Source organism: Butyrivibrio sp., assembly GCF_017433805.1.
Lineage (GTDB): Bacteria > Bacillota > Clostridia > Lachnospirales > Lachnospiraceae > Butyrivibrio.
Map to the genome: position 1 here is coordinate 1 of NZ_JAFRGN010000033.1, position 57671 is coordinate 57671.

Sequence of the window (57671 nt, forward strand, 5' to 3'; positions counted from 1 at the left end):
CCCGCTTGCTGAACCACGCATGCGTGTTAGTTTGTATTATCGATAAAGTGGTTAGAATGAAATGTGAGGAGCCGTATGCGTTAATAGCGCACGTACGGTTCTGGAGAGGAGTATAATGAAAAATTGTTATACTTACTTAAGTTTTTGGGAGAGAGTATGTTAGAAGTATTGAATTTTTTTCTTAAGTATATTCTGCCGTTTGTCATCGCTTATATTCTGAATTTAGTGATGAACAAACTCTTTAGCAAGGAGAGGCTTCGTGGTAAGCTTCATCTTATTTTTCTAAAAGGTATCATTATGGCGTTTTTCTGGGCAGTGGCTGCGCTGTTTGCTCTTAGCGGAATTCCTGCCTTTAGTAAGACTTGGGAGACGGCTATTGCATCATCAGGAATTGCCGCTGTAGTAATCGGTCTTGCGGCTCAGTCTACGCTCAGTAATGTGTTTGCAGGAATTGCGCTGTCTGCATCAAGATCAAGGCCTTTCGACATCGGAGACAGAGTTGCGATTGATTCTATTGCTCCTGGATTTGTGGAGGATATCACTCTTCGCCACACTGTTATCAAGACTTATCAGAATGAGAGAATATATGTGCCCAACTCAGTTGTTGGAAGTGCTACGGTCATCAATTACACTCAGGACCGCTCTTATTCTTTTCCTATAACGGTATCTGTGGCCTATGGAACAGAGATGCAGAAGGCAATGGATATTATGGCGGACGTGGTAGAGCAGCATCCAAATCACTTTGGAGTGAGACCTACAGTTTTGTGTAAGAGCTGCGATGACAGTGGAGTTACACTTCGTGTTCTTGTGGAGACAAGAGATTTCAGAGAGAATCCTAAGGCATGTTCTGACTGCCTTGTAGAGATAATGAAGAGATTTACTGAGGCAGGAATTGAGATTCCATACAACAAGTTGGTTGTATATAACGGCGATAAATGAGTGGGATGAGGGGAACCTATGATTTACGTACTTTTTGACAATCCTAGTAAGATTGCATTTGTGACGGATGCCATAACAGAGCCTTATGAGGTCATGAATATCGGTGGTAGAAAAGGTCCGTTTTTGATGAAGGTCTTTTCCTGCTGCAAGGACACTGCGGGGAGAGTTAAGGATGGCGACGTGATTGTCTGCTGGCTGGATTTAATGGGAGTTTTGTGCTGGCATCTTTGTAAGCGCAAGAAGGTCAGGATTGTTGCCATCAATATTTTGTTAAAAGAAAAAGCGACGCTCAAGAACCGCATCTACAGGCGATTATACCGCAGCGCTCTTAAGGATAAGAATCTGGTTGCTACGGTTACTGCACCTGAGTATGGCAAGTATCTTAATTCTTTTCTTGGAATTGACAGGGAATATGAGCTTCTCCATGATGCTTACAATCCGGAGAAGTGGCTACAGGGGATTGAAGAGCCTGTAGAGCCGGGTACAGTGTTCTGTGGTGGACGAAACGGCCGCGACTGGGCCAAGGTAATTGAGATTGCCAAGGCTATGCCTGATGTTAAGTTTAATCTTGTTATGCCAGGGGAGGTATATCAGGAGTTTAAGGGAGAGCTTGATGTTCTAAAAAATCAAAATGTAAGGCTTTCTGTGGATGTTAAGCGTGGGGATTTCGCCAAAGTGCTGGCAAGTTCAGAACTTGTGGCAATGCCTTTGGATTCGCAGTCTCCGTCAGGACTATTAGTATTCTATGAAGCTACAGCCAAGGGGAAGATGATAATTACTTCAGATACAGTAACTACAAGGGAGTATTTCTCTGATGGGCGCGGAGCTCTTTGCAGCGAGGCTGTTTCCAAGTGGACGGAAACTATCAGGTTTTATCTTGATAATGCTGATAAGGCTAAGGAATGTAATGAGAAGCTGAACAGTTTTTTAATGGAGAAGTGCTCAGTTGGGCAGTTCCAGCATAAGCTTGCAGATATTATTTCTAACATAAAATAAAAAGTATTGGGGGATGTATGGGAAAGTTATATTTCAGGTACGGAGCTATGGGGAGTTCCAAGACAGCAAACGCGCTGATGGTGCGTTACAACTATTATGAGAAGGGGCAGAATGCGATCATTTTGAAGCCTCAGACAGAGAATCGAGACGGGGAAAAGACTGTAAAATCCCGCATGGGGTTATCTGCGGAGTGTACATTTGTAGAGGAATTCCTTGAAACAGTGCAAAATGACTGGCTTACAGGCAAGTCTGATTCATGGAAAGAGCTTGACTGCGTAATCGTGGACGAGGCTCAGTTCCTTACTGAGGAGCAGGTGGATATGCTGGCGCTTGTGGTTGATAAGTATGATCTGCCAGTTATCTGCTATGGACTTCGTACAGATTTTACGAGTCATCTTTTCACAGGCTCCAAGAGACTTATGGAGATCGCGAATTATATAGAAGAAGTTCCGACAGTTTGCTGGTGCGGACGAAGGGCGCATTTCAATGCTCGTGTTCACGATGGCAAGATTGTTAGAAGCGGTGAGCAGATCATGATGGGAGGCAACGAATCCTATGTATCTGTTTGCAGGAGACATTTCCTTTCTGGCGAGGTTAACGGCGCCAGAGAGAGGGATGTGGAAGAGTAAAAGAGCTGCCTTGGGTAGGCGGTGTAGTGTAATAGAAGAAAAGTAAGTTGGGATTTGGAAGTAGGTAGTAAGCAGGTATGAAGCACCGTAGTATTAAAAGAGTTTACGAGATTTGCATTTTTGTTGGATTAATAGTTTTAGTTGGGTTTAGGCTATTTTACAAGCTGGGGAATGGGGCCCTTAATGTTACAGATGAAGCATGGTACGGTGTAAACGCGTATGAGATGTTTAAATCTGGTAACTTTCTGGTACCTACTCTCAGGCATCAGGTAGATTACGCCTCCAAGCCGCCTTTGGGACTATGGTGGATTTTGATAGGCTTTAAGCTATTTGGAGTTAATCTTGTTGGACTTCGAATGTATTCGGCTGTGGCAGGTCTTTTGACAATTTGCCTTATCTGCATTTATCTGCTTAGAAGATGCGGGCTTAGAAATGCGCTTGTAGCAGCGGCTGTGTTTGCGGCTTTGTGGCAGTGCTTTGAACTACATATGTATAGATCCGGGGATATGGATGCGCTGTTTTGCTTCTTTTATGCGCTGGCAATAATCTCTCTTGCAGAAGTAACAAGGGGCTTACCCCATATGTTCATTGCTTATGGCTGTGCTGTGGGCCTTGGCTTTATGACCAAGAGCATGCATGTAACAGTTTTCCTGATTGTAGGAATTCTGTATCTCCCAGTTATATGGCATAAACTTAAGGCAAAAGACATTGTGCTGGCTATAGTTGCAGGTCTTTTACCAAATTTTATATGGATTATTGCAAGGTATCCTGTTGATGGATTTAAGTATATTCTGAGTATTACGCTTGGAGAAGCAGGTGATCAGACCAGAGCCGGTATTACATTTGATTATCTAAGGGATATTTCCAGGGAAAAAGTGACATGGGTTCTTGTAGCTGTTCTTGTTACCAGAATAGTTCTGTTTTTTGTGGGCTTTGCCACTGATAAAAGAGAGGACGCAGAGAGGCTATCTTTCAGAACTCTTTATACATATCTTTTTGATTACTGTAAGAGCAGATATTTACTTATATTAGGTGCATTAGTGCCGATTGTGTTCTACACATTGGCTGGGCATTACATGAGATGGTATATCGATCCTGCTTACATAGCTATGGTTTGCTACATCGCTATCGAGACACCTGATACTTTTGACAGGCTCAAGGCTTATATAGGTAAATGGGGAGTTATATTACCCTATGGAGTAATAGCGTTTTGTATATTGTATGCATGCCTTCAAATTTGGCAGTATAGGGGGCTTGGAACTGGCGGAGGTGCAATTGAGCAGTTTGGGCATGACATGATTGAATTCAGGACAGAGACGGCTGGTAAATACGATGGCTATAAAGCTTATATAGCCTACGACAGAGAGCGCCATGTCGGCAACAGAGGCCACTGGGAGCTTGATTTCGTATTCCTTGGTAATGCCAATGCAGGACTTGAGTGTGTTGACGGAGGGGTAGAAGGCTTCCTTGCAGATGAGAACTCACTTTTAGTTCTAGATAGTAATCTTTGGAGCGAGTATTCAAATGTTCTGACAGGGTATGTCTTCCTGGAGCAGAATTCGTACTATGTTCTGAGTCATGATAGGTACTGATGATTCTCATGAGTGTATAGTGTGCATTGCGGCAGTCTATTTAATAAAACTTAATCGTTATAAATCATTTGAACGAAAACCATGTTGAAAACTGGGGTTAATATATTGTTTATTGATTTTTATTTATCTGTTTATGGTAAAGAATTATCCAGTGATCTATGATGTCAATTGTAGCGGTTTTAATTTTATTTCAACATGGAGGTGTTTTTAATGCGTAAAAGTTTTAGTATTGAGACAGTAGTTGTTGTTCTTGCTGCTTTGGCATTACTTGTTGCTGTTTTTGCACCATCTGCTGCCAGAACAGCGTTTGCTTCCGAGAATTCCTCAGAAGAGGTCAAGAATTCCTCAGAAGAGGTAAAATGGCTTCCTGAGCCTCAGCCTGATCCAGTTCAGGTAGCTGCTGAAGCACAGGCACAGGCAATTGTTAATGAGGGTACTAAGATTGAGAACAGATCAGTTGGTGGAACTAAGTCAGCAGCTGATGGGCTTTATCTTGCTACAGAAGTAAATGGTGTTGCATTCCAGGCTGCTCCTGGATCTACACTTACAGAAACAAGAGTTACAACTCTTGATACAGACCCTAAGAAGAGCCCAGCAGCTATGGCATGTGTAAATAATGCTGCAGAGGCAAATGGCCTTGTACCTGGACCAGTTATCGATATCTATGTTCAGAAGAAGGGCGCAGACAAGCTTCAGGATGGTTCATTTACATCTATGGGAACAGTTGCACTTGGTCTTCCAGCTAACTTCACTGGTGGAACAGCGTACAATGTAGTTGTAGTAGCACCTGGCGGAAATACAGAAGTTCTTCCAGCTACACTTTCTGCAGATGGCAAGTCAGTTTCTGTTGATCTGACACAGCTTAGTGATACAGCTAAGGCTGCTAAGCAGCTAACTGTTTCAATTTGCAAAGCTAAATAAATCTTATTACAATTGAATATAGAAGACTAAAGAGCTGGGAGAATTGGTCTCTCAGCTCTTTTCATGTAATGGGAATTGTATTCGGGTTACATGATTATTATACATATTATGTATTGCGTTTGTTTCTAGGGTCGAGTCTATCGAGGGTGCGCGGGTATGAACTACAGGATTCTGGTTGCAGTTGCAGCTCTTTTACTAATCATTTATGTCTATTTGCGGAGAAAAGAAAATGCGGAGAAGCTTTCAGTACTGAATTACTGGTACGTCGCATTATTATTTTCGCTGTATCCGCTTGTCTTTTCACCAATTCAGGGATATTACGCCATGGGGATATTCAAATGCAGAATATGGGCTGTAATGACTATATGTCTTGTGGCGTACGAGGCAGCTTTTTTGGTGATTCATAAAAAAACGCTTGTTTTCAAATATAAGCTGACTGCTGTTGATGCTTCGATGGTTGTTTTTCTTTTTGCTGAAACAATTTCTTTTGTTATTGCACCTGATAAAAAGCTTGCACTTTTAGGTGCTGAAGGGTGGTATACAAGTCTTTTATTCCAATATGGCATAGTGCTGATCTATTTCAGCGTTTCCAGATTCCTTAAGCCTGATATGAAGCTGATCCGAATCATTCTGGTATCAGCCATGGTCGTATTTGCCATTGGAATTCTTCATCGTTTCCTAATTGATCCAATAGGAATATATAGTAGCTTGTCTGAGAATGAGCATGTGAGGTTTTTATCCACAATTGGGCAGGCAACCTGGTATTCTGCGTATCTGTGTGTGATCTTTCCATTAGGGTTACATACGTATCTATATAATGAAAAGAGAGTGATCTCGGGTGCTTTTCTGTTTTTGGCTGCTGCGACGTTTGTCACGCAGAACAGTGATACGGCGTACGGGGCTTTCTTTGTGATCATGCTGGCATATCTGTATAAGGCGATGACAGATAAGGATTGTTGTGGGGAAGAGAGTGCTTACACTGGTATTTGGAGATTGGTAAAGAGTAGGCATGTGCTGAACAGGTATGGGCAGGCGGTTGTGATAATGTCTGTTGCTATACTGTGTATAGGTGTGTTGGAGAGATTATTTAAAGATCATATGCCTCTACTTGATGATCTGTCACTTGAGCTGGCACAGGGGTATTTACCTGTGATAGGTATTATTGCTGGAGTTTTTTTGATATTGCTTGGGAATTATGTTAAGAGTGGTAAGCAGTTTGGAAGAGGAATTCTTATATTTGTGATGATTGTGGTCGCTGTTACAGTTGTCGGTATTTCTTTTGCCCAAAAGAGTGCAGGGGATTTGTACTTCTCTTGGGGACGAGACTGGGGAAATGGTCGTGGCCTCATTTGGACACGTACCATTCAAATGTACACAGACTTACCTCTTATTAACAAGCTGTTTGGAGTTGGCCCGGGACATTTTTACGGAAGTATAATCGGATACACGGAGCTTGTGCTTGCTAATGCGCATAATGAGTGGCTTACAATGCTGGTGGAATCAGGGATAGTTGGGGGGATTTCGTATTTGGCGGTATTTATTGTGGCAGTCTTTATGATGCTTAGAAATAATAGCCGTACGGATGGAGAAATGACAGAATCCGGTAAATCTGATGGATGCATAATTAGACATCTGGAGTATGCTATCGTAGTAACCGTGCTTGCTTATATTGTCCACGGAATGTTCAATTACCAGCAATGCATCTCTACACCTATGATGTTTGCATTACTGGGGATTGTGCAAACCACAAAATTTGCGGTGAAAATGGACTAATTTACCACAAAATATGTGGGATATTTAATAATCTGAATATTTAGACTTTTCTCTTTTAACTTAATATGGTAATCCCATACGCCGATATAATATTTGCTATGGAAAGCGTGAACCTTCATGGAAGATTGTTATTAACCATGAAGGTTTTTTGTGTTTTCACCACCAGCAGGCGAACATAACTCATCTGGTGTTTGCCTTGAATGCGCAGAAGACCTTCGCTAACCTAGGAGGCACAATGAAAATTGCACAAAGTGAAGTAAATCTAGTGTCGAGCAATCATTACTATGAGGAGAATACGGTATCGATAAGTAGTGGGGTAGTGGCAAAGGGAACGTTTCAGGACAATCTGCAGAAGCAGGAGAATGCAGCAGAGAAGGGGCAGAATGTAGCTGCAGCGAAAGATCCAGGTAAAAAAACAGATAGCAAGAATAGTAATCAGCTAAAGCTATCCGACTACCTCGATCTTACTAGCAATGGCAATAGCAACAAGGCTGAGGATGCTCTTGGAAGCGAGACCTACAACAATCTTAAATCCCACAAGTCTGCGGCGCTCAGTACCTATGAGATGAGCCTTCAGGAGCAGATAGCTCAGATCAGAGCGAGCTTGTTGGAGAGTCTTTTAAGTTTCCTTCAGCTGATAGGTGGGGATAATTCGAGAAGTGGTTATAAGGAGACAATTGAAGAAGCATCAAGCTTGGTGATAGAAAGTCATTTCGTCAAAGTGACGACGATTCAGATGAGCCATGTGGAGGAGGAGTCTACATCTTTTTCCGGAAAAGGAATGGCGATGACTGAGGATGGAAGGACAATTGATTTCAATGTGAATTTCAGTATGTCCAGGCGCCTTACGAGGTACGCCGGAATCAGCCTGGCAAGGGCAGTCAACATGATAGACCCGCTAGTTATCAATGTTGGGAGCGACGTAACGAGCATCAGCGACCAGAATTTCTTTTTTGACCTGGACTGCGATGGAGAGAAAGAGAAGATCAAGGGCCTCGGCCCTGGAACAGGGTTCCTCACCTATGATAGGAACGGAGACGGCGTGATCAACGATGGCAGCGAGCTGTTCGGAACCAAGAGTGGCGACGGCTTCAGGGATCTGGCTCAGTACGATGATGACGGAAATGGCTGGATAGATGAAAACGATGCTATTTATGGCAAGCTTCAGGTATGGCTTCGCGGAGAAGACGGCGTAGATACGTTGTTGTCGCTGCAGGAGGCGGATGTTGGAGCAATATTCTTGGGAAGTGCGGAAACGGATTACACGTTTATGGATAATCCTGGTAGTGGTGAAAGAGTGAATGGAAATGGCACAGCAAGTAGTGCTATTGACAATGCCGGGGTCAATATGACAGCTGGAATGGCCGCCGCAGCCATGATGAGGGCCAGTGGACTATTTCTTAGGGAAAGCGGCGGCGTTGGAACTGTGCACCAGGTAGATCTGGCGAGGTTGTAAGAATATAGTACGAAATTGATGTAAAGTGTACGTTGCGGCTAAAGGTTTAGGGAGGCGTTTTGAGGTTCGTTAGCCGCATGTATGATGAAAAGTGATATGCGGCTAATAGATTTGAGGTCGTGATTTCGGATCATTAGCCGCAAGAGCATAAAAAGGAAGTTTTCGGCTAAAGCTATTTGTTGTGATATTTGGCGGCTATTAGCCGAAAATGGTATTAAGAGTGATATGCGGCTAATGGATTTGTGGGCATGATTTCAGATCATTAGCCGCAAGAGCATAAAAAGGAAGTTTTCGGCTAAAGCTATTTGTTGTGATATTTGAATTCCATTAGCCGCAAAACAAGATAAGTGTGCTCTGCGGCTAAATGTCACAAGACATTTGGCCGCGGGACACGAAAAAGGATATCAATTTTCATCAGTTCACGAAAAGTTCACAAAAAAAATTCTAAAATAACTCTAAAGTTTTTAAAAAGAATAACCGATAATAAAATTGGAAACCAATAAAAAGTGTTGAAATCCTTGGAGAGAGCGCACATTACCGGCCTGGAAAAAGAGGGGATATTTTTCAGGAAAAGAATCAAAAAGACTAAAGTAATGTGAATATCTACCGATAAATGAAGTAGATAAAAAAATACTCCAGGGAAGGAGGAAAAGATTATGCGTATAGAAGCATACAGTCAGGTTCAGCAAGTTTATTCAAACAACAAAGTGGGTAAGGCACAGCCAGCTAAGAAGACAAATGATATCAGGGATACTGTATCATTCTCTTCAATTGGCAAAGATATTCAGGTTGCTAAACAGGCTGTAAGCGCAGCTCCAGATGTCAGGGAGGACGTTGTAGCTAAGTACAAAGCTGCTATTAAGAACGGAACTTATGATGTAAGTGGAGAGGCATTTGCAGACAAGCTTCTTGCTAAATTCGAAGAATCTGAAGGATTAGCATAAGCAAGCCAAAACCATGATATCAAATTGAATATATTTAAGGAGGATAATTCCAGTGGCTAGTTTAATGGAGACTTTGGTGCAGGTTCTCGATAACGAGTGCACCATGTACGAGCGATTACTGGGGTTGTCGAGCCGAAAGACCGCTATTATCGTATCAGGCGATCTTAAGGCACTTGCGGAAATCACGGATGAAGAGCAGTGCGTGATAGGCAAGATCCAGCGCCTTGAAAAAGAGAGAATCGTGGCGATGGAGAACATTGCCAGCGTACTCAACAAGGATGTTGATTCATTAAAACTGACCGATCTGATCGAGATACTTGAAAAAAGGCCACAGGATCAGAAAAGCTTGGCGACACAACGAGACCGACTAGTTGGTGTAGTGGATAGTGTCAAGCGTGTAAACGGACAGAACCAGGAACTGCTGAGAAGTTCCCTTGAAATGGTTCGATTCGAGATGAACATCATCCAGGCGTCTAGAAGAGCTCCACAGACAGCAAATTATTCCAGAGCTTTAGACACTACAGGCGATTGTCTAGGTTACACATCGGGCGGGTTTGATGCAAAGCAGTGAGTAGCCTCTTTGGTAAAAGAAAAAGAGGCTCCGAGCATGTAGATAACCCACCCGGGATAGACGATTTCCCGATAGTGTCTTTTTTGCGCCCAAAAATAGGGTACCAGAGCCCCGGCGCAGGATAAATAAGGAGAAACCAAATGTCACTTATGGCGAACCTTTATGTAGGCCAATCCGGACTGCAGACATCACAAAATGCCCTTAATACAACGGCACATAACATGTCTAACGTGGACACTGAAGGCTATACAAGGCAGCAGGTGTCACAGGGAACCAGAGCATATCAGACTCTTGAGAAAAGATATGACTGCATTGCTCCCAAGCAGATCGGTACAGGCGTTAACTACAACAAATGTAAGCAGGTCAGAAGCGAATTTCTCGATGTCTCCTACAGACAGGAGAGCGGGAGATTGGCTTTTTACGACGTTTCAACCAAGGCACTTGAGGAAATCGAAGACCAGCTGCAGGAGATGAACGGTACAGAGTTCGCAGATTCCCTTAATAACCTGTGGGTATCAGTTCAGGAGCTGGCCAAGGATCCATGTTCAGCAGTTAACCAGAGCGCACTTGTAACAAGAGCTAACGAGTTCCTTACAAGAGCAAAGAGCGTATACAACGGACTGGTTGCTTATCAGGAGAACCTGGATTCCACAGTAGAAATTATGGTAAAAGATATCAACTCAATCGGCGACAAGATTCGTCAGCTGAACGAGGATATCGTATATATAGAGTCAGGCAGACAGGAAAAAGCCAACGACCTTAGAGATGAGAGAAACACTCTTTTGGATAAGCTTGGTGAATACGGCAAGATTGAGTACACAGAAGACGTATTTGGAAATATAACAGTTCTGTTCGAAGGATCATCCTTCGTAACAACTGACCATGTTAACCACATTGGAATAATCACAACAGAGCACGTTGAGCCACCAGAGAGCCCTGTAGGCTATGCTACACCATATTGGGAGTACGCAGCCAAGACAGAGTTGGATGAATATGGCAACAAGGTCATCACATCAATTGCAGGCGGCCACTTATATAACCTTGAAACAACAATCTCAACCACAACCAACACCGATATCGGTAAACTCAAAGCAGTTCTCCTTGCTAGAGGTGATCACAACGCAACCTACCACGATATCGTTGAAGATGAGAATTACTACAACAGCAACATCGCACAGTCAGTAATCATGAACGTTCAGGCTGAGTTCGATCAGATGATACACGCTATCATGACCACGATCAACGATGTTCTGATAAATGCAGAATCAAACCCGGCAACACTGGACAACACAGCTGGTCTTCCTTCTGACTTTGCTCTCTTTGTAGAAGCAAACCCAACTGATCAGCTCACCTACGACATCAACGATGAGAAGCCTGCAGGAACAATATCAACTGGTTTTACAATCATGAACACTCAGGTTAATCCAAAGCTCATCCAGGATCCAACTCTTTTTACCTTCAGAACTATAGATGGTGGCGAGGATACAGCTACCATGACCGCGTTAAAAGAGGCATTTACTAAGGAAGATTACATCCTTAACCCTAACGTATCCACAAGAAACAGCTTTGTCACCTATTACAACAGCTTAGTTTCCCAGGTGGCCAACTCGGGCGACGTTTACAAGTCAATCCAGCAGGCCCAGGAAGAAACAGTATCAGCCGTTTCTTCAGGAAGAGAGCAGATTGTAGGTGTATCAAGCGACGAGGAACTGGAATTCATGATCATGTTCCAGAATGCGTACAACGCTTCCAGTAGATACATCAACGTTGTCAGCGAAATGCTGGAACACCTGGTAAGTACACTGGGTTCATAAAGGAGAAATAATATGACATCTCAATTCTTCGGACTAAATATCGCAGCTTCAGGCCTTAGAGCATCTAATGCTTCCCTGAACACGACTGCCAACAACATAGCAAATGCCAACACAGATGGCTACAGCCGCCAGAAGGTTACACAGGCTGCAAGCAACGCCTTGAGGGTATTTGCCACATATGGATGCGCCGGAGCAGGTGTTGATACCCTTGCAATTGACCGTGTAAGGGACAACTTCTATGATGTCAAATTCAGAAACAACGAACAGCTCCTTGGAAATGTAGAACAAAAGAACTACTACAATCAGCTCATTGAAAAGTATCTTGACGACGACGGAAGCAGCGGATTCTCAACTCTTTTTAACAAGATGGAAGCATCTCTTGAGTCAGTAATGACAGCAGCTGGCACAACAGAGACCAAGACAACTTATATTTCACAGCTCAAGGCAGTAACTGAGTACTTTAACAATGTATACGGAAGCCTTCAGAATGAACAGGCTGATGTTAACGCAGAGATCAAGCTCTGTGCCGACAGAATCAGCGCCATCGGACAGGAAATAGCCAGCATCAATAAGCAGATCAATGTCATCGAGATGACAGGCGCCAAGGCTAACGAGCTCAGAGATAAAAGAGATGTGATGGTGGACGAGCTGTCCAAGATGGTTTCAATAGAGACAAAAGAAACACCTGTCGTTGATGAAAACAATCCAACCAGAGTTACAGGAGCAACTAGATACCAGATATGGATCGCAGGCGCATACGAACTGGTTGATACCTACGAATATAGAAAACTTATCTGCGTTGCCAGAGACAAAGACGGCAGCACCAATCAGAACGACGTTGAAGGTCTTTTCGACATCAAATGGGGCTACGGAAGCTACAAGGACGGCGACAATGTCAACGAACTTTCAGACTTCGCCCTTGATTCACAACTCATTGGTGGTGAACTTCAAGGTCTTTTGGCAATGAGAGATGGTAACAACGGCCAGTACTTCCACGGTAAGAGCGCAAACGCAGAGTGGGTGGGTGATAAGATGGTCGTTACAGTAGATGTTGAGGCTGGATACTTAAAAGACATGACTAAGGCCACACTTCCAGCTCAAGGTAGCATCCACATCGGAGCTAAGGATTACAAGTACGACAGTTGGAGCTACGACGGCGATTCTACTTATAGTTTCGTGATCGACGACGAGACATTGTCATCCTATCCGGATTCAGGCGTAACAGTTAAGATCGGCTACTCCAACAGCTATCAGGGAATCCCATATTACATGGCTCAGATGAACGAGTGGCTTCGCCAGTTCTCAGATGCGACCAACGAGATCATGGTAAGTGGCTACACTTCAGATTCTATCGACGGAATCAACATCCTTACAGGTATGATGGACATGAATTCCCTTGCCCAGTACAGCTACGAGCAGCTGACAACTCTTTCAGAGAACAAGGGCTATTACAACCTGACTGCCGGAAACTTCTCAGTTAACGCAGTTCTTCTAGATAACGCCGACAGACTAGCTACTAAGGCTGACCTCACAGAAGGTGAATCAGAGTTTGGCAATCTCAAGAAGTTAAAAGAGATGTTTGATACCAAGAAGATTTTCCGAGGCGCAACATCCGGTGAGTTCCTGACCAAGGTTCTCGCAGATGTCGCACTTAATAAGAGTAATTCCAACACTCTCGAAGAGACCTACAAGTCTCTCGAGAACACAATCGACAATCAGAGACTTTCAGATTCTGGCGTCGATGAGGACGAAGAGGCATCCAACCTGGTTAAATACCAGAACGCTTACGCCCTTTCTTCCAAGATGATCCAGACTCTGACAGAGATTTACGACAGATTGATACTTCAGACAGGCGTATGATAAGGAGGATCTCATATGCGTATCACCAACAAGATCATGCAGAATAATTCCCTTTACAATATTAATAACAACAAGGTTACCGAGGATCAGCTCAACACCATGATGTCTACAGGGAAAAAGCTTACAAGACCCTCGGATGATCCTGTTATTGCCATAAGAGCTCTAAGACTTAGAAGTAATGTAACACAGCTCTCTCAGTACTATGAGAAGAACGCCAAGGATGCAGAGAGCTGGCTCAATGTTACAGCGGATGCACTTTCTACCATCACAGCTGTCCTTACAGACTCTGTTAAGCAGGCAACCAAGGGCGCCAGCAAGGATCTGACCTTAGACGACCTTGAGACCATCATTACTCAGATGGATGCATTGGCAAAAGAGTATTATTCAACTGGTAATGTAGACTACGCTGGAAGATATGTATTTACAGGATTTAGAACAGATACACCACTTACTTTTGATAAGACTACAACAGCAGCATATACAGGAATCAACGATGAGTTTAATGCTTCTATAGTAAGCGAATCCAAGCGTATTCTTGGTAAGTACAAGCTTGATTCCTCCACAGTTATGGACAAGTCAGCAGAAGATGCTGTATATGAGAACACTATCGTCGAGAGTATAGTCGGAAGAATTCGCTTATCTTACGATAATCTCAACTACATTGCACCTAATAATGCCAATGGCATTAAGAACGAGGCGATGCTTAAATATAGAGAAGACCTGATGCAGCCAGCAACCAGCAGTGTTAGCAGCACAACTCAGGTCATTAATGTAACCTTTAAGACCTATGATGGAATTACCAGATCGGCTACTATCCCGATTGATAATAATGGCAATTACAAGATTACCAATGAAGAGGATGGTGCATCTTACACAGCAGTTGAGCAGGCAAACGGCTCATATCTTGTAACTGCAAGAGACTTATCAGGAAATATCATCGGTACTATTCCTGTCAGCAAAGATGGCGTAATGGGCGAGCTTGATCCTACAATGAGCATCCAGTCAGGAATTGCAAGTTTAGAGACCAAGCAGGTTTCAACACTTACCTACACCGACGATGACAAGAATGCCATAAGCGTGAGACTTCCTCTTTTACCAGCAATCGGACAGACTTACGAGATCGAACTTGATAAGGATGGTTATGTTGCCACTGTTAACAGTGATGGAACCTACACAGTAAAGAACCTGAATGCAGTTAATAATTCTGATGGTTCTTACACCAATACTGTTATTAACGTTACAGCCAATGGCAGCGTAAACTCTTCCTATAAAGAGACAACCATCGTGATTTCCAGTGACGATGACAACATCATTTACTCTACCAGCGAGGAATCCGAGATTGATGCAGCATATGAGAAGCTCTCTAATGGAGAGGCAATGGCAGTTCTGAATGCGGCAACTGGTGAGATACTTTTGTGTGATTCGCTAAAAGACAAGCTTTCAACACTTCCAGATATTATCAATGCCAAGTCTATTGACGTTGTATATGACAAAAAAGAGTGGGTTAACGGCGATATTCGTCCTGAGAATCTTTTCAACTGTACATATACTGATGAAAATGGCAAGCAGATACTCTACAACAAGGGAAATGCCGGCCATGACATCGCTTATGACGTAGGATTTGCACAGTCTGTAATAGTTAACACAACTGCCAGCGAAGTTTTCACAACCGGTGTTAAAAGAGATGTTCAGGATCTTTCAAAGATGCTGAGCGAGCTTAAGCAGATATCAGGAACCCTGACAACGCTTGATGATAAGTTGAAAGCTGCTACTGACGACAAGGTTAAGGAAGTCATCCAGGCGGAAATAGATTCAGCACAGAAGGCATACAATTACCTTCGTGATGAGATGCAGGTGGAATTCGAGCACAAGATCACCTCCAATCAGAAGTCACTTGATGTTGCAAACATTGCTGTTACTAATAACGGAACCAGATCCAAGAGACTTGATCTTGTTAACCAGAGACTCATGAATCAGACCACAACCTTCAAGACTCTCCAGTCTGAGAATGAGGACATAGACCTTGCTGAGACAGCAACCCAGCTCACAACAGCACAGGTAACCTACGAGGCCAGCCTTATGGCAACAGGTAAGATCAGTCAGAGTTCGCTAATAAATTTCATATGATATAGATTTGAAAAGTCATGCATATGATGTGCTTGCACATTATTATGCATGACCTTGCAAATCGAACAATGATGAGGAAAAAAGCAGTATGAATAAAATGAATACTGCGATTTCCGAATTATTGTAGGATTGCGAGAACGAAGTGAAGCAATCCGTATATCATATATATACATATACGTATGCAAGGTTATAAAGTTTTAATAGATATATGACGAAATAACGTATATAATTAATTTGTAATGGGTATCATTATCGTTGATGGAGGTTAAGCAATGAAACTAACAACTAGAATCTTTGGCGAAGTTGAAATTGATGATAGCAAGATAATTTCTTTTCCTAATGGTATAATCGGATTCCCTGACCTCAAGAAATTCACACTTATGTTTGATGAGGAGAAGGGATCAGACACAATCAAGTGGCTTCAGTCAATCGACGAGCCAACCTTTGCGATGCCTGTAATGGATCCACTTATTGTGTGCCCAGATTATAAACCAGAGGTAGAAGCGAGTATTACAGAAGAAATTGGCGATCTTCAGAATGACGATCTTCTGGTACTCGTTACTGTAACTGTTCCTCATGACCTCAAGCAGATGACTGTAAACCTCATGGGACCTTTCATTATCAATGTAAAAGAGAAAAAGGCCGCACAGACCATTATTGATAATGATGACTACCCAGTAAAGTTCCCGATTTACGATATTTTGCAGAAAAATAAAGAAGCAAATTCATAATTAATGTACCATTTAGTGATTACATGTATTATGATTAATAGTAGGTTCGGGGTAAGACAACTAGACTAGCTAAACCACGGAGGGAGAGGACAAATGTTAGCATTATCAAGAAAAAAGAATGAGGCAATCGTAATAAACAACAATATTGAGATTACAGTTCTTGATATCAGGGGTGATCAGATTAAACTTGGAATCGCAGCACCAAAGGAGATTCCTATTTATAGAAAAGAAGTTTACATCCAGATTCAGAACGAGAACAAGCAGGCAACAGAAGATGTTTCCGGTATCGAAGAGCTCAAGAAGTTGCTGTGATAATATTGAGAATAATAAGAGATTGGACAAGGCAATTGCATTTTGCAGTTGCCTTGTTTTTTAGGTAAAAACCTTATGTAGTTTTACAATAAGGTTGATATTTTAGAGGGTAATATATTTGGTAGATTGTTACAAATGACTTGCTAAAAAGTGTATGTTAGTATAGATATACAAGGTGGGGACCTCAGAATTATGGAGGAAATAACATGTTAACACAGCAGGATATACTAGCAATTAAAAATGCTCTTAAAGAAGATTTTGATAGAATCGATAGAAGATTCGATGGAATCGATGAAAGATTCGAAGGAGTCGATAGGAGATTTGATGAAATCGATGAAAGATTCGAAGGAGTCGATAGAAGATTCGATGAATCCGACAATAGATTCGAAGGAATCGAAAGTCGCTTAGACAAGCTTGAAAGGGATGTCAAAGAGATTAAGATTGATCTTCTCGAGAACAACGTGATTCCTAGACTCAATACTATCGAGCAGTGTTATTTAGACACTTCTAAGAGGTATATGGAGAGTGCTGACAAATATGACAATGCTATAACTGATATTGAGGTTATGAAACTTGCAATTCAGAAGAATTCAGCAGATATCCGTGAACTTCAGTTAAAACAGGCATAAATTTGAAAGAGTAGCTTTGATTTAGCTTAACTACATATGATGGGGTTAAAGAGCCGGTACACGAATGTGTGTATCGGCTTTTTGTGATATTATATACATAATAACGATGCAAAGAAGTGGTGTGAATGGAAAATGATTGACAAATCATGAATTGCATTTTTGATAAGCATCTATTGTATCTATTTTGTTTATTATCGATGCCATTTATATGCTTTTATTTTTCCATGTGCATCGAAGAAAAGAATTATTGTATTAATTGATGCTAATTCTTTCTCCGAAGGTGCATGTATTTCATCGATAACCAAAATTCTTGCATTATTGATGAACTCACTTCTCACGATGTCTTATAAATTTCATCTATTATGGCTATCTATATAAAAATAGATGCAAAATAAGTTTTCAGATTACTTTTTATTCAGGATTACAGATTGATGAGAATATTATATTATTCATGGGACGAATTTAATGGTGAAGATTGCAGAGATGCAATGGTAAGGCTTGGCCATCAGGTGGATACCATAAAGGTTAATATGAATGGGTATGAACTGACACCGGAGATTGAACAGGCCTTTGCAGAGAAGCTTGGGATTAGGTATAGTGCTGAGAATACTACTAATGGTGTGGCTGAAAGTGGCTATGACCTGGTCTTTTCTTTTGATTTCTTCCCCAACATTTCAGAATTCTGTCAGAAGCATAATATTCCTTATATTTCCTGGGTATTCGACTGCCCACATTACACCATAGATTCTCACCATGCCAATAATCCTGTAAATCGAATATTCCTCTTTGACAAGAAGCTTTTCAGCCAGATGCTGAAGAACTCAAGTAAAATAAAGGCTAGTATAAATGCTGATTCAACTTTAGATAATGGAACATCTACCTTCAGATATTCCCCCCTTGCAGTCAACGCAGAAAGGCTATCCAAGCTATGCCAAGACCTTGATGCAGAGACAGGCGGAAATATTGTGTATCAGCATGACGTATGTTTTCTTGGAAGTCTTTACGACAATGACTACAATTTCTATGATCAGGTTAAGTTTCTGCCACCTTATCTCAAGGGCTATGTTGATGCCGTGATCGCAGCTCAGGAGCGTGTTTTTGGTGCGGACTTTTTTACAGAGGATGCTATTTTTTCAGATGACCATGTCAGAGAGCTCAGGGAATACATCAAGTTCGAAGATACTGGTAAATATGAGATCAACTATGATAATGTGATCCGAGATATTCTCAGGAAGAAGGTAACTGTCAATGAGCGTCACCACATCCTTGAACAGATGGGTAAGCACTTTGAGACAGTTCTTTATACTGCGCCTGGGGCAAGGGACATTCCCGGAGTCTGCAACATGGGAGTTGCTGACTATTACACCAAGATGCCCAAGGTCTTTCGTCGTAGTAAGATTAACCTCAATATAACTCTCAGATCTATTCTGTCAGGAGTACCCTTACGCGTAATGGATGTTTTGGCGGCAGGAGGATTTCTTATCACCAACTATCAGGAAGAGATTGCCGAGTATTTCGTTGACGGTCAGGATCTAGTAATGGCCTACACACCTGAGGATATGGTGGAGAAGACTGCCTACTACCTTGAGCACGATGAGGAGCGCAAGGCTATAGCTCTTAATGGCCAAAAAAAAGTCATGGAGAACTTTGCCTATACAAAGCTCCTTCCTCAAATACTCACTTTCTGACATTATTTACTCTGGATCATCTACCCAAACATTGATCCAATTCTTAAATTTCTATAAATTCTTACTTTTTTATCCCTTATCCTATAAAGAAATAATCCCTATCTCCGATATATGTGATAAGAAAGACTGCACGCTAGCTATGCACAAATGTAGCCCAGTCTTCATCACATAGATTTAATACAACAAAACGCTAGCAACGTATAAATAAGGATTTTTCCTGATTCTGACATGGAGGTATAGGATTATGGGAATCGAAGCAATTAACGGCTTTAGTCCGCTCATTCAGCAGACACAGCCACAGGTTAGAACACAAGTACAGGAGCAAAGCCAGTCTCGCTCTGAGGTTGTAAATGCGGAGGCAAATGGCAGTACTCAGAATATTGAACTTAAAGTAGAAGCTACTGATAATTCAGCAGGTTCTAATGGTGATGCCCAGAGCGGCCCTCAGACATATACTCAGACACAGAACAGACTCGCAGAGACAGAAGAGCAGATCCAGGCTGATAATGCCAAGGTTAAACAGGCAATTACAGAGATGACCAAGAATGCCAAGTCCAGCGCTGAGGCAGTCTTTGGAATACATGAAAAGACAAATCGTGTGACCATCAAGATGGTTGATAAAGAAACCAAGAAGGTCATCAAGGAATTCCCACCAGATGAGACTTTGGATATGATCGCCAAGGTTTGGGAAATCGCAGGAATCATGGTAGACGAAAAGAGATAACGTTATGCATGACACGGATGTCAATGTTACAAACTCACGGACTGAGAAAGGAGAACGCCTATGCCTATCAGAATAACAGGAATGAATTCAGGTCTTGATACTGAGAGCATCATAACCGCCCTCACCAGTACCAAGAAGACCAAATGGGACACTGCTGTAGGTGATCAGAAAAAACTCACCTGGAAGCAGGACAAATGGAAAGAATTAAATAAGAAAGTTGTTTCATTTTATAATGGAGCACTTAGCAGTATGAGATTCTCAACTGCTTATACCAAGAAGACAACTTCAGTTTCTAATGAGAATGCAGCTTCAGTTATAACTGGCGACGGTGCTATGGATACAACCCAGAACCTCAGCATCAAGAGCCTTGCTACAGCAGCATATCTCACAGGATCGAAGATAGACGCCAAAAAGGATACAGATGTATCAGAACTTGACTTAGCACCAGGAGATAAGCTGGAATTCAAGATTGGCGGAAATGCAAATGACGTTCTTTCAGTTAGTATTGAAGAAGGCGATACAATCGAAAAAGTACTTAGCAAGCTTAAAAACGCCAAGTCTTCTGAGTCTCAGACTCAGCTCAACTTCAATTTTGATGAGAACAATGGAAGATTCTTCGTTTCAGCTAAAGAGGCTGGCGTAGCAGCAGGCTTTGAACTTGCAGGTGATGCTGATACCATGAAGAAGCTTGGCTTTGAAGTCAAGCAGTATGAGGATGGCAGCAGTAACTACATAGCTGGAACAAAGGCTAAGATCACATTAAATGGTGAGACCTATGAATCGGACAGCAACACCTTTGAAATCAACGGTCTGACTATTACAGCCAAGCAGGTTGCAGAAAATGTCACTCTCACAACCAAGCAGGATACAAGTGGCATCTATGACAATATCAAGAACATGATAAAAGAGTACAACGACCTCATGAAAGAGTTCGCTAAGCTCTACAACGCAGATGCTGCCAAGAAATACAAAATGCTCACTGACGATGAAAAAGACGCCATGAGCGACAAAGAAGTAGAAGCCTGGGAAGAGAAAATCAAAGATGGCCTTCTTTCAAAGGATGAAACTGTTGGAAACCTTAGAACTGCCATGAGAGACATAATGAATTCTTCTATGAATATTACTCTCAAGGACGGAACAACCAAGTCACTTTCACTTGCAAGCTTTGGTATTTCAACAGGAAGCTACTTTGGAACAGAGGAAAACGAAAGAGATGTTTTCCACATCGATGGCGACAAAGACGATACCACATCAAGCGGAAATACAGATCTTCTCAGTGCATTTATTTCGACAGATCCACAGGCAGTACAGGATTTCTTCTCACAGTTATCCAAAGACCTGTACGGTAAGCTTTCAGATCTCATGAAAGGCACTCAGTACAGCAGCTCTTTTACCATCTACGAAGACAAGCTTATGGCATCTCAGTACAGTGCGTATAACACCAAGATCTCTGATGCACAGAAAGCTTACGAGGCCGCTCAGGACAAGTACTACAAGCAGTTCTCCAAGATGGAGACAGCACTTGCCAAGGTTAATTCAACAAGCGGATCACTCACCAGCTTCTTTGGCGGAGGCAGCTGATAACTGAAGTTTATTATAACGGAATGATAAAAAAGAATGCGAGGGAGCGTAAACTATGCCAGTATTGACTACACAGCAAAATGCCTATGCACAGTATAAAAATAATAAAGTTATGTCAGCATCAGGTCCGGAATTGACACTCATGCTGTACGATGGAGCGATCAAGTTCCTTAATATTGCGGACTTTGCAATTGAAAAGAAGGACATTCAGAAGGCTCACATCAATATTATTAAGACAGAAAAGATTATTGAGTATCTGAGAAATACCCTCGATATGAAGTATGCAGTTGCTCAGGATTTCGAAAACATGTATTCTTATATTGCAAGGAGACTTGTTGAAGCAAATATTTCGAAAGATAGAGATATTATTGCAGAGGTCAACAAGCATATGCACGCAATAAGAGATAACTGGATCGAAGTAATGAAGGCTAATCACGTATACGCCAAGGATGCATGATAATCTGCATCAGAAAGTGTGAGGGGAAAATGTTAACATCCAGCTTGGACATGTTAGAAGAAAGTCTAGTTAAGAAGCTCGATATCATGACTCAGATTGAAGAGGAGAATGAGAAGCAAAAAGAGGTGCTCTCAAGTATGGAGGAAGAGAGAGAGCCTGAATTTGAAGCAACCGTCGATCGCAAGATGGAGCTGATCGACCAGCTAGAACTTCTCGATGACGGTTTCCAGTCACTCTTTGACAGGGTTAAAGAGGAAGTTAACAATAACAAAGACCTGTATAAAGACAACATCAAAAGAATGCAGCAGCTGATACAGGAAATTACTGGCAAGAGCGCATCTATAGAAGCCAGCGAGCATAGGAACAAAAGACTGGCAGAAGAGTTTTTCAGCTCGGCGAGACAGAAGATGAATGAAAGTAAACGTTCATCGGCAGCAGCCTTTAACTATTATCAGACCATGAATAATTTTAAAGACATTCCGCCGCAGTTTCTGGATAACAAACACTAAAGCATTAAGAAAATACATGACGAGGATCTAGATCACCTGAATCTGGATCCTCTTTTTATTGCGCCAATATATCAGACAATAGAAACAAAATTTGTAAGGCTACAAAGCTAGAAAACATCCCCTGTCGGCTAGTTTTGTCAAAAACTTAATAGCAAAAATCAATTTTTTTGAAAAAATTTTCAAATTGTAGAAAAAATATAAAAAAAAGTTTCAAAAAGGGGTTAAGTTATGAAATAAAGTGTCGATACTATTAGTGAAAAGAAAACAAAAGCAGCCATGGAAGGGACTCCGCATAAGGTCTGCACAATAAATTAAGATGGAAAGGCAGCAGGGAAGCGGGCCCCGGTCATGGAGGAATTAAATATGGTAGTACAACACAACATCACCGCTATGAATTCTAACAGACAGCTTGGCATTACAACTGATATCCAGGCTAAGTCAAGTGAGAAACTCTCTTCTGGTTACAGAATCAACAGAGCAGCTGATGACGCTGCAGGTCTTGCGATGTCCGAAAAAATGAGAAGACAGGTTAGAGGTCTTACTCAGGCTTCTGCAAATGCCCAGGATGGTATCTCTATTGTTCAGACTGCAGAAGGTGCGCTCAATGAAGTTCATGATATGTTACAGCGTATGAACGAGCTTGCTGTTAAGGCTGCCAATGATACACTTACAACACAGGATCGTTCCTATATCCAGCAGGAAGTAGTTCAGCTCTCCGACGAGATCACAAGAACAGCTGAATCCACAGAGTTTAACGATCAGCATCTTCTGGATGGAACATTTACTAATAAGAATCTTCAGGTTGGCTCAGAGACAGATTCACAGAACCAGATTAATCTTTGCATAAAGAAACTTAGTGCTACTACAATCGGCGTAGGTGCTGTCTTTAAGGAAACAGATGATGGTTTAAATACCGAAGCTAAAGATCAGATCAGTGTAATGTCACACTCAAAGGCTAAGCAGTCCATCGAGAACATTAAGCAGGCCCTTATCTCCATTTCAAAGCAGAGATCAGATCTTGGTGCTATCCAGAACAGACTTGAGCATACAATCAAGAACCTGGATAACGTAGTAGAGAATACTCAGGCAGCTGAATCACAGATTCGTGATACAGATATGGCAGAGGAGATGGTTAGATATTCTAACAACAATATCCTCGCTCAGGCAGGTCAGTCAATGCTTGCTCAGGCAAATCAGACAAATCAGGGTGTACTTTCACTCCTTCAGTAAAACCGGAATAGATAATCCAGAATCCATAAGCACATCGAGCGGTGGCCTTCAAAAAGCCACCGCTTTTAAAATTTATTTTTAATTAATAAATTTAGGACTAAAGTTTTTAGATTTATAGTCGATAATAAAGGTGTAAGTAAACAAGAGAGATGTTTTATGCCAGCAATAAAACGGATCTCAAATAACAAAGCAAACGAGTGGCATGGAAGCCACCGTATTTATCAAGGAGGATAAAATTATGGTAGTACAACACAACATTACAGCGATGAATTCAAACAGACAGCTTGGTATCACAACTGGTATCCAGGCAAAGTCAAGTGAGAAACTGTCATCTGGTTACAAGATCAACAGAGCAGCAGATGATGCAGCAGGTCTTGCTATATCAGAAAAGATGAGACGTCAGGTTAGAGGTCTTACACAGGCTTCTGCTAACGCTCAGGACGGTATCTCAGCAGTACAGACAGCTGAAGGTGCTCTTAACGAAGTTCATGATATGCTTCAGAGAATGAACGAACTTGCAACAAAGGCTGCAAACGATACGTTGACATCAACAGATCGTTCTTACATCCAGTCAGAGATGAATGCTCTTTCAACTGAGATCACAAGAACAGCTGAAGCAACAGAGTTCAACAACCAGAAACTTCTTGATGGATCTTTCACAAACAAGAATCTTCAGGTTGGTTCTGAGACAGAAGACAAGAACCAGATCAATATCTGCATTAAGAACATGTCAGCTACAACTATCGGTGTTCAGGCAACAGCTATTTCTGTAACATCTCACGAGCAGGCTAAGTCTACAATTACAAACATCAAGACAGCTCTTCAGTCAATTTCTACTCAGAGATCTGACCTTGGTGCTATCCAGAACAGACTTGAGCACACTATCAAGAACCTTGATAACGTTGTTGAGAATACTCAGAGTGCTGAATCTGCTATCCGTGATACAGATATGGCAACCGAGATGGTTAAGTATTCTAACAATAACATCCTTGCACAGGCAGGTCAGTCTATGCTGGCACAGGCTAATCAGTCTAACCAGGGTGTTCTTTCACTTCTCGGCTAATATCTACAATAGAAATGTTTTAAATCTGTTTGAAACATTGCAACTACCTAAAAGGGCTCCGGCTATGCCGGGGCCCTTTTTCAAATGTTTTTAAATTGGAGCAATAAGTCCATTATACTTGATGGTGCCATTAGAATACTCTCCAAGGGCACCACTTTCCAAAACTGATAAGAAAAACTGCTCGGAAGATAGCTTTTCACGATAACGCTTGTTTCTAAAAAGCTCTGTCAGACTTGGCTCAGTTTCCTGATATTTTTCAAATGTTACAGCATGATAATCTTTAGAAAGCCAATCAATATCCTCCTGATTAAAATCATTTATATTAACAAAGAAGCTCAGATTTCTAAAACTTTTCCAATTTCTTAGTTTATATTCAGCTGGGTATTTCATTCCAATCCAGGTTCCGTAGGTTTCAAATTCTGAAAAACCGATTGCAAGATTATCATTTCCAAGACAGCTAGTGATCTTTTCATAGAAAACATCACCGGTAAAATGCGTATTTTCAATATCTACTATCATATCAAGCATATATTTCTTACTAAATAACATATGCTCTGATATAAAAGATTTTTCTATTATTTTGTTAAATCCAAAGAGCCTTTCTATGGTTAAAAAATATGAATAATTACCATCTGGTTTGGTATCCAGGAAGGGCTTGCCATCATCAGAAAACATCTCAATCTTTTTTAAGGGGATAGTGTCCGAGTCCCAACATAGATAGTAATCTGTTTGACATATTTGTGAATAAGCCATTTTTAGATACTGTTGGTAATACCAGTGAACAGATGATGGATTGCTTTGCGTCGCGTTCTTTTTTAAATCATCATATATGGCTTTCACCGCTATGATGGGCACAAGCTCATTCTCATCTATGTAACTGACCTTGTTATCATCGAATAGGCCGGAAGAAATATCTGACGAAGCTATTTCGCCCACATTTTTCGGACCAATAAGCACGATTTCATTTATTGGGAGATATTTGAAAAAGGTTTTGTAATATCCTTTGGTTCGATTGTAGTCATCTATTATTGTAGGAATGACACAAGGAAATTTTTGGGATTCGTTATGATCAAGCTCTGACATAGTAAACCTCCATATTATTTCGTGATAATTCTGAGTATTTCTATTACTCTGTTAAGAACTGAACCATTTTCATTAACAATATTAAAACCATTATCTGCAATTCTACGTCTTTCGTCCTCGTGATTCAGATAATAGGTGGCTTTATCTACCAATTCAGCATAGCTTTTGTAGGTTACAAGGTGCTCCCCGTCTTTGAAAAACATGTCAATCTCCGGCTGATAATTAGTAAGAAGAAATCCCTTGCATCCAAGCACATCCCATATTCTTTGGGATAAGCCACTTGAGATGGGACGCATAGTTATATTCAGATTGATTTTGCTTTGTCTGAAAACAAATGGCATCTCAGTAAGACTGTTTACTCCGCCGTGGATAATAACTTTATCTGATATTTCACTTGTTTTGCTTTGAGTAAAAAGATGCAGATTACAGTTGGGAACGCTAGTTGCAATCAGGTTAAGTACTTTTAATCTTTCTTTATGTGCCATATGGGGGCCTAAGTAGTCATTTAATGCTACATATTCAGAAATATCTCTTACGCTCATGTCAGATGGATAAAAATCATTACTACATTCTTTCAAAGAAGATACAAGCTCTTTGTCCACAATCTTTGAAAGTTCTTTCAACCCATAAACCTCTCCTTCAAACTGGTGCTCTATTGCGGAATTCACTCTGGCGGTGATTTTATCTGGGAGATTTTTTAAGTTTGATAAAGGGTCTTTTTCACTGTAAAGAGACCCAACAAAAGAAATGTTGTATTTATAAGAGTTAGTGTCTCCTAGGGTCTCACTAAGTCTAGCATTTGCTGCTCCCAAAGGAAGGTGAAAAATACACTCAGGGTTCTCATCGCTGATGGAGCGGAATTGATCTTTATCAAAAAGAAATATTCTATTGAATTTGCTTCGGATAGAAGCGTTATATATTTCAAAAACAGGACAATCTACAGTCATTGCAACATAGAAAACATGTAGCTTTTCGCACAGTATTGCTATGAAGGGAAGATAGTTAATTGAAAAAACAAACAGAGGCCTGCTATCAAAAATCATATTACCAAGGTGGTTTATTTTTTCTTCTAAGGCCAGGGACTGATCCATTCCGTCGCTATCTTCAAGAACCTCAACACCAAGAGCTTTGAAGGCATCAATATAATCTGGTTCGCATATGCTTTTGTATCGGTAAAAGATTATGTTCATATAAAATCTCCAGGAATCAATCTGATTCGCATTACTTAATGATATTATACCAAAAACATGACGTTATATGGTGTATAATTAAACTGTGAAGTTGCACACTTACATGTAATGTGAGGACATTTATGGGTATTATCAAAAGACAAATATCCACCAAAGACTTATTTGAAAACATAAAGAGTTCATTGCATAAAGATGAATCTTTATTTGATAAGTATAAAGCAAGTGATCTGTTAGCGTGTGTATATACTGACATTGCTGACGCCAGGCAGATTGTGGAAGAAAATAAGATATTAAATCTTTATGCTACTGTGGAAAAGAAAGAGCAATATCTTGAGAAGACATTGAAGTCTCATGATGCTGTGGGTGTTAGTACATGCTTGGATGAACTACTTTCGACTATTGACGAGCTTCCCCCAAAAGAGGTTATAGAGCAAACAAATTATGATGAAGCTTATGAGAGGCACCGCGTTGAAGAAACCATAGTTGTACTCGGGGATTCACATGTTAATTTCTTTAGCGGAAATGAAGCATTAACATTTTTGCCTATTGGACAGGAAATAAATGTATCACCCCAGATAAATGGTTTTCCTTTTACTGCACTTCATTTAGGAGCATGCCTTGCTTATAAATCTAATATGTATGGCTCCTCAGAAGGATTTTTAGAAAAATTGGACTGGCTGATGGAGCATTTTATTATTCCAGGTGGAAAAGTTGTGGTGAGCCTTGGAGAAATAGATATAAGATGCCACGTATTCAAACAAACGATTAGACAAGGCTGTTCGTATGAAAAGATAGTGGATGATATTTTGAATAACTATTTTGACATGCTTTTATATGTTAAAGAGCATGGATTTACGACTTATATCTGGGGACCAATAGCATCACAAACTGAAAGCTGCCCAGTTGATGGGTATCTTCCTCGGGTTGGCAGTGAAGTTGAAAGAAATCTTGCCACCAGATATTTTACAGATTGCGCAAGGAAGAGATGCCAGGATATGGGAATTGGATTATCTTCAATTTTTGAAAACATGGTGGATGATAACCTAAAAACCAGAGAATCTTTTCTTTGCAGTGATATGTGCCATTTGACACAGAATGTTTATGATGTAGCGGTAGAAGCTTGGGATAAATCTGGTATTTTAAGGTGAAGTACAGATGAGATATGGCCTGTTATACCTAAATGAACTTAAATATGATGATCTTGCCTGGGTATTTGTTAAGAATGGATATGATGCAGAGATTATAGATACTGGCATATCTGTGGACAGCATAAAACCTGAGGATGCAGAAAAGGTGTCTGATCAGCTTAAACAAAATGGCATAGATATCGCAATCACTATGGATTTTTGTCCTGCTGTGTCAGATGCCTGTCAAGATTGTGATATCCCATATATTGCATGGATTAATGATGCTCCGCAGCAGGCGCTATACAACAGATAGATTACAAATTCTAATACTCATATTTTTTCTTTTGATGCTGGACAGGTTAAGGAACTTCAGGTAATGGGAGCCAGAGATGTTGTTCATTTTCCTCTTGCTACAAATGTATATAGAAACTCCGGGCTTGTAATCTCAGAGGATGACCAAAATCGCTATGAATGTGATGTTTCTTTCATTGGGAGTTTATACGTTGACGATTTTTATGACAAGGTTTATGGATTAGCATCTGATAATACAAGAAAAGAGATGGATTCTATACTGAAGGATAGTGTGGGAATCTGGGACGGGACAGATAGACTGGCTGGAAGATTATCAAAAGAGGCTATGGATGACCTTCAGAAGATATGTCACTTTACATATGACAGTGATAATCCTTTCGCTCTTGGTGTGGATAAGTATTTGGTTTCAAGGTTATTTGCCAGAAAACTCACTCACCTTGAAAGGATTGAAGCAGCCCAGATGCTATCTGGAAGAGATTTTAGGCTATATACCTCTAGTAAGGATTTTGAGATAGAGGGAGTAGATTTATGGCCAGCTCTTAGCTATGATGAGGAGCTTCCCAAGGCCTATCACCTTAGTAAGATTAACCTTAATATTACGCTTCACTCCATTACGTCGGGGATACCACTTAGAGTATTCGATATTATGGGAGTTGGAGGGCTTGTTCTAAGTAATTATCAACCTGAAATCGAAGAATTTTTTACTATAGGTAAGGATATAGAAGTATACAGAAGCCTGGATGAAATGGTGGATAAGGTGGATTATTATCTGACTCACGAGAAGTCCAGAAACTTCATAGCACTTAATGGATACAAGACTGTTTCTGAAAAATACAGTTATGATGTAGCATTTCAGAAGATGATGGAACACATAAACGTTAAGCTGTAGCAAGGAATGAGGCATATGAAAATTCTCTTTCTAGATTGGAAGAGCCTTGGAAATGAAGACATAGTAAGTACTGCCCAGTATCTTAATCATCACGGATATAGTATAGATATAAAGCTCTATCCTTTTGACAATCACATCGAAGATGATGATAAGGAGGCAGCAGATGCTTTGGCAAAGGAGATTAGAAACCAATCTCCTGATTTTGTCTTGTCTTTTAACTATTTTCCGCTTGTATCTAATGTCTGCAAGGAGGCTGGAGTTAAGTATGCAGCCTGGGTTTACGATAATCCAGCAGTGAGGCTTTTTTCCTACACTCTTATCAATTCCTGTAATTACGTTTTTGTTTTTGATTCTCAGATGTATGAGACCTTTGCAAGTCAAGGAATTAAGACAGTTTACTATCTCCCAATGGCAGCAGCAGTAAGGCGTTACGATAATCTTCCAGATAATCCGGAAAAAGAAATAAAATACCGCGGAAAGGTATCTTTTGTAGGACACCTATATAGCGAAGATCATAACTACTATGACAGGATTATAGAAAAAGCATCTGATTATACAAAAGGTTATCTTGAGGGGCTTATAAAATCCCAAATGGAGATACAGGGCCTTAATCTGATTGATAAGTCGATCTCGCCAGTAGTTATGCAGGAAATGATAGATATTCTGGGAGTCAAGCCTGGGTACGACAGCGTTGTTACGTATGAGTACCTATATTCCAATTATGTGATAAACAGGAAGATAACATCTATCGAAAGAAGTCAGATTCTGACTGATATAGGGAAAAGATTCTCTGTGGAATTGTATACCTCCAATACGAAGTTTGCAGGTGAGGGTATTACCAATCACGGCGAGGTGGATTATTACCTGAGCATGCCTTATGTTTTCAAGAACTCAGACGTAAATTTAAATATATCTCTTAGGAGCATTCAGAGAGGAATTCCATTAAGATGCATGGATATCATGGGATGTGGGGGATTTCTTTTGACAAATTACCAGGAGGACATGCTCCAGTTCTTTGAACCGGGAAGAGACTACGTGTATTACGAAAGCAGGGCAGATTTGTTGGATAAGGTTGAATACTACCTTACTCATGAGGATGAAAGAGAAGCCATCGCTGAAAATGGCTATAAGAAGGTAGCCAGAGACCACACGTATGAGAAACGACTTCAGGAAATCATTAGTGTAGTAATGGGAACTGGCTGAGAATTGTTTAGATAAGGATAGATGCCTATGAAAGTACTTTTCATGGATATTAAAATCTTTTTTGCCAATATGGACATGCTGGAAGCCTTTGAAAGCTATCGTGATGATTCTGGTAAGGCGCTTGAAATCGTCAAGTATCCTTATGATTATGATGAGAAAAGAGTCAGAAATGACGAAGTCTTTGAAACTGATTTTCAAAAGGCATTAAGAGAGAATAGTCCTGATTTTGTCTTTTCTTTTAACTTTCTGCCTGTTATATCCAAGGTTTGCAATAAAGAAGGAGTGATATATGTTTCCTGGATCTATGATAATCCGGAAAACCTCTTGTATTCCTACCAGGTAATAAATAAGTGCAATATTGTCTGCATGTTTGACTCAGGACAATATGAGCTTTTTAGGAAAAACAGGATAGAAACTGTGGAATATCTGCCACTTGCTGCGTCAACTAAAAGGCTGGACAAGATGATTCCAGGAAAGGACGAGATAGATAAGTACTCCGCTGATATATCCTTTGTGGGATCTTTATATACCGAAAGAAAGCAGTATTACGATGAAATAGCTCCTAAAGTAAATCCCTATACACTTGGATATATGGATGGTCTTATAAGGGCTCAATTACAAGTAGATGGCATGAATTTTATAGAACAGTGCCTTACTCCGGAAATTGTGGACGACATACAAAAAGCGAGCAATTTGTACATTTACCCTGACAGCGCTGAAACCTTGGAATATCTTTTTGCTAATTACATTATAAACAGGCAGGCTACAATTCTTGAGAGAAAAGAAATTCTGACAATGATAGGGGAGAAATATCCCTTAAAGCTATATACATATAAGCAAAATAATGCCTTTGCGCCTAAGGGAGTTGAGAATATGGGGCCTGCGGACTATTTCGAAGTTATGCCGTATGTATTTAAGCTCAGCAAGATTAATCTTAATATCACGCTTAGGAGTATTCAGAGAGCGATTCCGCTAAGGTGTTTCGACATTTTAGGAGCGGGGGGATTTCTCTTGACTAATTTTCAAACGGATTTCCTCAGACATTTTGTACCAGACGAAGACTATGTATATTATGAGTCTCGCGCAGACCTCATGGATAAGATTGGGTATTATCTAAACCATGACGAGGAAAGACAAGCTATTGCAAGGAATGCGCACGACAAGATTATGAGAGAAAATACTTTTGACGTGAGAGTTGGTCAGATACTTGAGATGGTAAAATCTCGTTTGAATAAGTGAGAGCTTGAGAGGTGACTTATGAAGGTGGCGTTGCACAATGGAGGTATATGTTGATTTCAGTAATTATGCCGGTTAAGAACAACGAAAAAATATTCCCCCATGCTGTAAGTTGCATCCTGAATCAGCAGTATACTGACTGGGAGCTTATTATCATGAAGGGATGCTCATCGGACAGAACCCGAGAATTAGCGGATTCTTATGCTGAGTCAGATGAAAGAATCAGAGTTTTTCATGTAGATGAATGGATATATGAGAGCATTAACATCGGTATTTATCATGCTAAAGGCGAATATATTACTTTTTTAAACTCTGACGATAAGCTTGCTGAAGATGCACTTGCCATTGCTGCAGATTATATTGACAGGTATGGAGTGGATTTGTTCCTGTTTCCTGTTGGAGTTTACCGCGTCGATAGTCAACAGAACATTATCGAAGATTGTACGCCTCCTATATTTAATGTTTTAGATAAAGAACTGGTGCTTCAAGATGCAAAGAGCGTAAGAGACTACTGGGAAGACTTATTCTTTTTTTCAGGACTTTTACAAAATCAGCTCAATGTGTACAAAAAGAAGGTAGTAGAGGGGATTAGATTTAGAAATGACTATGTGAACGCTGACCAGTTGTACAATCTTGAAGTCATGCCAAAGGTGAATTCACTTGCATATTACCCAAAGGTGCTTTATCAGTTTTTGGAATATCAGAAGACTGATAATATGAATGCTTCAGTGGGAAAGTTTTATGAATATCATTTCGATATGTGCAACGAGCTATATTATAGAACTTTAAACCTGTTTGCAAGCTATAACCTTGATAGTGACAGAGTCAAACACTTATTAAGAGAAAAAAGGATTACAAGCATTATTTCAGAGCTTGAAACCTATAAATTTGAAAACTGCGACATTTCTTTTACGGAAAAAATTCTAAAGATTATGCAACACGTTAATTACTGGAAAGATATTTTTATAATAGAAAATAGATTTGAGGAATTGGAAAACAAAGTAATTGCTGTTTGTTACGAGCTTTATATGTTATCTAGACTAGAAGAGGAACAGATTTCAAGCGAAATATATGAAATAATTGTGGGCATAATTGAAATCTTTAGTATTTCGTCAAAAGGACCCCAAGGGGTAGATATCAAGAAAATATACGGACTGGTAAAGGCTTATAATAATCCGGCACATATCGGAATTAGCATTTTGAATGAACTGTTATAAATGACCTGTTGTTTGAATGCATTTGAGGGCGAATGATGGAAACCAAGCACAGTTTTAACACACTTGTGGTAATAACTCCCAAGGACTTTCAGAGATTGATTAGCTTATATCCAAGGCTGGCAGATGCCATAGATTATGGACAGATTCTGTTTGTGGCTGATCCGGAGATAGAGAAGATAATAGATGGCAGTAACTTAAAGGGAAGGGTAGGAACTGTAGATGAGAATAGTATTCTGCCTTTTGGTGAAGTCCATGCCTGCATGAAGGAGAAAATGAAGAATATCCTGGCAGGTAGAGACCTTCCAAGGGGCGTGACAGGCTGGTATTATCAGCAGTTTCTCAAAATGCAGTATTCACTAACTTGCCAGGATGAGTATTACATGGTGTGGGATGGTGATACGATTCCCTGTAAAAAAATAAGCATGTTCCAGGAAGAGTCGGGCAAGCCTTACCTTGATATGAAGCATGAATACCATGCTGAATATTTTGAAACTATGGGGCGGATTCTTCCTGGATTTGGCAAGGTTATAGAGAGGTCTTTTATCTCAGAACATATGCTGTTTAGAACAGATATTATGAGGGCGCTGATAGCTGATATTGAAAATAATGACAATATACCAGGACAAAAATTCTGGGAAAAGATAATAAATGCTATCCCTGAGGATAAGATTCAGGACTCTGCATTTAGTGAGTTTGAAACCTATGGAACCTATGTCGCCCTTAAATATATGAATGTCTATAAACTAAGAGAATGGCATTCCTTTAGACAGGGAGGAAATTTCTTTAAGATAGATACTATATGTGACAGGGATTTTAACTGGTTAGCGAAGGACTTTGAGGCTATTTCATTAGAGAAAGGCCACGAAGTCAGAGAGGATAACGCCAATCTTTTTGACAATCCTTATTATCAGGAAAAGCTCACTCCCAAGCAGATGCTGCAGGCAGCGCAGCTGGAGTATAAAGAAGGGTATAAGGAAGTATGGGCAGATGATAAGGCTGCTGCGGAGGCTAATACTACAATGGGCAGCTTTAACGCAGATGATGTGGTGCCGGAAAGTCCAATCAAGTATCTTAGTGAGGATACATACAAGATATACAAAGAGCTTGGAGACAGCCTTGTGAGCAAAAATGATAACCAAGCTTATTTGTGCTATGAGAATGCAGAGTTTCTTTGTATGGATGATAATGAGAGATTAAAGCTTTCGAGTCTGAGAATGGGCCTTATTGAAAAGGGAGGTTTGTCCGTTAACAAGACCGCCTTCATAGTTTTATCCTACAATAATCTATACTTTACTCAGCGTTGCATTGAGAGTATATATACTAACTGCAATCCAGACAGTTGCCTTCTTGTTATATTTGATAATGGTTCCACAGATGGAAGTCAGGAGTGGCTTTCAGCATGGGGGAATGAACATGATGAGGCGTTGATAATATTAAATGAGGAGAATCTTGGCTTCTCTTCGGGAAATAATGCAGCCTGCCAGTATGTACCGGAAGGTTTTGATATCTTTTACCTTAATAATGATACCAGAATGCCAGCTAATGCTTTGTTCTGGATGAGAATGGCGCTATACTCATCAGATGATGTTGGCGGTATTGGCGCTCTTCAGAACTATGCTGACGCGGACCAGCTTATGGAAGTTAAGTTCGATCTTCCTGAGCAATATGTTGAGTTTGGAGCAGAAAACAATGTTCCTATGGAGAAGCCGTTGGAAGAGCAAAGCAAAATATGTGGATTTGCCATGCTTATTAGAGAAAAGGTCTATCGTGAAACAGGAGGCTTTGATGAGGCGTTCAACCCTGGATTCTTGGAGGATGATGATTTAAGCCTTCAGATAAGGAATTTGGGCTACAAGCTTTATGTTTGCCATAATAGCTATATTTATCACGCTGGAAGCCAGAGTTTCATTAAGCGAAATGATACCAACGAGATGTTCCAAAAGCATAGAAAGCTGATAATAGATAAGTGGAAGTTTGATCCTTCTTTATATGCTGCAATGAGCATTAACGAGCTGGAATACATTAAAAATCTCGAAAAAAAGGGATACAAAAAGGATTCTACGTTTAAACTTTTACATATTGGCTGCGGCTGCGGCAATATGCTTGGCAGAATTCATTATATGTATCCTAATGCACAGCTATATGGAATTGAACCAAATGAATACGCAAGGAAATTTGCTATCTCATGTATCACCGCAGTTGGAAGCGAGAGCGAATTGCCATATAAGTTGGACGAATTTGATGAGGTTGCAAAAGATTTGGGATAATGGCTTCGTTTTATGCGCCGTGCAAGACATCTACTATCTGTTCGTAATAATATGCATCATCATAATTGTGGCCATCTCTTGGATCATCCGTCAGGCTATACCTGGATGATTCAGGAATGGCTTTTATTATGATCGCGTTTTCTATAAGCTGCTGCAGACTTTTGTACATAAACTCAAGAAGTTCATTAAAAACATCAATATCCTCCGGATTTGGAAGAGAAATTAGTTTATTATCTGCAAGTTTCTTTTTAGCTAGATATCTCTCAATAATAAAAATAGGAATTGAAGGCGCAATTCTGCTAAGGCTCTCTTTTAGGCAGAGAACCCCGGATTTCCACTGACTTATGTAATCATCTATACTTCCTTCAAATTTTTGAATGAAATCTATTTCTTCTAGTAAATCAATGATAAATAGGTTAGGAGAAGTCTGCTTACACAGTTCTTCAAATTGCCCCCTGATATTGGAACTAGTCATGCCTCTAAGGGTCATCTGTCTGATGTATCTGCTCTCAAAATCGCACCTTTTGGTCAGTAATTTACATAAAAGTCCACAGCGCTCACTCCCCCAGCCCATAGCTCTAACGTCATAAACCGTGGTATTAATGGAGAAAAGTCTTTTTATCTCTTCAGAGTAAGCAATCTCCCAATTGGCTCTATCGCTACCTGTAATGTCATGGTAAGGCTCCAGATTAAAGCCGGCATGATGCTCAAACTGGCTGATAATGGTGCTTTTATTCTGTTCATAAATACCTATCCGGTTAAATTCCGATATGGTATATTCTGCAATCAAACAGAAGTTACTAAGCAGCTTTTGAAGGTCTTCACGGGTATGCATCATTGACTTTGGGTTTTGTCTGTAAAGATATAGTGGCTTGTAGACAAAACTACACCTTTTTGCCTTTGCAAAGAGGAGAGAATAAACAGCAAGATCCTCCATTCTTATGGATTCCGGGTAATGAAAATCGTTTTCTATCCAGAATGATCTTTTGACCAAATATTTCCATGCGGAAGGAGAGCCAAAGCGTTCATAGAAGCTATGGTCAAAATCTTTAAGTAGCTCAAGGACATTATATGAAGTTAAGGTGGTCATATCCTCTGAGGCATTGTAATATTCACATTCTGCGATGTCGGAGTCGTTTTCAAGGGCAGAACTTACTAAATCTTCAATAAATGAAGGCATCAGCTTATCGTCTGAGTCGCAGAAGGCAAGGTAATCGCCGTGAGAGTGGGCAATTCCCTTGTTTCTTGCATAAGCCAGAGAGTTCTTGTCCTGGTCAACAATTCGGATTCTGGAATCTTTTTTAACCCAGCCTTCACATATTTCAGTGCTAATATCCGTAGATGCCCCAGGAAGCAGGATGATCTCTAAGTTATTATAGGTCTGCCTCGTTATAGATTCTATGCACTCATCAAGATATTTGGCTACGTTATACACGGGAACAATAACGGAAACAAGGGGCTTATCCATGGAAATACCTTTCATAAGAATTCAATACGATAATCGCTATTATGATATAATAATAACATAATTATATTAACAGTTTTTGAGAAAAAGAGGTTTCTATGGCAGAAGTTTCTTTCTGGGCGCAGGTCAAAAATGCTGATAAAACTCAGCAGATTGTAGAAAAGTTAAATTTAATAATGGAAACTTTCTATAACAGAGAGGATTATGAAGTAATTGTAATTGATTACACATCGGACGCGACCGAAAGTCTTGCCGGATTAGAACAAAAATACCCTGAAAATGTAATGTTAATTAATTGCGATGGCTCTGAGACAGAAGCTGCAACTGACATCATGCTTGATTACGCAAAGGGAAATCTTTTTCTGGAAATAAGTGCAGAGATATCTTTTGACAGCAACATGTTCGACAGGGCCTTGTATGATGCCAATATCTGTGACGATGACACCTTCAAATTTTTAAGGAACAAATATACATACATTTATCTTGGTGCTGAAGATGAGAGCTTTAGATATCAGAAAGACTTTGAGAAAAAATGCCTAAGTGATTACAGGGATAATGCTGGGAGTATTGATCTTCATTATTTTTATCAGGATATTTATGTTGCATCAAAGGTCAATGCAATGGGATTAAAGCACATATATGATATTGGGTCCAGAGTTGACGGATATATTTCCCATTTGCTGAGTATGGGTATAGAAGTGACCATGATAGATATAAGGCCTCTTAACTACCAGGTAGAGGGACTAAGCTTTATTCAGGGAAATGCAACGGAGCTTACGGATATAGCAGAATCTTCAATAGATAATTTGTCCTGCCTTCATGCCCTTGAACACTTTGGCCTTGGAAGATATGGGGATCCAATGGATTATAACGGATGGAAAAAGGCACTGTCTCATTACAAAAGAGTAATTAAGCCGAGGGGGAATCTGGTACTAAGCGTTCCTGTGGGGAAGACACAGAGAGCGTGCTTTAATGCTCATCGAATATTCAGACCTATGACTATAGTCAGAGAATTGGCACCGGAGATGAGACTCTTGGAATACACCAATATCCATAATGCAAAGAGAACAACTTTTGACTTTGGTAATAATTCCAATGCAGAGAAAATAGAAGAAGTTCTGGAGTGTTACTCTAATAGCAGTCTTGGAGAGTATGATTGTGGCATTTTTCACTTTGTGAGGACTTAATATGAACTATGTAGAGATAAAAGGTGGACTGGGGAATCAGCTGTTTCAGTACGCTTTTAGCAAGTTCCTTGAAAAGAAGACAGGTAGGTCTTCTGTTCTCCAGAAAGATTTTTTTACATATGTAAAGAATGTTGAAGAGGCTACCAAGAGAGAGCTTAGACTTGATAAGTTTGATTTAAACTACGTTTCTGTGGAGGGACAGATCACTTGCTCAGGGATAATACGCGAGGATGCATATAAAGAGACATCTGATTTTATTGATGATTATTTTTATAGTGGCTACTGGCAAAATAAAAGCTTTTTTATAGAAAATGCTGAAGAAATAAGAAATGAACTGGATATAAAAGTAAAATATAAAACAGAAGAATTGAGGAATCTGGCAAAAGAAATATCAGAGTGTAATTCTGTAGCAGTTCATTTAAGAAGAGGGGATTATTTAAGCGAAAGTAACAAGAAGATTTTTAATACGCTATCACTGGAATACTATAAAAAGGCTTATGAAAAGATAAGCGAAATACAGGGAGAAAAGCTAGTGATATATTTTTTTACAGATGATAAGGAGTATGCAGAGTCTGTGAAAGATGGGCTATTTGGTAATGATGTAAGGCTAATGCCTGACAGAAAAGACTATGAGGACTTATATCTTATGACATTTGCTAGGCATCATATAATAGCGAACTCAAGTTTTAGCTGGTGGGGAGCAGCTGCATCGAAAGGTAGTGCTGGATGCACAGTAGCTCCGCGAGAATGGTTTGTTGATAGACCTTCGCCAAATCTGTACCTAGATGACTGGATGGTAATCTGATTGATTACAGAGGAATATACATGAAGATTAGTGTGGTAATTCCGTTTGTGGAGAAAAGTTCAAAGATTGATAGGTCGATAGAGTATATTGAAAAGCAAGATCAGTCTACAGTTGAATGCGAGATCATTATTGTAAATGCATGTGCAGATGAAAAGGTAAATGAAAAGCTTTCCAGCATAGAAGCTTCTGAACCTGAAAAGGTGGCTATCGTCAATGTTGATAATCGCCTGACTAAATCTGAGATTCTTAACTTGGGGATGGAATACTGTAAAGGAGATTATATTCTTTTTGTAAGGCCTGGGGATGCTATTAATCCAAGACTCTTTGGCGTGGCAGCAGATGTTATTGAATGCTTTCAGCCGGAGCTTGTTTCCTTCGATATGACCTATGCTCATGACAAGTTTGATATGTTTGACGATGACCCTTTTTTGGTGGATGGTTTTACCTTTGTAGAGCCAGACGATAAAACAGGAAGAATTTCTTATTTGATAAATTCTGGTATAAGTGAGTGTTACCTTTGCCATCTCTACAGTAGAAGTCTTATCGAAGAGGTGGGCGTAAGATTTTCTAATGATGTTCAGGAAGAAAACCTGGTATTTGCATATCCCCTGATGCTGTTGGCTGAAGGCATCGCTTATACATCCGATAATGGATATTGTTTTTTTGAAAGCAGAGAGTATGGGGACGTTTCGTCAAGAATAACTGAAAGGATGAATCAGCAGGCAAGCCTTTTTGAAATGCTAACTGGAACTCCTGAGCTTTACAATGAGTACAGAGATGAAATTGATGCTCATTTTATTAAGGAGTATTATCTCCGAAATCTTAAGATGGCAAGAGCTGCCAGACCGGATGATAAGCTTAAACTTTCTGTATTTGAAGTGCTACAATATGTGACTTTGAGCATTGTTCCAAAGTGGATTGAAAATGATTATATCTTTTCTCTTAACAGGGATGACAGAAATCTTATGTTGTTATTGGGGAGGCATTTTAATTCAGAGCAGGAACTTGATACAGAATTAAGAAAGGATATGCTCATAACAGTTATAACTGCCACTTACAACAGATGCGATAAAATCAGAGAATCTATCGAATGTATTCTGAAACAGAGTTGGCAATACTTTGAATACTTTGTGGTTGACGATTGTTCACAGGATGAAACTGAAGATGTAGTGAGAGGGTACACTGATGACAGAATTAAGTATATTAGGAATTCTGAAAATCATGGTGTCAGTTATTCTAGAAACATTGGAATAAAGAATTCTGCAGGAAACTATATTGTGTGTCAGGATGATGATGATTTTTGCAGACTAGATAAGTTGGAAAAAGAACTAGAGTGTATATTGAATCTTCCAAATGAATATGGAATGGTATACTGCGAGTCTATAAATCATACGAGGAGGATTGCAGGAATTACCAATCAGGAGGCGATAATTCTTCCTTCCAGAGAAATGAGTGTTGCACGAAAATCTGGATATATTTTCCCAGCTCTTTTGCATAAAAACTATATAACAGCTACGGCAGGATTACTAAAAAAGCAGTGTGTCGAAGACGTTGGCATGTATGACGAGAGCCTATTTGGTTACGAGGACTGGGACTTGTGTCTTAGAATAACAAGAAAATATGAGGTGGGATTCCTGAGAAAGCCACTTTATGACTACTATCAAAGGCCGGGGAGCCTTATTTCCAACAGGGAAGGCGAGCATAGGCAGAGAATTTTGCAGGCTCTTTATGATATCGATAATAAGTATGTTGAGGATAGGAAAAAGTATGGTATAGAAACCTCTTTTAAAATCGTAAGTGAATGATGTTGGAAGTGGCGCTAGAGAGGTGTTTTTAATGAAAAAGGTGAGTATAATTGTTGGCGCTTATAACGCCCATGATACTGTGGCAAGATGTCTTACCAATTTGGTACACCAGACCCTTGAGGATATTGAAATTATTGTGGTTAATGATGCGTCAAAGGATGATACCTGGGAAATTATGCAAAGGTGCAAGGAACAGTTTCCTGAAAAGGTGATCATCATTAATAATCTTGAAAATCTTGGTAGTGGTGGAGTAAGAAATCTTGGGCTGGAAGCTGCTACAGGAATGTATATAGGTTTTTGTGATAGTGACGATTATTGTGCATCGAATATGTTTGAACTTCTATATGACAAAGCCATTGAAAAGGATGCTGACATTGTTGATTGTGGCTTTTTTGCTGAAGCTGCAAACAAACCTTCAATTTCAACTCCGGATGTGGCCGAAGGGATACTTGATGACGAGAAACGCAAATTGCTTATTCTAAATGGTGGGTATTTATGGAGCAAACTATTTAAGAGGGAACTGTTTTTGGATCCGCCTATTAAAATGCGAAAGCACGTAAGAGCATTGTCTGATAATGATATTCTTAAATATATGTATCTTCACGCCAAGGATATTTGGACTGTAAAAGAGGTCTTATATTATTACAGTGATGCCCCAGGGTCAGATACCAAGGTAATGGATTTGGATAAATACTATGAGAGCATATATGGTGTAATGGAAGCGACCTATGAATTATGTCATAATTTGCCTACTTATGCTGCTGCAAAAGAGGTTATTGAATATGCACAGATTGTTTGGTATTCATATGGGATTAATCGCTGTATCTATGATCAGATTGTTAAATATGGCGCAAATGAGCAGAGTATACCAAAGTATTTCGATAACTTATCTGTGGAAATAGAAAAAAAGCTAATGGATTTGGCACAGTTAAAGAAGCGAATTATTACTATTGATTATGATGATAATTCTGAGATTGGAAATCGTATATCTGACCTGGATATTAAAATTATGATGGAATGTGACAGGAGATTTGGACAGTAAATGTCGGATTTAGTGATTACAAAGGAAATGACTAAAAATGAGGATATTGTGCTTTCCTACGGAGGCTTTCCTTTTTTATATGTGGGAAGAGGCTCATACTCCAGCGATATGGGAGTGCGTTCTCAGGCGGTAATGACATCAGGAACCAACGAGGTTCATCTAATATACATTGGAAGATATGTATCAATTGGTGACAATATCCAGATGCTCTGTAATTTGAACCATGACTATAGATCAGTATATCAAGGTGTAATAGATGATTATGCTGATGATACAGAGGAAAAGGATTACAGAAAGAAAGTAGGACAGACACATGGTTTCCTATTAGAAAAAGGAATGATTGTAATTGGAAACGATGTTTGGATTGGAAATAATGTAACTATTATTTCAGACGTAAGAATTGGCAACGGTGCAGTTATCGGTGCAGGCAGTGTTATTACCAAGGATGTTCCACCGTATACTATTTGGGCTGGGAATCCTGCCAGACAGATTGGTACAAGATTTGATGTAGAAACAATTAGGAAATTTCAAGATATTTCCTGGTGGGAGTTTAGTAAAGAAAAGCTTTTGGCTATTAAAGATGATATGCAGGGGGATCCATATGATTTTGTGAGAAAGTATTGGAAAAGTGATATGGGAAAAAGCAAAGAGCAAAATCGTGTTGTTAAATATCTGGCTTTTGTGGATATTGCAACGGATTATTCGACCTTCGGGAGAATTGTGGAAGAGTTTCTTAGACAGTTTTCAGGAGGCGGTGGGAAGCTAACTATTTGCTACGATGAAACTTCCGAGGATGAGAAGGAACTTGCTGATTCATTACGAGATACTCTTGGTAGCGTATTTGCCAAGCAAATAGTAGATATTCGGGGGCTAAAGGAAGGTGATGACGAGGCAATAATAGCGTTGTCGGATCACTTTATTTTGGGAAGGGATATTAAAAATATCTTGAGAATAAGCTATGCATTCAAACATGGAACGACAATAATATCCGGAGTTAATGAACCTATGATTTGGAGTTGACGCATTACGATATGAAGAGCTATAGCAGCCTATAATTGTAATAAGTGTTGAATGAAGCTCATAACATCTTCATCGAATTTTGCTTTTTCTCCAGCGATCATCTTCCTGTAGTTTTCAAATTTAGTCTGGTGCTGTGCAAAGTTATCACAGATATCATGAAGTAGAGCATCTATTTTATCTAGATTCTCTACGGGATTATCAAATTTATACTTCTCAGGAATGGGGACGTCGCCTTCAAAGGCTGCGGCCCCTTTTTTATTGGTTATAACGCAGCAACCGTCGGCAGCAGCTTCCCTTGGAATGCGGTCTTTGCCTGGATGATTTCCAAAATCAACATAGACTTTTCCAGCCTCCATCATAAGCACCATGTGGGGAACATCAAGACCAGTGAGGGGAACCCATTTAAGCCAGTTGGCTTTTTCGACAAGTGGTTTGATTTGATCATAGCCTTTGGCAGGATTGTACAACCCAATGTTTTCACGGAATTTGGCAGGGTAGATGAATTTACCATGCTCCTGATTTATATAATCGGACAGATATAGACCATTTGCACCGGGGATTTTCTTTTCTACATAGTCTTTAGCGTAATAGGACTGATACAAGTGGAGGCATACGTTATCCTTAATGAAAGGCATATTGGATTCTTTAGTAGAAACTACGTAATTGTCAACGCTCATCCACCACAAAACCTTTTTGGCTTGTGGATAATAAGGCATGCTGAGAGTAAGCCCTTCAGGAAAGATGATGACACTATCAGGACTATCAAGTTCATCGGCGTTTGCTACATGATCTGTTTCATAGATTTCATAGGCAGCAGGCGCTGGTACATCGATTCCAAGAGCTTTTTCAAAAGGTGCATTTATATCTACATAGCACATCAGACAGGGTACGTCAGTTAGCCTGTTTATAGCATTACATAATTGATGAGAAAGCTCAGGACCCCCACTGGTATGATTTTGTGGTGCAAGAACATAAATGGTCATGCTTTTTTATCCTCAAAATGGGTGTTTAAAGTGCTGATACAAATGTGTTGTTAACTATATTATAACAAAAATATCACGCATTATGGTGTATAATAATGACAGGACTGCTAGATGGTTTGCCGCACATGAAACAGCGACTATTCAGGGGAATGAGGCTAATAATGGATAATAATCTGGAAGAGCGTATTGAACAACTGGAAAAAGAGAATGAGCTTCTTAGAAACTGGCAGCAAAGTACCAATCAGCTCATATCCAAAATGATTGATGCATTAAACGAGCAGATTAAGAAGCAAGATTATTATGAAGAAAAAAGCCTTATGCTTCAATACGATATGGCAGTGTGCAAAGGACGAATTTCCAGTCTGCCATATGATCTAACTGATCCAGAGCTTAAACTTGCTGTTTGCAGGCCCAAGGTTCTTTCAACAAATGATACTATTGAGTGTCTTGTCAGTGAACATAAATCGATGGCCAGATTTGGAGATGGCGAATTTGGAATTATTTCTGGTGTTCAGAGATGGCGTTTTCAAGATGCTAATCGCTCTCTTGGAAAAAGACTAAGAGAAGTTCTGGAATCTGGCAACGGTGATTTTCTGGTGGCAATCAATCCCGATTTTTATAGAAATAATATAGGCCGTAGCGATGAAGATGTGATGGGAATAATGGCTTATATGACAGATGAAGTTAGAAAGCAGCATGCAGAACTTATAGATGAAGATAGAATCTATGCTGATGCGCTTTGCTTTAGAAATGCCAAAACAATGGAAGATTTTCAGAATATCAAGAGACTATGGGATGGAAGGAAATGCCTGTTTATTGAAGGTGAAAATACTGGTCTCGGGGTAGGAAATGATCTTTTTTCTAACTGTAAAGAGATACATCGCCTGATATGTCCGTCTGAAAATGCTTATGATAGATATGACGAAATATTTGAAAAGGCAAAAGAGTTTGATAAAGATGCACTTGTTCTGATTGCTTTAGGACCGACAGCAACTGTGCTAAGCTTCGATCTGTTTAGAGAAGGATTCCAGGCTGTTGATGTTGGAATGTTGGATATGCAGTATGAAGCAGTGACAAGGAATGTGAATATAACGGATGTGCAGATAGAAGAAAAGTATTGCCCAACTGACATTATTTATGGGGATAGAACTATAAGCCCCATAGATGATGCAGATTATTTGAAACAGATTTGGAAACGAATTTAAGGAGATCTGCTCTAGTGAAAAAAGTCAGCGTAGTAATCCCAGCATATAACGTTCATGATACACTGGCCCGTTGCCTTGGAAGTCTGGTTAACCAGACTTTTGAGGATATCGAGGTGGTTGTTGTTAATGATGCCTCAAAGGACGATACCATCGATATATGCAGGCGCTGCGAGGCTGCGTTTCCAGGCAAGGTAGTGGTGGTGGATAGTAAGGAAAACCTTGGCTGTGGCGGCGCAAGGAGCCTAGGGCTTGATTATGCCACCGGAGAGTTCATCGGCATGGCGGATGCAGATGATTATGTTGCTCCTACTATGTATGAGAAGCTCTATGCTAAGGCTATGGAGACTGGGGCAGATATTGTGGATTCGGGATTTTATGCAGAGGCTACAGATACAGCTCTTTTGAAGGTCAGTGATGATCTGGCAGGAGACCTTGATGACGTAAAGCGCTCTAAGTTGATTGTCAGCGGCGGCTACCTTGTTACCAAGATTTTTAAGAGAGAGATTTTTGAAGAACCCAAGATTCGCATGCAGCGGAACATGGCAGCTTTGGAGGATCTTGAGATTTTTACTTATTCTTTTTTACGGGCAAAGAGTATTGCCACGGTAAAAGAGATTTTTTACAACTACTGTGATACAGCGGGTTCCAACACCAAGATGATGGATATGGACAAATACTACGACGCGGTGTACAGGGCTATGCAGGGTACTTATGATAAATGTCATGAAAGACCGGAGTATTCTGGATGCCAAGCGGCAATTGAGTTTATGATGGCAAATGTTTATTCTTACGGAATTAACCGCTGTCTCTATGACCAGATTGCAAGGCTTGGGGCGGATAAGAAAAATGTGAAGAGGTACTTTGATGGTCTTTCTGGGAAAGAGCAAGGCTTGGTAAAAGAGCTGGTGGCTCTTCGAAATGAAGTTATAAAGATACCTTTTGATGAGAATGAATATATAAGGAATAAGATTGCTGAGCTTGACCTTATGATCATAAAAGAATGCGACAGACTGTTCTGATGGTAAACACAAGGAGTACATAGTATTGAACATCCTTCTCTACGATTTCCTAAATTCATATATACAGCCTGATCTGGTGTACTATCTGGAGAAGATGGGACATCATTGCACAAATGTGCTCTACAGGCAGCAGTTTGACAGGTATAATGATGAGTCTTTTAAAACACGCATGGAAAGAGACCTAAAAAGTGGCCATTACGATCTGGTTCTGACGACCAATTTCTGGCCGGTGGTGTCTAAGGTCTGCAAGGCAAAAGACATTAAGTATGTTTCATGGTTTTTTGACTCACCGCCCAATCTGCCTACGGCTGAGTGTATGGAGTATGAGTGCAACAGAATCTATTTCTTTGCAAGGGCTGACTATGAGAAGTACAAGGCTATGGGCCTCGATAACGTGTATTATCTGCCACTGGCAGTAAATGTTGACAGGCTCAGTAAAGTCGCGGTGGATGAAGGTAAATTCGGCGGCGAGATTTCTTTTGTTGGAAGGCTGTATGAATCCATGCTTCCGGCGCTAATGAGCCACATGGATGATTATCAGAAGGGCTTCATTGACGGAATTATCAAGATTCAGCTGCAGCTCTATGGCGGATATATCATCGATGATGTGATAACTGAAGAATTCACAGAAAGTGTGAGGAAGCGCTATAAGAGCCTTTCTGACAAGGCAATCCAGGTATCCCAGAAGGAGCTGGCCTGGGCCGTGGCTTCTCATGTGACGCACCTAGAGAGAATGACGCTTCTTTCTATTCTTGGCAAAAGACATCAGGTAAAGCTCTACACCTTTGAACTATCGGAGGATGAAAAGAGAATACTGGAAAGCGTGGAATTCTGCGGCTCTGTTGATTATCTTAGTGAGATGCCACAGGTCTTTTCCGCAAGCAAAATTAACCTGTGCCCAGTGCTTAAGGCAAATAAGTCTGGAATCCCACTTAGGGCGCTGGATGTAATGGGCTGCGGAGGATTTCTTTTATCAAGCTATCAGAGCGAGCTCTACGAGTATTTCCTTGATGGTGAGGAGTGCGTGATGTACACGTCTCTTGAGGATGCCATAGCCAAGGCGGATTTCTATCTGGCGCATGATGATCTCAGACAGCAGATAGCTAATGCTGGGCGGGCCAGGATTGAAGAAGCTTTCAGGTATGAGGACAGAATAGAGGAACTTCTGAGTAGGTAACTACTGGATGGGTGGTTTTGATACGAAATGCGACACGGCATAGATTTTTTTAGGGACGAAATTAGAAATGGTTTCTATATTCCGACAGCGGTCAAGCAGTCTTGGGCCGCTGAACTTGACGTGCTCGCAGAAATTGACAGGATATGTAAGAGACACGATATCAGGTACTTTGCTGATTGGGGAAGCTTTCTGGGAGCTGTACGCCACGGAGGCTTTGTGCCCTGGGATGATGATCTTGATATCTGTATGCTAAGAGACGATTATGTGAAGTTCAGAGCGGTTTGTGATGCTGAGTTTCCAGATAATTATTGCATTCATGACTATGAAAGACACAAGGATCACTGGCTCTTTTTGTCCAGAGTGGTGAACAACCATCATATTTGTTTTGATGAGAATTATCTAAAAGATAACTACAATTTCCCATGGCTTTCTGGGGTGGATATTTTTATCAAGGACTATCTATATAGAGATCCCGATCAGGAAAAGAAAAGGTGCGATGAGATAATGCACATCCTTGCTGAGGCAGAGAGTATCATTAATAAGCTTAGCAGTGGCAAGTATGCCGGAGCAGAGGCAGATAGCGCAAGGCAGAAGGCTATAGCTCTGTATAAGAAAGCTGAGGAGAGGATGTCAGAAGTGCCTCCCGAGGAGAGCGACCAGGTGTGTCAGCTCTTTCCATGGGGGCTTAAGGGCGTACCTGGCGAAGATAAAGAATTCTACCAGGAGATTACGTATCTTCCATTTGAGGATACGTTTATTCCAGTGCCTTCGCAGTATAACAAGGTGCTGTCCAGGCGCTATGGTGACTACAATAAAGTTTTCAAGGGCGTAGCTGGTCATGATTATCCATCCTTTGAAGGCCAGAGAAAAATTTTTGAAAAAGAGACTGGAACAGCGTTGCCGAGATTCACATTCGAAAAGGGAATGCTGGATAGGCCTTCCCAGGCTACAGGTCGCGAAGTCCTCTTCCTGCCGATAGGTCCGCGCGAATGGAAGAGTCTTGAGTCTTACTTCGTAAAAGAATGTGCTATTTCTGATACGGAGGTGTATGTGGTTCCACTTCCGTTGATGCAAAGGGATATTTATGGACAGATAAGCGCAAGTGATGAGGAAATCCTTGAAGCGGAGCATTTTGAGGACTATGTGAATATCATAAATGAGCTGGAGGCAGCAGGCGTAAATACAGATCACGTGTGCCTTACAGGCTTTACTGATTATGATCTTCAGGAGCATAAGCCAGAGAGAATCTATATTCAGAGTCCTTACGATGCCCACAATCCAGTGCTCACAGTTCCGCCATATTACTATGCGGATAATCTGCGTCTTTTCACTGAGGAGCTTATATATATTCCCCTTGGCCCGGTTGGAGAGTTTTCAGACGAAGATAAACCGGATATGCTGGGGATGAATTTCTATGTGACGATGCCTGGGGTAATTTATGCAGATAAAGTGATTGTGCAGTCGGAGAATATCAAAAGTCACTATGTGGATAAATTAGTTGAGTTTTGTGCTGGTACAGACAGGGGATATTGGGAAAAGAAGATTGTCAGTAAACATGGTAATGTTGCAGATGGTAACAATAGCAAGAGAAAAAGAATTCTCTATGGAATTTCATCGTATGAGTATTATGAATATAAAGAGAATTTTAAAGAGGTTATCAGTTCTCGTATAGCTATCTTTACAGAAAATAAGGAAAAGGTACAGGCGACAATATACCTGTACCCAAGTTATGATGCCAAATTTGCCGATGTAAATAATGCTTTTTACTCAGCTGATTATAATGAGTTTTGCAAAACAGTCATAAATCTTGCATCAGAAAGTGGCATCGAAATCGTCGATGGTATTAGCCCTACATATTCCGCAATATCTGCGTTAGCTGGAAGCTTTGATGCATATTATGGCAGTTCACTTCCTATAGTCCAGGAATTTGTGATGCAGAAAAAGCCTGTAATGATCGCGGATTATTCTGTATAATAGTGAATTATCATAATTTGTATAAAGAGGGATGACATGAAAAAAGATGCACTATTTGTTGGGATTCTGATGCTTTTTGGAATCGCCATTTGCTTTGTTTCATTTGGGGATGGATACACCAAGACAATCGAGTTTGGTTACCATTTATCCAGAATATATAGTCTTACTGATTCACTTAAGAATGGTATTTTTCCTGCCAAGATACGTCCGGTTTTGGTGCACACCTTTGGATACGGTGAAGGTTTCTTTTATCCGGATTTCTTTTTATATCTTCCAGCAGTTATGAGGCTTGCAGGTATACCACTTGCAGTCTCTGTCAAAACCATGATCGTTCTGATGATTCTGACAGGTCTGTGTCTGTGCTACATTTCACTTTACAAGCTAAGCGACAACAAACTGGTGGCATTTACAGGAACTCTTCTGTACTACTCAGTTGAGGCTTTTTGGTATGCCCTTTATGAGGAAGGCGGCGTTGGACGCTGGGGTTCCCACATTTTCCTGATAGTTACACTGGTAGGTCTTTTGCTAATCCTTGAGGAAAAGGATGGCGGGCTGATCTATGCAATAGGCATCGTGGGAGCACTTCTGACACATCCGCTTATGTTCCTGACTCTCATTTTTGCCATGGTTTTGATAGTTCTTTTTAATCTAAGGCAGCTGTTTAGAGGAAAAGCTTTTAGGAACTTTGCTGTTTACAGCCTTGTGCCTATGGTGCTGACTTCTTTTTACTGGCTTCCGGCTTTTGAGCAGATATATCATCAGAAGTTTAAGGTTTTCTACGCCAACATCTACGACGCAGAGGAAAATGTTCTTAGGTTCAAGGAAGTTGTGGCAAATGTTGGACTTGTGGTTGTAAGTTTCTTTGCTGTGGCACTTCTCTTTTACCTTGTCTATTGTATCTGGCAAAAGAAAACGAGCCTCATCATCAACAAGCTTCTTGCGATTGTGCTGATATACACATGGCTCATAGTATCCAACAGCTTCTGGGAGAGTGGAATTGGCGACAAACTCAGCTTTTTCCAGTCCTCTGAGCGTTTTATTTATTCGCTTGCTGCGATTATGATCATTGAGATTACTTATATTGGCGGATTTATTCTGAAGGGAAAAGAGATAGATAACAGGTTCCTTACTGTAGCTGGAGCGCTGCTTGTTCTTGTCTTTGGACTTGTGACTAGCAGGTACATTGTGAGATATACAGGCTTTGAGAGAACTCCAATCGATGAAGAGCTCGAATATACTATGCTGTACGAGCACAGGGGAATTAGTGCAGGAATGGAGTGGCTTCCTGTGGAAACCTGGCCAGATAACTGTACAGAACCCAACACAGCTCATGCCCCGGATGGCTCAGGTGCCGATGGAACCAAGCATGATAACGGTAAGTCTTTTGACGTATACCTGGTTTCCGGCCATGAGTATTACGACATGCCATATATTTACTACTATGGCTACAAGGCATATGTTTTGGATGGTGAAGGCAACATCACAAGCGAGCTTCCGACTCAGAAGGCTGAGAATGCCAACGGACATCTGAGGGTTTTCCTACCTGATGTCTACGAGGGCGATATTATCCACGTTCTCGTGACATATAGAAAGACAGCCATCCAGATCGCAAGTTACATAATTAGCCTGGTGGCTGCCCTTAGTCTTATTGTTTATGCGGTTGTCAGATCAGTCAGAAGACGTCATTCCCAGTAAAACAGGTAGAAGCTGTAGCCAAAGCGTTCAGTTTTGGCTCCGCATTCTTCCATAACGGCCTTATCGTCGTCAGTAGGGTTATAGATCAGATAAACAGGAGCTACGCCTCCGACATTGTAGAAGTAATCACGAAGTGTTGGATATTCATAGGTGTTGAACCAGGCGTATCTTTCATCCTTATAGTTGCCGTCGTGGTCAACCTTGTCAGGTGACGGGAGGGCAGTAGCAGCGAAGAACTGTGGTGGTATATTACTTACCACCACTTTTTCTTTGAGCAAATCATTCTCCTGAATGTACTGATAGCCTTCAGGACACATTGATGTGGTGGTTACTCTCTGCCATGCGATCACTGTGAAATAAGAATACAGGAATATTGTAAAGTAGATTCCATAAACTGCAGCCAGTGTGCACCATGATGGTAGTACAAACTTCTCAGGAAATTTGTCAATAAGTGTGTATATTCCCAGGATTGTCATGAACATCACAGGGAAGATCAGTCCGTTCATTCTGTTGGTGTTGGGCTCTGTCATGAGGCCTGCAGCCAGCGTCTCACCTATTACCCAGAAAAAGACAAGTACATTTCCATCTATGCTATTTTCTTTAATTGAGACGATAGCTCTTTTTACAAGGATATAGAATCCATAGAAAAAGAACGGGATGGACATTGGATAAAAGGTAAAGAAGTTCTTGTTGGTGTTGTAGCCAAGGCCATCGTAGCACAGAACGCTAAAGTAACCCTTGAAAATTCCTGGGAAGAAGTCATTAAGGCTAATCTCGCCTGATCTGTATTCTCTGAACTTGGTGATGGTAAAGATGCCAAGCTGGAACTGTTCTTTATCAAAGTAGTTGACATACTGTACCAGAATCAAAGGAGTGGCAAGTATCGCAAGCGGAATCACAAACAGGATGACATTCAGGAAGCTTATCTGCCTGGTTCTGACCATGTAAATGATGGCCAAAAGAAGCATTACAGGCAGAACGATATAGGCTATAGCGTAGGTATAAAGCGTGATTCCTGCAAATAGTCCTGCGAGCAGGTAAAAGAGATTTTTCTTTTCCCTATGTGCTCTGACCAGGAAGTAGAGGAATACTGTACTGCAGCTGAACATGAGGTTACTCTCAAGGGCAAATCTGGAAGCCATGAAGGTGTATGGCGCTATGGCATAGAGAATCGCGAAAAGAAGCATTGCCTTGGGCTTTTTATCATCATCCTTGGTGAGCTGCCCTGTTAAAAGTGTTCCAACAATTCCGCCCATTATACTGAATAAAAGAGCTGGAAGTCTTATTGCAAATTTAGAATACCCCAGAAACTTGATTGTCAGTACGCAAACATAGGTGTACAGCGCGTTCTGTCCGCCTCCGTAGTTGATGAAATAAACTGGCCATGAGTAGCCATATCTGTCAGTTCCGTAGTGAAGGAGACAGTATGCATCGTAGCCACAGCCCATCTCGTCGGACTGTGTCTGATCCATGAGAACTCCGAATTTAATGCATTTAACTGCGACTCCAAGTAGGAGCACCAGGATAATCGCGATTTTATAAAGTTTTGCTTTTTCTTCAGCAGTTTTGTTCTTGAAATTCATTTTGTGTTTGTCCCTGTCTTGTTTAAAATATTACTTTTCGCTTTTTCTTATTGTTAGTTTCTTGAGACCGGCGGTAATTGCGGTTGCCAGCTGCGTAAGCTCACAGGCTGCAAGCGGTATGAGTACCATAAAATATGTCATGCAGTATCTTGCCTTCTGTTCCCACATGAGCTGGAAAAGAAATCCACCAACAAAGAAGATTACTAAAAGGGCAGCCTTATTAGGCATATCTTTTTTGAAAAGGGTTCTTAACACCCATAGGAATGCAAGAAGGTAGACCATCATCTGGAAAATATCCGCATAGAGGATGATTGTCTGCATTATTTTACCACTAAGGAGGTGCCTGTAGCTATCTGTTAAAACGAAGTTTTCATAGGAAGGAAACTGAGTCATCTGCGTGGAATCAAACATGGAGTTGGTCCACTGGCACCTTGTCTTTTCATAGAAAAAAAGAAGTGGACGCTTGCCGGTTAAGTATTCGCCGATGATTTCTATAGTTCTGCTCTTGCAGTAGCTAGAAGTGCTGGCGGTATCGAAATTATTGAGCTGCCAAGCCATGGAATGTGAATCATTGTAGCTTCCAGCGCCGTTTACGCCATCTCCAGCGGATAGTCCCATGTAAATCCAGGCGATAGCAGGCATTCCGCCGCCAAGCTCAAGGCCCGTAACAAAGCTAAAGAGGAAATTAGCAATCTTGCCAGTAAAGAGCATAGAGAGAACTAGCAGTATTGCGGTAATAAGGAGCTTTTTTGAAGGAACTTTTTTGTCCATAAAAAGAAGGTAGATGATCGTAGCAAGTACCGCAATCATGGCTCCCTGATAAATGTACATGGCCAAAGTAAAGGATAGCACTGTGAAAATAGCATCTGCCACCCGGTTTTTTCGGCAGAGCTTCAGTGCAAATAAAAAGCCCAGAACTAAGAGGCAGATAGATGGAACAGTACCATATACAAGGTTTGCAAACAGTACAAACGGAACAAAAAGAGATAGGAGAATTCTAGTAAGGATAGTAATTTTCTCATCCTGCCAGATTTCGCCAGCTATAAGCGACAGTGCCTGAATTGTAGCAAGTATCATAGCAAGGTTAAGGAACCTTAAGATAATGTAGGCATTGTCATTAAATACTTTGTAAAAGAGAGCTTCTAATATAACGATTCCTCTTTGGTTAGCAAAGGTATTTATATAGTCGATGTATTCTGAAGTGTCGGTGCCATAGGCTATTGCTTTGGCCATATCTGCAACTGCTCTGGCATCGCCAGCTACTGGAAATTCATCCACCAGAACCCACCAGATTCCGAAGATTGCGGGTGGAAGGAGAGTCAGGGTAGTGATGAGAAGGTTTCTATTTGGACTAGTATTATTTGTACAGGCATTGGTTGGTGAATTTTCTTTGTTGGTATGGCTTGGGGCTGTGTAGTTGTGGCACTTATTAGTAGATTGCAATTTATGTAGTGCAATTGTCATGCCTGCAGTGAGTATTGCAAGAAGGACTACAAATAGAATTTTGAGAGGCGGATTCCATAAATATAATACCGGCATATCTTCATAGGTCATTAGGTTTACATGCTCAACAGGGCCGGTAACAAGGTATGTCAAAAGGCCCAGCGCCGCAAATGCCAGGACCAGGGATATCTTTTCAATTATTGTGCTGAGGATGTTACGCGCGTTGTTCATAGGATTACACTCTTGTGATCTGATGGATTTCTATAGTGATTATTTCTAAATGGAAATTTAAAGTTGTTGTTCTTTATGTTTGCTGGTTATTGGAACCATGATCATGATTGTGGATGACAGATCCAGAATAACCCAGATCAGTAGCATCCGCCCTGCGACGTGCCTTGCAGTCTTAGACGGATTGGACGTGATCTGTGCATCTTTTACCAGAATATACCTGGTGCCGTTTGCATCGTCCAAAAAGACGCCGTTACTGATAAGCCCGATTTCAAGGGTGGAAGGGCTGTCGTCGTATGGGCTATAAATATCAAAGGAAACCTGGCCTGTGGTAGAAGGAAGGAGAACCTCTCCTTTCATCGGGCTGATAGAAATATCTTTATGAGTGCTGTACACGCGGGCTGAAGTGCCATAGATGGCATCGGCATTGAGGTTGCACTCATAGCCTACGGTTACAGTATAGGAACCCTTGTTAAGGGTAAAAGAATCTGTGGTTAGAGTTCTGGCATCCGCATCATAGGAGGAGTCAAGGTACACCATCTCGGTTCCATCCTTTTTCAAATAAAACTTATCAAGGGTGAGAGTTTCTGGCTCCTTCCCGGCGTAGCGGAAGTATGTGAAAAGACAAATGAATAACTGAATTATTACTATTAAGCTGCAGATAACTAGTGTGTGTTTTTTCATTGTGGGTAAATACCTGGCTTTTTATCAGAATAGTTCATCTAAATATTATCAATATTGAGTATATCACAATTTAGTGCATGTCAATCCATTCTTGTTGTTCTTTGTAGAACGGATAGTCATGAGTGCTATTCTGGCGAAGGGGAGTCATGTAGTCAGGACCATAGCACAAAGTCAGAACCTGGTCATAGCCCTCTGGAATAGGGGCCTTCAGCATCTCGAAATCTACTATGGCTGTGTTGGTATAGGCAGACAGAGGGCGCCTCATGTCATTTTGTCTCATGGCCCAGTCGGGATACCACAGGACAGAGTCACTTTCTTTTTTCTTGGTCATCGTTGCTATGCCATCAGTCAGCTTCCATAGGGCAGATGCCGAGCTGTCATCTCTTGGGACAGTGACATTTAGAAGTTCTTCAATCTGGGTAGCGTACCCCTCGAACTCACCGGATTTTTTGTACTGCTCGCAGTTCATTGCAAGGTCGTAGACAGCGATATAGATATTCCGGATAAGGTTAGCCTGTTCAGAATCTCTTGGAACGTAGTCAAGAGGATAGAGGTCAACTCCCGCAACATAAGGAAGACCAAAGAAGATATCCGTAAGCTCTTTTTCCGCTGGATCAATTCCTGAATCCACATGCTCTCTGTTGGAAATGAAAGCCTTGGGCTGAGTATAGCCAGGTGTAGTGTAGAGGCTTCTGACCATGTAATAATCGGGAAGCTCTCTCTGAAGCGCCATCAAAAGAATCAGGTAGTCCTTTCTCATTACGCAGATATCGATGTCGTCATCCCACGGAATATAGCCCTTGTGGCGAACGGCCCCAAGAAGTGAGCCGTAGTCAAGCCAAACCTTGATGTGGTTGTGCTCAGCTATAGCCAGAACCTTATCCAGCACTGTCAGCTGTATGCCCCAGGCCCTTTTCATGGTCTCTGACACTTCGAAATCAAGCCTTGTTTCAGTTTGGAAGAAGCTTTCCGGTATCTGCATTCTCTTTTCCTCGCTTAACTATTGTCTTGCAGTTATCACAATTTCGCTAAATATGATAAAATATACATAATAACATAATATTATTATATAATCTTGCGTTTATTATTCAAGAATGCGATATTACTGCATTTTTGGCATGGTGTTTGACACGAGGGGATCAAAGCTATGGCTGGTGCGAAAAAGGACTTTATTTTGAGCGCATCGATGATGTGTGCGGACTATGGAAATCTGGAACGAGAGGTCAAGGAGCTTGAAGAGGCTGGAATTGACTCTTTTCATATTGATATCATGGATGGACGTTACGTTGATAACTTTGCAATGTCCCTCTATGACATGGCTTATATTGCCAGAGTTAGCAAAAAGCCGCTTGATGTACATCTTATGATTGAGCACCCAAGGCGCAACATAGATCTTTTCCTGACTCACCTGCGTCCCGGCGATACGGTGTACATTCATCCTGAGGCTGAGTACCATCCGTCGACTACGCTTCAGAAGATTGTTGATGCCAAGATGCACCCTGGAATCGCAATCAATCCGGGAACCAGCGTTGAGACAGTAAAAGAGATGCTGAGAATCGTTGACAGAGTTCTTGTAATGGCCGTAAATCCGGGCAATGCCAGCCAGGTCTTTTTACCTTATGTAGGTGAAAAGATAGAGCAATTGATTAAGCTTCGATCCAAGATGAAGTTTGATCTTTTCTGGGATGGAGCCTGCGGAGCTGACAGGATTTTAGAATATGCCCCCCACGGCGTTGACGGCTTTGTGCTTGGTACAACACTCCTGTTTGGCAAGAAGGCTTCCTATAAGGAAATTATCGCTGCAACGAGAGAGATGAATTTCGATTATCTCAAGAAAGAAAAGAAGGTTAAGTGCAATTCTTACATGAGCTGACAAATTTGATATTTCCTGAGTCCTTTTTTGAGGACGAGGTCAGGGAGGGCTTTTACATTACGAGCATGATGAAGCGCTATTGGGCATCGCAGTTGAAAGTCCTTTCTTTTATTGCGCAAATTTGCGAAAAATATGACATCAAATGGTATGGTGAGTATGGTACCTTGCTTGGAGCAGTTCGCCATGGGGGATACATTCCATGGGACGATGACCTTGATATTGTTATGTTCCGTGAGGACTGGGACAGTTTTTTTGAAGTGGCGGAAAAAGAGCTGCCTCATGGATATCAGCTTCTGACTATTGAACGAAACTCTGAGTACAGAGAGGTAATTGGCCGCGTTGTAAACACTGGAGTTATTGACTACGGGCAGGAGCATTTAAGGGAGTATTTTGGCTGCCCATATACCATTGGCGTGGATATTTTCCCAATGGATGGCCTGTATGAAGATGAGGAAAAAGAAAAAGACAGGTTGGCCCGGGCCAAAAAGGCTGTTGAGAAATTCAACGAGGTAGAAAGTGGAAAGCGCCCTGGAAATGCCCATGAGCTCCTTCAAAAAGTAGAGAAGATATATCGCGAGTGCCCTTGCACTGGGGCTTCCAAGGTGGCACTTATGCCATTTTATACTTCAAGGGGAAGCCATGTCTTTCCTGTAGAATGGTATCAGGATACTGTGGAGCTTCCTTTTGAGCATACATCTATAACCGTTGCTGCTAGATATGAGGAAATGCTGGGCCATGAATATGGGGATTTTCTGCACGTATATAAGAGCGGCGGAATCCATGAGTATCCTGTTTATTCCGGACAGGAGGCGATACTAAAGGAGAATATCGGACATAATCCTTATAGATATACACTAGATCCAAATGAACTTCTTCGTTCCGTGCAGAGGTATGTACTGAGGGTGTCGAAGGCGGCGCTTGAAAAACAGCCTTTGCAGGAGATGGGATCTGGTGATAAGTCTGGCAATGGATTTGGAAATGAATCTTGTAAGGACGCTGATCCATGTGGTGCCGAAGATAAGAAGATAGTAGTATTCCTTCCATGCAAGGCAAAGTGGTGGAGCACCATGGAACCACTGTGGAAAAAGTATGTGGATGATCCTGGTGTGGAAGTTCATGTGCTTCCTATCTTTTGGTATGACTGCAACTACAACGGCGAGCTGGGAGAGAAGCACGATGAGAGAGCTCTTTTCCCAGATTATGTAAAGGTAGAGGACTGCGAGAAATTTGATTTTGAGAGAATTCATCCTGATATCATCGTGACTCAGGTTCCTTATGATGGATACAGCACCTTTATGACTGTTCATGAGTTCTTCTATTCTGCCAATATGCAGAATATGACGGATGAGCTTATTTATGTTCCATATCTTCATGCTGATGCTCCAGAGGAGAAGGGGGATAAGGCCTGGGCTT

General features: G+C 40.8%; 49 protein-coding genes (1 of these 49 running past the window's edge). 41 read left to right on the forward strand and 8 right to left on the reverse strand.

What is annotated here, in order from left to right; genetic code table 11:
* The first annotated feature begins 156 nt into the window (after nucleotides 1-156).
* The 22 genes from IJI01_RS08275 to IJI01_RS08380 all read left to right on the forward strand — a co-directional run bounded on the left by IJI01_RS08275 (nucleotide 157) and on the right by IJI01_RS08380 (nucleotide 24546).
* Nucleotides 157-939 carry a mechanosensitive ion channel family protein gene (locus IJI01_RS08275; protein WP_292188581.1) on the forward strand — a complete coding sequence of 261 codons (783 nt, stop codon included), beginning with the start codon at nucleotides 157-159 and terminating at the stop codon, nucleotides 937-939.
* An 18-nt stretch (nucleotides 940-957) separates the two neighbouring features.
* A complete protein-coding gene (locus IJI01_RS08280) occupies nucleotides 958-1935 on the forward strand; it encodes a glycosyltransferase (protein WP_292188583.1) in 978 nt (325 codons plus the stop codon).
* Nucleotides 1936-1952: 17 nt separating this feature from the next.
* Nucleotides 1953-2564, forward strand: coding sequence for a thymidine kinase (locus IJI01_RS08285; RefSeq protein ID WP_292188586.1), 612 nt, complete (start codon nucleotides 1953-1955; stop codon nucleotides 2562-2564).
* A 77-nt stretch (nucleotides 2565-2641) separates the two neighbouring features.
* Entirely contained in the window at nucleotides 2642-4156 is a 1515-nt protein-coding gene (locus IJI01_RS08290; RefSeq protein WP_292188589.1) for an ArnT family glycosyltransferase, read from the forward strand.
* A gap of 210 nt (nucleotides 4157-4366) precedes the next feature.
* Nucleotides 4367-5077, forward strand: a complete 711-nt coding sequence (locus IJI01_RS08295; RefSeq protein WP_292188592.1) for a hypothetical protein — start codon at nucleotides 4367-4369, stop codon at nucleotides 5075-5077.
* Nucleotides 5078-5233: 156 nt separating this feature from the next.
* Complete coding sequence (locus IJI01_RS08300; protein WP_292188595.1) at nucleotides 5234-6850, forward strand: O-antigen ligase family protein; 1617 nt, start codon at nucleotides 5234-5236, stop codon at nucleotides 6848-6850.
* 235 nt (nucleotides 6851-7085) lie between these two features.
* Nucleotides 7086-8306: a hypothetical protein gene (locus IJI01_RS08305; RefSeq protein WP_292188598.1), complete on the forward strand. Its 1221-nt coding sequence runs from the start codon at nucleotides 7086-7088 to the stop codon at nucleotides 8304-8306.
* Between the two features lie 656 nt (nucleotides 8307-8962).
* Nucleotides 8963-9250: a flagellar biosynthesis anti-sigma factor FlgM gene (gene flgM, locus IJI01_RS08310; RefSeq protein ID WP_292188601.1), complete on the forward strand. Its 288-nt coding sequence runs from the start codon at nucleotides 8963-8965 to the stop codon at nucleotides 9248-9250.
* A gap of 52 nt (nucleotides 9251-9302) precedes the next feature.
* Nucleotides 9303-9821: a flagellar protein FlgN gene (locus IJI01_RS08315; RefSeq protein ID WP_292188603.1), complete on the forward strand. Its 519-nt coding sequence runs from the start codon at nucleotides 9303-9305 to the stop codon at nucleotides 9819-9821.
* Between the two features lie 140 nt (nucleotides 9822-9961).
* A complete protein-coding gene (gene flgK / locus IJI01_RS08320; protein WP_292188606.1) occupies nucleotides 9962-11635 on the forward strand; it encodes a flagellar hook-associated protein FlgK in 1674 nt (557 codons plus the stop codon).
* Between the two features lie 12 nt (nucleotides 11636-11647).
* A complete protein-coding gene (locus tag IJI01_RS08325) occupies nucleotides 11648-13495 on the forward strand; it encodes a flagellar hook-associated protein FlgK (RefSeq protein ID WP_292188609.1) in 1848 nt (615 codons plus the stop codon).
* A gap of 15 nt (nucleotides 13496-13510) precedes the next feature.
* Complete coding sequence (locus IJI01_RS08330; protein ID WP_292188616.1) at nucleotides 13511-15622, forward strand: flagellin N-terminal helical domain-containing protein; 2112 nt, start codon at nucleotides 13511-13513, stop codon at nucleotides 15620-15622.
* A gap of 272 nt (nucleotides 15623-15894) precedes the next feature.
* Nucleotides 15895-16353, forward strand: a complete 459-nt coding sequence (fliW, locus tag IJI01_RS08335; protein WP_292188622.1) for a flagellar assembly protein FliW — start codon at nucleotides 15895-15897, stop codon at nucleotides 16351-16353.
* Between the two features lie 93 nt (nucleotides 16354-16446).
* The gene (gene csrA / locus IJI01_RS08340) at nucleotides 16447-16665 is read left to right on the forward strand and encodes a carbon storage regulator CsrA (RefSeq protein WP_292188625.1); all 219 of its coding nucleotides are present in this window, start codon (nucleotides 16447-16449) and stop codon (nucleotides 16663-16665) included.
* 206 nt (nucleotides 16666-16871) lie between these two features.
* The gene (locus tag IJI01_RS08345; protein WP_292188628.1) at nucleotides 16872-17294 is read left to right on the forward strand and encodes a hypothetical protein; all 423 of its coding nucleotides are present in this window, start codon (nucleotides 16872-16874) and stop codon (nucleotides 17292-17294) included.
* 431 nt (nucleotides 17295-17725) lie between these two features.
* Nucleotides 17726-18982, forward strand: coding sequence for a glycosyltransferase family protein (locus tag IJI01_RS08350; RefSeq protein ID WP_292188633.1), 1257 nt, complete (start codon nucleotides 17726-17728; stop codon nucleotides 18980-18982).
* 244 nt (nucleotides 18983-19226) lie between these two features.
* Entirely contained in the window at nucleotides 19227-19706 is a 480-nt protein-coding gene (locus IJI01_RS08355; RefSeq protein ID WP_292188636.1) for a flagellar protein FlaG, read from the forward strand.
* 60 nt (nucleotides 19707-19766) lie between these two features.
* Complete coding sequence (gene fliD, locus IJI01_RS08360; RefSeq protein WP_292188639.1) at nucleotides 19767-21287, forward strand: flagellar filament capping protein FliD; 1521 nt, start codon at nucleotides 19767-19769, stop codon at nucleotides 21285-21287.
* 55 nt (nucleotides 21288-21342) lie between these two features.
* Nucleotides 21343-21744: a flagellar export chaperone FliS gene (fliS, locus tag IJI01_RS08365; RefSeq protein WP_292188643.1), complete on the forward strand. Its 402-nt coding sequence runs from the start codon at nucleotides 21343-21345 to the stop codon at nucleotides 21742-21744.
* Nucleotides 21745-21773: 29 nt separating this feature from the next.
* Nucleotides 21774-22253, forward strand: coding sequence for a flagellar protein FliT (locus IJI01_RS08370; protein ID WP_292188645.1), 480 nt, complete (start codon nucleotides 21774-21776; stop codon nucleotides 22251-22253).
* A 363-nt stretch (nucleotides 22254-22616) separates the two neighbouring features.
* The gene (locus IJI01_RS08375) at nucleotides 22617-23483 is read left to right on the forward strand and encodes a flagellin N-terminal helical domain-containing protein (protein WP_292188647.1); all 867 of its coding nucleotides are present in this window, start codon (nucleotides 22617-22619) and stop codon (nucleotides 23481-23483) included.
* Between the two features lie 238 nt (nucleotides 23484-23721).
* On the forward strand, nucleotides 23722-24546 hold the full coding sequence (locus IJI01_RS08380) for a flagellin N-terminal helical domain-containing protein (protein WP_292188649.1): 825 nt from the start codon (nucleotides 23722-23724) through the stop codon (nucleotides 24544-24546).
* Nucleotides 24547-24636: 90 nt separating this feature from the next.
* Here the strand turns inward: IJI01_RS08380 and IJI01_RS08385 are convergent, their stop codons facing one another.
* Nucleotides 24637-25629 carry a DUF6492 family protein gene (locus tag IJI01_RS08385; RefSeq protein WP_292188651.1) on the reverse strand — a complete coding sequence of 331 codons (993 nt, stop codon included), beginning with the start codon at nucleotides 25627-25629 and terminating at the stop codon, nucleotides 24637-24639.
* A 14-nt stretch (nucleotides 25630-25643) separates the two neighbouring features.
* A complete protein-coding gene (locus tag IJI01_RS08390) occupies nucleotides 25644-26819 on the reverse strand; it encodes a glycosyltransferase family protein (protein WP_292188654.1) in 1176 nt (391 codons plus the stop codon).
* A 122-nt stretch (nucleotides 26820-26941) separates the two neighbouring features.
* Here IJI01_RS08390 and IJI01_RS08395 point away from each other — a divergent pair, with 122 nt between their 5' ends.
* From IJI01_RS08395 to IJI01_RS08425, 7 genes are read left to right on the forward strand one after another with little or no spacing between them, the layout of a single operon-like run.
* Nucleotides 26942-27967 (forward strand): hypothetical protein, encoded by a 1026-nt coding sequence (locus IJI01_RS08395; RefSeq protein WP_292188657.1) that lies wholly within the window; start codon nucleotides 26942-26944, stop codon nucleotides 27965-27967.
* A 7-nt stretch (nucleotides 27968-27974) separates the two neighbouring features.
* A complete protein-coding gene (locus IJI01_RS08400) occupies nucleotides 27975-28259 on the forward strand; it encodes a hypothetical protein (protein ID WP_292188662.1) in 285 nt (94 codons plus the stop codon).
* A complete protein-coding gene (locus tag IJI01_RS08405; protein ID WP_292188896.1) occupies nucleotides 28260-29147 on the forward strand; it encodes a glycosyltransferase family protein in 888 nt (295 codons plus the stop codon).
* Nucleotides 29148-29162: 15 nt separating this feature from the next.
* On the forward strand, nucleotides 29163-30350 hold the full coding sequence (locus tag IJI01_RS08410) for a CgeB family protein (RefSeq protein ID WP_292188665.1): 1188 nt from the start codon (nucleotides 29163-29165) through the stop codon (nucleotides 30348-30350).
* A gap of 27 nt (nucleotides 30351-30377) precedes the next feature.
* Nucleotides 30378-31589 carry a CgeB family protein gene (locus IJI01_RS08415; RefSeq protein ID WP_292188668.1) on the forward strand — a complete coding sequence of 404 codons (1212 nt, stop codon included), beginning with the start codon at nucleotides 30378-30380 and terminating at the stop codon, nucleotides 31587-31589.
* Nucleotides 31590-31636: 47 nt separating this feature from the next.
* The gene (locus IJI01_RS08420; protein WP_292188671.1) at nucleotides 31637-32803 is read left to right on the forward strand and encodes a glycosyltransferase family 2 protein; all 1167 of its coding nucleotides are present in this window, start codon (nucleotides 31637-31639) and stop codon (nucleotides 32801-32803) included.
* Nucleotides 32804-32835: 32 nt separating this feature from the next.
* Nucleotides 32836-35070, forward strand: a complete 2235-nt coding sequence (locus IJI01_RS08425) for a glycosyltransferase family 2 protein (protein ID WP_292188674.1) — start codon at nucleotides 32836-32838, stop codon at nucleotides 35068-35070.
* Between the two features lie 10 nt (nucleotides 35071-35080).
* Here IJI01_RS08425 and IJI01_RS08430 read toward each other — a convergent pair whose 3' ends face one another.
* Nucleotides 35081-36538, reverse strand: coding sequence for a glycosyltransferase family 2 protein (locus IJI01_RS08430; protein ID WP_292188676.1), 1458 nt, complete (start codon nucleotides 36536-36538; stop codon nucleotides 35081-35083).
* Between the two features lie 95 nt (nucleotides 36539-36633).
* Here IJI01_RS08430 and IJI01_RS08435 point away from each other — a divergent pair, with 95 nt between their 5' ends.
* The 5 genes from IJI01_RS08435 to IJI01_RS08455 are packed head-to-tail and all read left to right on the forward strand — an operon-like array spanning nucleotide 36634 to nucleotide 42394.
* Nucleotides 36634-37722, forward strand: coding sequence for a DUF268 domain-containing protein (locus tag IJI01_RS08435; protein ID WP_292188678.1), 1089 nt, complete (start codon nucleotides 36634-36636; stop codon nucleotides 37720-37722).
* Between the two features lies 1 nt (nucleotide 37723).
* The gene (locus IJI01_RS08440) at nucleotides 37724-38527 is read left to right on the forward strand and encodes an alpha-1,2-fucosyltransferase (RefSeq protein WP_292188681.1); all 804 of its coding nucleotides are present in this window, start codon (nucleotides 37724-37726) and stop codon (nucleotides 38525-38527) included.
* Nucleotides 38528-38547: 20 nt separating this feature from the next.
* Entirely contained in the window at nucleotides 38548-40332 is a 1785-nt protein-coding gene (locus tag IJI01_RS08445; RefSeq protein ID WP_292188684.1) for a glycosyltransferase, read from the forward strand.
* Between the two features lie 31 nt (nucleotides 40333-40363).
* Nucleotides 40364-41374: a glycosyltransferase family 2 protein gene (locus IJI01_RS08450; RefSeq protein WP_292188686.1), complete on the forward strand. Its 1011-nt coding sequence runs from the start codon at nucleotides 40364-40366 to the stop codon at nucleotides 41372-41374.
* Complete coding sequence (locus tag IJI01_RS08455) at nucleotides 41375-42394, forward strand: CatB-related O-acetyltransferase (protein WP_292188687.1); 1020 nt, start codon at nucleotides 41375-41377, stop codon at nucleotides 42392-42394. It begins immediately after the preceding gene.
* 29 nt (nucleotides 42395-42423) lie between these two features.
* On the opposite strand, the gene IJI01_RS08460 is transcribed toward IJI01_RS08455, so the two are convergent.
* On the reverse strand, nucleotides 42424-43377 hold the full coding sequence (locus IJI01_RS08460; protein WP_292188697.1) for a hypothetical protein: 954 nt from the start codon (nucleotides 43375-43377) through the stop codon (nucleotides 42424-42426).
* A 161-nt stretch (nucleotides 43378-43538) separates the two neighbouring features.
* Here IJI01_RS08460 and IJI01_RS08465 point away from each other — a divergent pair, with 161 nt between their 5' ends.
* Genes IJI01_RS08465 through IJI01_RS08485 form a run of 5 tightly spaced genes read left to right on the forward strand, consistent with a single transcriptional unit; the run spans nucleotide 43539 to nucleotide 50447 of the window.
* Nucleotides 43539-44582, forward strand: coding sequence for a GT-D fold domain-containing glycosyltransferase (locus IJI01_RS08465; RefSeq protein WP_292188700.1), 1044 nt, complete (start codon nucleotides 43539-43541; stop codon nucleotides 44580-44582).
* A 14-nt stretch (nucleotides 44583-44596) separates the two neighbouring features.
* Complete coding sequence (locus IJI01_RS08470) at nucleotides 44597-45601, forward strand: glycosyltransferase family 2 protein (RefSeq protein ID WP_292188703.1); 1005 nt, start codon at nucleotides 44597-44599, stop codon at nucleotides 45599-45601.
* A 25-nt stretch (nucleotides 45602-45626) separates the two neighbouring features.
* Nucleotides 45627-46778, forward strand: a complete 1152-nt coding sequence (locus tag IJI01_RS08475; RefSeq protein WP_292188706.1) for a CgeB family protein — start codon at nucleotides 45627-45629, stop codon at nucleotides 46776-46778.
* Between the two features lie 27 nt (nucleotides 46779-46805).
* Entirely contained in the window at nucleotides 46806-48752 is a 1947-nt protein-coding gene (locus tag IJI01_RS08480) for a LicD family protein (RefSeq protein ID WP_292188708.1), read from the forward strand.
* A gap of 36 nt (nucleotides 48753-48788) precedes the next feature.
* Nucleotides 48789-50447, forward strand: coding sequence for a hypothetical protein (locus IJI01_RS08485; protein ID WP_292188710.1), 1659 nt, complete (start codon nucleotides 48789-48791; stop codon nucleotides 50445-50447).
* Here the strand turns inward: IJI01_RS08485 and IJI01_RS08490 are convergent.
* From IJI01_RS08490 to IJI01_RS08505, 4 genes are all read right to left on the reverse strand, one after another.
* A complete protein-coding gene (locus tag IJI01_RS08490; RefSeq protein WP_292188713.1) occupies nucleotides 50435-52030 on the reverse strand; it encodes an ArnT family glycosyltransferase in 1596 nt (531 codons plus the stop codon). The genes IJI01_RS08485 and IJI01_RS08490 overlap by 13 nt on opposite strands.
* 30 nt (nucleotides 52031-52060) lie before the next feature.
* A complete protein-coding gene (locus tag IJI01_RS08495) occupies nucleotides 52061-53704 on the reverse strand; it encodes a glycosyltransferase family 39 protein (RefSeq protein WP_292188716.1) in 1644 nt (547 codons plus the stop codon).
* Between the two features lie 57 nt (nucleotides 53705-53761).
* Nucleotides 53762-54262: a hypothetical protein gene (locus IJI01_RS08500; RefSeq protein WP_292188719.1), complete on the reverse strand. Its 501-nt coding sequence runs from the start codon at nucleotides 54260-54262 to the stop codon at nucleotides 53762-53764.
* Between the two features lie 193 nt (nucleotides 54263-54455).
* Nucleotides 54456-55367, reverse strand: a complete 912-nt coding sequence (locus tag IJI01_RS08505; protein WP_292188722.1) for a LicD family protein — start codon at nucleotides 55365-55367, stop codon at nucleotides 54456-54458.
* A 165-nt stretch (nucleotides 55368-55532) separates the two neighbouring features.
* On the opposite strand from IJI01_RS08505, the gene IJI01_RS08510 reads away from it, so the two are divergent.
* Together IJI01_RS08510 and IJI01_RS08515 are read left to right on the forward strand one after the other, a co-directional pair.
* A complete protein-coding gene (locus tag IJI01_RS08510; RefSeq protein WP_292188725.1) occupies nucleotides 55533-56258 on the forward strand; it encodes a ribulose-phosphate 3-epimerase in 726 nt (241 codons plus the stop codon).
* On the forward strand, nucleotides 56237-57671 hold the 5' portion of the coding sequence (locus IJI01_RS08515; RefSeq protein ID WP_292188728.1) for a LicD family protein. It continues 734 nt past the right edge of the window; only the first 1435 of its 2169 coding nucleotides appear in the window; its start codon is at nucleotides 56237-56239; its stop codon lies off the right edge, out of view. Before IJI01_RS08510 ends, IJI01_RS08515 begins: the two co-directional genes overlap by 22 nt.

Excerpts from the sequence above, each read along its gene's own strand:
- IJI01_RS08275 (WP_292188581.1), top strand. The coding sequence starts at position 157 with ATGTTAGAAGTATTGAATTTTTTTCTTAAGTATATTCTGCCGTTTGTC.
- IJI01_RS08280 (WP_292188583.1), top strand. The coding sequence starts at position 958 with ATGATTTACGTACTTTTTGACAATCCTAGTAAGATTGCATTTGTGACG.
- IJI01_RS08285 (WP_292188586.1), top strand. The coding sequence starts at position 1,953 with ATGGGAAAGTTATATTTCAGGTACGGAGCTATGGGGAGTTCCAAGACA.
- IJI01_RS08290 (WP_292188589.1), top strand. The coding sequence starts at position 2,642 with ATGAAGCACCGTAGTATTAAAAGAGTTTACGAGATTTGCATTTTTGTT.
- IJI01_RS08295 (WP_292188592.1), top strand. The coding sequence starts at position 4,367 with ATGCGTAAAAGTTTTAGTATTGAGACAGTAGTTGTTGTTCTTGCTGCT.
- IJI01_RS08300 (WP_292188595.1), top strand. The coding sequence starts at position 5,234 with ATGAACTACAGGATTCTGGTTGCAGTTGCAGCTCTTTTACTAATCATT.
- IJI01_RS08305 (WP_292188598.1), top strand. The coding sequence starts at position 7,086 with ATGAAAATTGCACAAAGTGAAGTAAATCTAGTGTCGAGCAATCATTAC.
- flgM (WP_292188601.1), top strand. The coding sequence starts at position 8,963 with ATGCGTATAGAAGCATACAGTCAGGTTCAGCAAGTTTATTCAAACAAC.
- flgK (WP_292188606.1), top strand. The coding sequence starts at position 9,962 with ATGTCACTTATGGCGAACCTTTATGTAGGCCAATCCGGACTGCAGACA.
- IJI01_RS08325 (WP_292188609.1), top strand. The coding sequence starts at position 11,648 with ATGACATCTCAATTCTTCGGACTAAATATCGCAGCTTCAGGCCTTAGA.
- IJI01_RS08330 (WP_292188616.1), top strand. The coding sequence starts at position 13,511 with ATGCGTATCACCAACAAGATCATGCAGAATAATTCCCTTTACAATATT.
- fliW (WP_292188622.1), top strand. The coding sequence starts at position 15,895 with ATGAAACTAACAACTAGAATCTTTGGCGAAGTTGAAATTGATGATAGC.
- csrA (WP_292188625.1), top strand. The coding sequence starts at position 16,447 with ATGTTAGCATTATCAAGAAAAAAGAATGAGGCAATCGTAATAAACAAC.
- IJI01_RS08345 (WP_292188628.1), top strand. The coding sequence starts at position 16,872 with ATGTTAACACAGCAGGATATACTAGCAATTAAAAATGCTCTTAAAGAA.
- IJI01_RS08350 (WP_292188633.1), top strand. The coding sequence starts at position 17,726 with ATGAGAATATTATATTATTCATGGGACGAATTTAATGGTGAAGATTGC.
- IJI01_RS08355 (WP_292188636.1), top strand. The coding sequence starts at position 19,227 with ATGGGAATCGAAGCAATTAACGGCTTTAGTCCGCTCATTCAGCAGACA.
- fliD (WP_292188639.1), top strand. The coding sequence starts at position 19,767 with ATGCCTATCAGAATAACAGGAATGAATTCAGGTCTTGATACTGAGAGC.
- fliS (WP_292188643.1), top strand. The coding sequence starts at position 21,343 with ATGCCAGTATTGACTACACAGCAAAATGCCTATGCACAGTATAAAAAT.
- IJI01_RS08370 (WP_292188645.1), top strand. The coding sequence starts at position 21,774 with ATGTTAACATCCAGCTTGGACATGTTAGAAGAAAGTCTAGTTAAGAAG.
- IJI01_RS08375 (WP_292188647.1), top strand. The coding sequence starts at position 22,617 with ATGGTAGTACAACACAACATCACCGCTATGAATTCTAACAGACAGCTT.
- IJI01_RS08380 (WP_292188649.1), top strand. The coding sequence starts at position 23,722 with ATGGTAGTACAACACAACATTACAGCGATGAATTCAAACAGACAGCTT.
- IJI01_RS08385 (WP_292188651.1), bottom strand. The coding sequence starts at position 25,629 with ATGTCAGAGCTTGATCATAACGAATCCCAAAAATTTCCTTGTGTCATT.
- IJI01_RS08390 (WP_292188654.1), bottom strand. The coding sequence starts at position 26,819 with ATGAACATAATCTTTTACCGATACAAAAGCATATGCGAACCAGATTAT.
- IJI01_RS08395 (WP_292188657.1), top strand. The coding sequence starts at position 26,942 with ATGGGTATTATCAAAAGACAAATATCCACCAAAGACTTATTTGAAAAC.
- IJI01_RS08400 (WP_292188662.1), top strand. The coding sequence starts at position 27,975 with ATGAGATATGGCCTGTTATACCTAAATGAACTTAAATATGATGATCTT.
- IJI01_RS08410 (WP_292188665.1), top strand. The coding sequence starts at position 29,163 with ATGAAAATTCTCTTTCTAGATTGGAAGAGCCTTGGAAATGAAGACATA.
- IJI01_RS08415 (WP_292188668.1), top strand. The coding sequence starts at position 30,378 with ATGAAAGTACTTTTCATGGATATTAAAATCTTTTTTGCCAATATGGAC.
- IJI01_RS08420 (WP_292188671.1), top strand. The coding sequence starts at position 31,637 with ATGTTGATTTCAGTAATTATGCCGGTTAAGAACAACGAAAAAATATTC.
- IJI01_RS08425 (WP_292188674.1), top strand. The coding sequence starts at position 32,836 with ATGATGGAAACCAAGCACAGTTTTAACACACTTGTGGTAATAACTCCC.
- IJI01_RS08430 (WP_292188676.1), bottom strand. The coding sequence starts at position 36,538 with ATGGATAAGCCCCTTGTTTCCGTTATTGTTCCCGTGTATAACGTAGCC.
- IJI01_RS08435 (WP_292188678.1), top strand. The coding sequence starts at position 36,634 with ATGGCAGAAGTTTCTTTCTGGGCGCAGGTCAAAAATGCTGATAAAACT.
- IJI01_RS08440 (WP_292188681.1), top strand. The coding sequence starts at position 37,724 with ATGAACTATGTAGAGATAAAAGGTGGACTGGGGAATCAGCTGTTTCAG.
- IJI01_RS08445 (WP_292188684.1), top strand. The coding sequence starts at position 38,548 with ATGAAGATTAGTGTGGTAATTCCGTTTGTGGAGAAAAGTTCAAAGATT.
- IJI01_RS08450 (WP_292188686.1), top strand. The coding sequence starts at position 40,364 with ATGAAAAAGGTGAGTATAATTGTTGGCGCTTATAACGCCCATGATACT.
- IJI01_RS08455 (WP_292188687.1), top strand. The coding sequence starts at position 41,375 with ATGTCGGATTTAGTGATTACAAAGGAAATGACTAAAAATGAGGATATT.
- IJI01_RS08460 (WP_292188697.1), bottom strand. The coding sequence starts at position 43,377 with ATGACCATTTATGTTCTTGCACCACAAAATCATACCAGTGGGGGTCCT.
- IJI01_RS08465 (WP_292188700.1), top strand. The coding sequence starts at position 43,539 with ATGGATAATAATCTGGAAGAGCGTATTGAACAACTGGAAAAAGAGAAT.
- IJI01_RS08480 (WP_292188708.1), top strand. The coding sequence starts at position 46,806 with ATGCGACACGGCATAGATTTTTTTAGGGACGAAATTAGAAATGGTTTC.
- IJI01_RS08485 (WP_292188710.1), top strand. The coding sequence starts at position 48,789 with ATGAAAAAAGATGCACTATTTGTTGGGATTCTGATGCTTTTTGGAATC.
- IJI01_RS08490 (WP_292188713.1), bottom strand. The coding sequence starts at position 52,030 with ATGAATTTCAAGAACAAAACTGCTGAAGAAAAAGCAAAACTTTATAAA.
- IJI01_RS08495 (WP_292188716.1), bottom strand. The coding sequence starts at position 53,704 with ATGAACAACGCGCGTAACATCCTCAGCACAATAATTGAAAAGATATCC.
- IJI01_RS08505 (WP_292188722.1), bottom strand. The coding sequence starts at position 55,367 with ATGCAGATACCGGAAAGCTTCTTCCAAACTGAAACAAGGCTTGATTTC.
- IJI01_RS08510 (WP_292188725.1), top strand. The coding sequence starts at position 55,533 with ATGGCTGGTGCGAAAAAGGACTTTATTTTGAGCGCATCGATGATGTGT.